The sequence below is a fragment of the Paenibacillus herberti genome (assembly GCF_002233675.1).
In the GTDB taxonomy this organism is placed as follows: domain Bacteria; phylum Bacillota; class Bacilli; order Paenibacillales; family Paenibacillaceae; genus Paenibacillus_O; species Paenibacillus_O herberti.
The window spans coordinates 246,010-303,680 of record NZ_NMUQ01000003.1; the positions used below are offsets into that span (position 1 = coordinate 246,010).

A 57,671-nucleotide genomic window follows, 5' to 3' on the forward strand; every position below is an offset into this window, starting at 1 on the left:
AGGCTCTTCGCTCTATTGGATGGGCAATGCTCGAAAAAATAGTGTAATAGCCATGCAAATTCGTAAGAGTTTCTTTAAAACAGGGTATAAATGGGAGAGGGTAAAAAGGATTTAGACCCTGCGTGCTCCAAGCGCTGGAAGCCGAAGTTTGTTCGCGGTCATATAAACCATAGCAATCAGATTATGAACGTTTCTGTACCCCCGGGCTTTTCGTTTGGCAGCTTGCACAAGGCCATTAATGCCTTCGAGTAGACCGTTTGTCATCTTGCTGTGAAACCAACGAAGAATGCCTTCTTCATGGTTTTTCACCGTATTAGCAAGATCGATCATGGGTTCCAACTGGGAACGTCTCGCCCAACCTAACCATGCGCGTAAATAGACGTCAGCGAGTAGATGCGGCGTCGTCCATAGATCCTGCAAAGCCAACTTCAAGCGGTAGGCTCGGCCGGTTTTCAAGTTACTTCTAGTCAGATTGTTCAGTTGTTCTTTCTGTTCTGCTTTTAGGTTGGTTTCATTTTTCAACCATAAATATTTCGTTCGCTTTAGTTCTGGGTTTTCTTTTTGTTCGGCCTTGCGCACGTCATCAACGGCTTCATTCACCATTTTCATGACGTGAAACTTATCAAAGGTTATTTCTGCTGTGGGGAATTGCTCCTCAATTCCTCGAATAAATGCGACAGACATATCGCAGCAGATCTCCTGTATTTGTGCGGTTTCTGCGCCTTTATCATGCAGATGTTGGTTGAAACGCGCAAGGGTATCTTTCCCTTTTCCTTCTGTAGCGAACAGCACCGTCTTGGTATCCACATCCACAAACAACGTAATGTAGCGGTGACCGCGGCGTGATGAAGTTTCATCGATCGCTATTCGGCTGACTGAAGTTAGATCCACCTCAGCCATAGCTTGGTCGACGTAGTGATGGAAGATCCGCCACATCCGGGTGTCATGCTCTCGTAATTCACGAGCTGCTGCATTCACCGGCATTTCAGCCATTAATCGCATGGCCCATGCGTCAAATTGCAAGGTGAAATGCGATTTGGGACGTGACCATTTCACGGGTACTAGCGTTACCTTATTACAGTTCTTGCAGTCCGTTCTTGGAACTCTGGCATGCAAATAGGTTTTCCAGTTCCAGAAGTCGAGATGACGCCACATTTTTTTCTCTGTATCGTAAGCCTTACATGCGGTTCCGCAATTCGGACATGGAAACAGAGCTCCACGTTCAAAGTCGATAAATAAAGACCAAGCTTCATCTTGTTCATCGTACTCAATATGAGTTAATTTCCATGGTTCTTCAAGGGCTAACGCAACGTTGAACATGTCTGAAATTAGATTTTCGTTATGGCTGAATGAGGTCCACATCGTGTATACCACCCTATTAATAGTCTTAATAGGCAGTATGCTCAACTTCTCTAGTGAACAGACATCTGCCATTCACTGTAGCGAGGAAGCTTTATTAATGGTAAAGAAACAACAGTTACTGCATCTAATAGAGATGAATGTTATAAGTGTAGAGACTACTATATCAAGTATATTCTATCTCCTAATGATGCAGCAGGTATCTCGGGTTACGATACGTGGGCAAGGATCGGTTTAATGAGTGGGACAATAGAGTTAGGAAGATAAATTCTGAGTGAGGTGCCAAGATGAAAGTATGGAAATTATATTCAACAGCTATGTTTGAGGTTACTGTAAAAGATGGTAATTTCGATCTTGATTTTTGTACAGGAGTTTCTATGAATTCAAATAATGATTGGAAACCGATGGAGCTAGAGGTACTTGTTAAAGGTAAGGGGAAGGGTAAGGATTACCCTTACTTTATGCACCATGTACCTATAATGAGTGAAAAGATGCTTTCCGTAGTTAAAAACTTAATAACTGAACAAGTTGAAATTTTAGAAGCATTTATTGAATCAGAAACATATTATATTATTAATATAATTAATATGTCACAAGCAGTTGACTATGATTTATCAGATTTGAAAAGGGGCTCTTCTAGCGGAGATATAATAGGATTCCACAAAATTCAATTTAAACCTGACTTAGTTGAAGGAAATATTTTAAAAATTAAAGAAAATGCCGCTACACAAGCTTTTGTCACCGACACATTCCGTGACGCTGTACTGAAAGCAAAAATCAAAGGAATCGATTTTGAACTCGTATGGGACTCTGAAGAAGACTCCGAAGAAACAGCTAGAATTGAAGAAGAGAGAAGACGTAACTACGAGCGTCATATTGCCGAGATTGAAAGTCATCCAGGGCCTCGATTCAGTTGGTCGGAAGCCTACCAGATGGTAGAGCAAGGAAAGGCAATGGCAAGCGGGAAATGGAAACTGCAAGCCGATTCTAAAGGTGGGGTTTTAATCGGAGATATTCTTCACGACGGCAGTTATTCCTGGATTAACCCGATTTTTATTCCACCAGTTCTTCTATATCTTGCATGGCATGAAGTAGAGAAATCCACCAATGTAGATCAACCGGAGGCGTAACGTGAAACGAATTTTATTAACCATATTTTCAATTTTTTTACACTTCAGTTTATTCTAATGAGCGCGGGAGTAGTGCTGGCTAATGGCACAACTCCCGTAACAACGGCCACATTTTCTGGTGGACAAGGCAAGAACGGCAGTAATGGCTGTAGAAGCTTTTCTGCCGTTATTCGTTGTAATTTCATAAAATTCGGATATACCGCATTAACTTATTGTCTTTATTCCATACGAATGACTTAGTTCCTATCTAACTGTGAAATAAGTAAAGCGATTACGGCTCGTCACAGCCTTTTCCGCCTTTACCACGTCACCCAGTCCCATCATTGCTCTGAATATACTCGGCCGGCTTAATGCCCACGTATCTGGTGAAGGCGCGCTTGAACGAATACACGTTTTCATAGCCGACTTTGGAGGCGATGGTGTCGAAGTCGGTGCCGACTTCGCGCAGCAGCTCTTTCGCTTTTTCCATCCGCAGCCGGGATAGGTAGTCGTAGAAATTGACGCCGGCTACCTCCTTGAACGTCTTCGAAACACTTGATACCGACATATCGATCATCGCCGCAAGCGACTTAAGCGATACATCGGATTGGCTATAATTCCTGTTCACGTAATCTAGCAGCTTATTGCCAACTTCCATGGCAGACGATGGGTTGGAGTATTGAATTCGCTCACAGATGACCGTGCATACTTCAAATACATAACCCCACATTGCTCCAAGGTCGGCTGATTCGGCCCGACTCTCGAACTGCTTGGCGTAAATGCTGGAGCTGATATTCATTTCGCTTAAAACGCGCAGCATCGTTTCCATCAGCAAAGTCACGAGTCGGAAGCCGCTCGCCGAGGGCAGACTTCGGCGCTCATTCTCTTCCTTGATTTCACTAACTATTCGTATCGCTGTATCCAGATTTCCAATTTTCAAATTGCTGATTAGCTGAACTTCCCAGTCGGTTGGATAATAATAGCGATCATCAGAGATGACCGTTTCCTCCTGCCGATCTTGGACATGCTGGCGCTTGAAGAGAGCCATCTGCAAACTTTCATTGGCGGTATAGTAAGACTTGCTTATGCCGATCAACCCTTTTTCGAAAGCTCCATGACGAATATCAGGGCGGATCCCGCAAATGAGCTCCATTTCCTCGGAAATATCGGACATAATGCGATCCATCAATCCAAGGTCTACAGGCGGTTGCGCTAGCGATACGATAATGGCTTTATCCGCATCCGTTATCTCGAACAGATGATAGTCCAGCGAATGGCGCTGGAACATCTGCTCCGCGATAATAATGACGCCCATCTCGATCCTGCGGAGGCTCGCGATGTCGGTATCATCACCGAAGTTGTGGAAGCGGAGCAGCATCGTGCAATAATACATCTCCTCCGTATACCCAATGCTGAATTTTCGGAAAATCGCCGACTGCCGGTCATCCGTAAAATAGCCTTTCAGCAGCCGAAGCAGCAGATTTGAGCGCGCTGCGCTTTCGTAATCAGACATCGCTTGATGCAGGGACTGATTTTCGCTCATTAGACGCTCGAATTTCCGTTCAATCTGGTTATATTCAGAACCGACTCGAACTGGACCCGGTGTTACGTCATCCCGTCCCAGCTCGGTCAGTTTATGGAGCAAAGCGGCAAGCGGCCGATAGCTGATCTTGGCCAGGCCATAAGCGACAACAGCTCCAGCCAAGAGGGATAGAACTAGGGCCAGGAGGGAGCCGATCCATCTCTTCAAGCCGGTCAAGCTGTCATCATAATAGGTGAGTGTGTACATCCAATTGCTTGCCTGGGACTGCAGCTTCAGCTCGCTTGGACTTCCTTCCGGAATTGCAAGCAGGCCAGCGGAATGTTCGTACACAATGGCATCGTTGGCAGAGACAATAAGCTCCCCTGAGGGAATGATGCCATAATTGTTCAGATAATCCGCCAAATACGCATTATCGATAAATAGGATGAGCGTAGCTCTAGGCTTACCGGTAACTTCGAGGCTTTGCTGGACCGGGATGACCTTTTTTGTGTTACCCCATAGATGGATCGAAATAGGCTCGCCGACATCAAAATACCGATAGCTGCGGATGCCGTCCAGCATCTTTGAACGTGCCTTTTCGTCGAAAAGCGCTACCTCGGAGAAAAAGTCCCTTTCGGAATAGGAGCCCCATTGTGATAGAACCAACCCCTTTTCCGGATAAACAATTACCCCAAAGGAGACGATTTCCAGAGAGCTGAACAGATTTTTCATATCCTTATTGATCTTCATCATGCTCAGAACGTCGAACTCCCGGTCGAACACATCGCTGCGTTCCATCCGTTTGCGGACCCAAGATTCTTGGCTCAGCATGCTGCCTGCATTTTGCAACTCGATCAATTGCCTGTCCATGATGTCCGACGTCCGCCGAGCGTCCGCCATATGGCTCTCATACAGCCTTATTTGCTCCACTTTGATATTGCGGTAGATGCCGATGGCAGTGAACACAATAATGGGAATCATCACAAGGAAAAAATAAGACAAGAAGGTTTTCTGAAAGATGCCCCCAGACAAGCGCTTCATGGTGAGTGCCTCCTTCCGAAATCATTTCTCGTAGAGCCAAAAGGCAAACCGGATAGAAATATGTCCGATCTGCCCCTTTGGTTAGGCTAACTTATCGATTTTCTAGAAAACTATTGAATACTGTTATAACGATCAAGCAACTGTTGGTCGATCGCAATCAGCTCGTCCAAGCCGAGCTTTTTCATCTCTGCGATATATTGATCCCAGTCATCGAGTGACTTCTGGCCAAGTGCGAGCTTGGTGGCAAGCTCAGTGGAATAGGTGGTCAGATTGGTTAAAATTTGTGTTTTGGCATCCAGCTGTTTCTCGTCCGGAATAGCTAGGAAGTTAGCCGTAGAGTTGTAGTAGAAAGGTTTGTATTTCAGCACTTGAAGCTCATTGTCAGCCTTTGACTTCGGCACACGGGATAGCTCGAATTCAAGATTCGCCATCTGGACTCTAGGGAATACGGTGCCGCCGAACAGTAGGGCGCCTTGTACCTGTTTGTTTTTGGCGAGCTCGGCATCGGGGCCATTGTTGATGAATTGTTTGGCTCCAGTCTCGTCTAATTTATAGGTCTGGTCTTTTATCCCCCAATAATGCAGGTCGGCGTACTTCTCCGAATAGATCATATCGAAATATTTAATTGCAGCCTCAACATCTTTGGCGTCCTTCGTGATCGCATATTTTTCCCAGACTAGAAAAGGAGGTTCTACCTGCATAGCGGGATCGATTCCGTCTATCGCCTTAAGCGGCATGAGTGGAGTATAGCTGCCACCCTTCGCCACATTGAGCTCTGACCACATTTCCAGATTGTAGCTATGGAAGGAGGAGACCTTGTCATCGATCATTTTCTGCTGCGTCTGCTCACCGCTGGCGGCGATCAGATTCGTATCGAGAATGCCTTCTTTAACGAGACGCTGCAAATAGCGGAAATAATCTTTGACGCCATCCTGGTACCAGGGGGAGACGATTTTTTTGCCATCGTAGTCGATGGCCGTAATATCGGTGCCTAGCCCGAACCACTGCGCGATGGAGCCGGAAAAAGAGCCAGGATTGTATAACAACACTTCATCCTTTTGACCATTGTTGTTGGCATCTTCTTCACGCATTTTTTTCAGCGCTTGCAAATATTCCTCAGCCGTAGTCGGAGCGGGCAGCTTCAACTTGTCCAGCCAATCCTGGCGGAGCAGCATCGTAAGGGACACTGGAGCGGGCTGATCGCCCTGATACGTTTTTTTGTGGAGGCTGCTGAACCAGTACATCTTCCCGTCAGGTGATATCGTTGTTTTTTTGGCAATAGGGAACTGCTCGTCGTACATTTTTCTGATGTTGCCATTGCTGTATTTCTCGATTAGCGGATTCAAATCCTGAAGAGCACCTTGCTTGGCCAGATTGAGCACCGTCACATTGTCCAGTGCCGAGATGTTGACGATATCCGGCAGCTTATTGCCGGACGCCATTCTTGTCTGAATGACAACGTTGTATTGCTCGCTCGGCACGAGCTCATAGGTTGGGTTAATGCCCGCTTCTTTGATCATCTTGTCGATTTCCGTCCAGACAGGGTACTTCTCCCGTTCTTCAAACTTAATATAGCGGTTTCCAAAATCAGGGCCGAGCAACCGTAGATTGCCCCTCTGCGCTTCGGAGGAGCCGCCCTCTCCAGCATTGCTGCAAGCGCTTACTAACAGGGTCGAAATAAGGGCCGATAACCCAAGCCATCTCAAGCTTTTTCTTGTTTTCAATGATAATCCTCCTCTAAGGGCTATTCTTTCAACGAGCCAAGCAGTGCTCCCTTAATGAAAAATCTCTGGAAAAACGGATAGGTGCAAATAACGGGTAAAGTGGTGAACACGATAATGGAATACTTCAGTTGCATGTTGGTCAGAATGTTGGCCATCGCCGTCCGGTTCTCTTCCATGGTCAGCTCCTTGAGATCGACGGATTGCTGGACAACGATTCGGTACAGGTACATTTGCAGCGGATGAAGCTGTTCATTGGGCAGATAAACGAGTGCTTCGAACCAGCTGTTCCAGATGCCAACGATGGAGTATATAGCGATAACAGCTAGGATAGGCTTTGATATAGGCAAAATAATTCGAGTAAGCAGCTGCCAATGAGAGGCGCCGTCGATAAAAGCCGACTCTTTCAAACCTTCCGGTATCGTCATGAAAAACGTTCGGACAAGAATGATGTTCCATATGCTCACGGCACCGGGTATGATGACGGCGAACATCGTGTTGTAGAGCCCCAACTGATTAACAAGTAGGAAGGACGGGATCAACCCGCCTCCGAAATACATCGGAATAATCAAGTAGGCGATGATCCATTTGCGGCCTTTAAGATTGCGGGCGGTGAGTGGATAGGCGCCAAGCACAGCCGCGAGGCAGTTTAGTATCGTTCCGCAGGCGACATAGATTAGCGTATTGGAGTACGCCCACCACATCTGCGCGTCTTTGACGATCAGCTCATAGGAGCCGAGGTAGAAGCCTTTTGGAAAGAACAGCACGTTCATGGCCGCGACCTCTCGCGGAGAGCTGATCGACATAATAATGACGTAATAGAAAGGATACAGCGTGGCGAGGCATAAAACGAGCGCTATGGCGTAGAGAAAGATGTCCACCGTAGTGGAGCCCTGGCGGATGACGTTCGAATTTCGTTTAACCCAAGTACTCATCATGTCCCTCCTTTACCACAGCGCGTAATCGGAATATTTGCGAGCGAGCTTGTTCGCCAGAAATAGCAGGGAGAAGTTAATGAGCGAGATGAACAGCCCAATCGCTGTACCCGAGCTGAAATTCCCTCCGAGCAGGCCATACCGATAGAGATAGGTGCCGATGACATCTGCCGTTTCATACAGAGTTGGGTTGTAAATAAGCAGGATGAATTCGCTGTTAGCACCTAGCAGGCCGCCAATGGCGAAAATAAGCAGGATAAAAATCGTTGGGCGGATGGAGGGCAGCGTAATATGCAGCATCTGTTTGAATCGATTCGCACCGTCCATCTTGGCCGCTTCATAAAGGTGGGGATCAACGGATGACATGGCAGACAGGTACAGGATGCTGCTCCAGCCGAAAGACTTCCAGATCGTCGTAATAATGTAAATTGCCGCGAAATACCCCGGCTCGGTCGCAAACGAGATCGGCGTCCCTCCGAACATTTTAACGAAGGAGTTCACGATTCCGTCCGTGTTGATGAAGGCCAGCACCATGCCGGCTACGACAACATTGGAGATGAAGTGAGGCAAATAGCTGGCTGTTTGTACATACTTTTTGAAAATGCCATGTCTCAGCTCGTTCACCAGCAGCGCGAACAGAATCGGCACCCAGAAACCAAGCACGAGCGAGAGAAAGCTCAAGTTGAATGTATTACGCATTAAACGTACGAAATAAGGTCCGTTCAGAAAATCAGTAAAATGTTTAAGGCCGACCCAATCCGTACCACCCGTAAAGGAAAGGAAGGGGCTTCCAGGGTAGTAATTCTGAAAAGCGATTACGATTCCATACATCGGAATATAGCTGAACACGAAAATATGCAGCAGCACGGGAAGCATAATGACGTAGAGCTGGATGTTCTCCCGAAGGCGAAAATGCGGCGTTTTGCGTGACATCACAGCTGCTTTCACAGGAGGGGCTGCTTTCACGTTGAGTGGCAACTCCTTTCAGAGAAAATGCATGTTGTACGGGCCCGTACTATAGGTTTCATGTTAATGAGCCTGATTTGGAAGGGCAACGAACACTTTTTGAAATCGCTAACAATTTTTGAATGCATGATAGTAAAAGGAGTAGAATCCAGTAGCGGCGCGGCTTTCCAGCCTCTTCTCATGAACGCAAAAAAAGACTGTTCACCCGGCTAGGCCGGAGAACAGTCTTTGCGACTATTGCTTATTTACGATGTCTTTCATGACATCATCGATCATTTGGGAGCTTGCGATCGGGCCGTAGTACAGCCAGCTAGAGGTGCGCGGGTATTCGTATACGTTGCCGTTTTTCACTGCTTTGACAGACTTCCAGATCGGCTCTTCCAACGCCTTGGCGCCTGTGCCTTTGTCGCTGTTGATCAGAATCAGATGGTCGGCGTCGAGCTCGGCCAATTTCTCAAGGGAGATCGAATTCCAGTTGCCTGTGCCCTTAGCGGAAATTTCCTTCACGATAGCGGGAGACTGGAATCCAAGGTCACCGTAGAGCAGGGAGCCGCTCGACTGTTTGTCGCTGACGATGAAAAATTTGTTTTTCACGAGCCAAATCGCTGCGACCGACTGGCCAGGCAGCTTAGCTTGAATGCTTGATTTGGCATCGGCGGCTTTTTTCTCGTAATCGTCCAGCACTTTCTGTGCTTCATCCCCCTTGTCCAACACTTCGCCCATTTTCAGAAGCGCTTTACGCCAATCGTTCACGACGCTGTCGCCGAGGACGTAGGTCGGAGCGATTTTGGAGTACTGCCCGTATTTTTGTCCTTCAACGGTGGCGCTGGAGCCAACGATGAGCAGATCGGGTTCAAACTTTGTCACGTCTTCGAACGGAAGATCGTACGGAATCGTCGGAATGTCCTTAAGCGAATCTTGCAAATAATCCTGGATGCCGTTGGATACCTTCCACTGAGCGACCGGCTTGACGCCGAGCGCGACGAGGTAATCCTCCAGATAGGAAGCGATAATCCGCTGAGGATTGGCCGGTACGGTCACCTCGTTGCCGAGCCCGTCCGTCAGCTTGCGCTCCGCGGCAGGCGATGCGGAAGGTGCAGCGGATGGAGCTGGAGTGGCCTCCCCGCCCGAATTGGATTGGGTATTATTCGTATTGCTGCCGCATGCGGCGAGCAGCAGGGTCGTCAAGATTGTCAGCAGTAAAACCAGTGTCTTTTTTTGAAAAAACAAGAAGATTACCCCCCTCTATAGTGACTAGAAAATAAAACAAGCAAGTGAATGATATCAATAATCATTATCAATGTCAATTAATGGGGCATTACCCCCCTATTTGCGGATGGAAGCATCAAACGTCAGCGGGCGGCTGCGCGCCCGCTTGGACCATAATTTCTCATGCGCGAGCAGCAGCCGTGGTTTCAAAGGGCTGCGATGCGAGTTGACGGTGCGCCGCAAAAAGATCGGCACCGCCGAACTGGCGATGAAAATTGCAGCTCTCGTAAAATTATTTTCCTCCATCAGCCAGCCGCAAAGAGAGCTCGCGCCAAAGTCGCACCACAGAAACTGATGGATGGAATACTTGGGAAGGATGACGATGATCATCCTTTTTCTGAGCACGGATTGAAGCATGGGATGGAACCGCCTCCTTGACTGTCGGCACGCTCCTGTTCGTCCCAAATCTCGACAAGAATGCATGAGGGAGATGACCGACGGTAATCGTTAGTTAGTACCATTTTATTAAGAAGCAGCTTTGTCCCATACCGAAAAAAAAGGTCAACTCCAACTAGAGCCGACCTTTTTGTGCTGCATTCATCCATGCAGAAGAGTGAGTTAGGTTCTGCTTTTGCCCAATTATTCTGGGCATCAGCGCTACGGCCGCCCGCTGCGGAAGCGGTCGGGCGTGTCGCCGGTAAGGCGGCGGAACGTCGCGATAAAATGGCTGACGTCACGGAAGCCGGTTTGCTTCGCGATGAGACGCAGCGGCCCGACGGTGGCGCTCGATTATGTGAACGAGGTGCACAAGTATTATGACGCGCTCAGCAAGCAGCATGTTGCCGCTGACATGATTGGCGTGGAGGAGAATTTTTCGCGTTATGAGGTCATTGTCGCCCCGGTAATGTATATGGTGAAGCCGAGCTTTGCGCAGCGAGTAGAGCAATTCGTGAAAAATGGCGGCACGTTCATAACGACGTTTTTCAGCGGCATCGTGAACGAAAACGATCTGGAACAGCGGAATCGGATCGTCATGACCGCTCCTTGGAGCGGATTGGAAGGCACGGGGGCAGATGCCGCTGAGCTTGCGGACTATACCGCCGCCGACGCTGCTTTGGAGACGGCCCCGAGTTCTGAGACAACCGAGTACGGCTGCGGTCTGCTATGCAATCTTATTCATGCCGGGAGCGCGGCATTGCGCCGCTGGTGCTGGCTGCATCCGAGCAGCTTGAATCTGCAGTACGTGTCAAGGACGGTATGCGTTATCTCTTCCTGCTCAACCATGCGGCGCAGGAAGGATGGGCAGAGCTGGATGCCTCAGTTATCGCAACAGATCTGCTAGGCGGCGAGATTGACAGTCGGCGGGTTTTAGTGCCAGCGCGCGGCGTGAGAATCATTCGCCGACATGGCTTTAACCAACAGTGAATCAAAAGGCAAGATCCGTAAATTGACAGTACCCTGGCGTCAAGAGTAAAGTCAGGGCATTCAATATGGTGCGGAAGGAGTCTTGCCTATGGGGTCTGGAGAGCGAGCAGACATAGTGTTAGAAGTAAGAGACGACACGGAAGTACTGAGCATTCCGCTGCCTGAGCTGTTCAGTTGGTCGGCGATGCTCAGCTACTTGGCCCGTTCCAGCGACGAAACGCTGTACCGGATTAGCGACGGAGCGGTAACTAAGTTATTTCATGAGCATGGGGAGACGACGCTGGTTCGATTCCAGTACGTGTTGGGCCAGACCGCTGCGTTCCCCTCTTCCGCTCACCGTCTGGAAGCGAGCTTCCTTGCTCCAAACGGCGAAGTTCCATCCCCGCGGATGAAGGCATTAGTACGCCGTTTTGCGGAGGAATGGTTCGATCTGGACCGCGACCTGACAGACTTCTACGCGCTGGCACAGCGCGATTCGCTGCTTCGCGGGGCTGTCGAGGAATTTCACGGCCTCCGTATCGTGGGCATACCCGACTTGTTCGAGGCACTCTGCTGGGGGATAATCGGCCAGCAGATTAACCTTTCCTTCGCCTATACGCTCAAAAAGCGATTCACCGAAGCGTTCGGGCGCCAGATGGAACGAGATGGGGAAATATTCTGGGCTTTTCCCAAGCCCGAGGATGTGGCAGAGCTGCAGGTACCGGACATTGCGGCGCTACAAATGACGGCTCGCAAGTCGGAGTACCTGATCGGAGCAGCCAAAGCATTGGCTGACAGGAGCATAGACAAAGCGACCCTGCTAAATGGCGGTTGGGCGCAGGCGGAGCGCCACCTGCTCGCGATGCGAGGCATCGGGCCATGGACGGCGCATTATGTACTGATGCGTTGCCTGCGCATGCCGGAGGCGTTGCCTGCCGCGGATGTAGGCCTGCATCATGCGATAAGAGTCGCTGCGGCGATGGACCGCAAGCCGACCGAAGCCGAGGTAAGGGAGTTTGCCAAGGCGTGGGCAGGCTGGGAGGCCTATGCTACTTTTTATCTTTGGCGTACGCTTTACTAGGAACTAAGAACGAATGGGTACAAGGGACGAGCTGCATTCAGCCGTCTCTTTTTTTAATTTCCTACCGCTTGCAAGAGAATTTGCGAGAGACCTATTATAGATTCAAAGCTTCTATTTTCACGAAATATCCCTATTCTCCGCTTCGCTCCGCCTATTCAGCGATTCGCATTAAGCGTTTGAAAACCCTGAACTTTTTTCATACGGCGACCATTAACGAGAAATATTTCAATAACCGATAATATTCGACAGCAACTGACATTAGTTCAATGGTACTATATGAAAAGAGTTTATGCGAGAGTTGGCCTATTGGTGAAGACGCTTAAATCATGGATGCTATAGGAGGAGAGGAAGTTTGGAGAAAAGGCTGCCGAAAGTTGTCGTTCTAGGCGGTGGAGTGGCCGGAATGAGTGCTGCTCATGAGCTTGCAGAAAGAGGATTCGAAGTCTCCCTTTATGAAGCGAGAGCTACTATGGGTGGCAAGGCCCGAAGCATGGATGTGAAGGGGAGCGGCCTGGAAGGGCGCAAGGATTTACCTGGTGAGCACGGCTTCCGCTTTTTCCCTAAATTCTACAAGCATGTCACGGATACGATGAAAAGAATCCCATACGGCGACAACCGCTACGGTGTCTACGACAATCTGATAGAAGGTACGCGTCTGGGGCTAGCGTTTGATGACCGGGCGATGCTGCCCTTTTTAACGGAGTTTCCGGAGTCTATCGGGGATTACAAAGTTTTTTTTCAATCCATTTTCGGAAATCACCTGGGGCTTACGAGCGAGGAAGCGGCCCATTATGGCCTCAAGTTGTATGAGATTGCATCCAGCTGTAAGCTGAGGCGCTATGGGGATTTTCAGCGGATCTCATGGTGGGACTTCATCGAAGCGGACAAGCAGTCGGAACAGTTCAAGCGCATTTTCGTAGGGCTGTCTCGAATCCTGGTAGCGGCTAAGGCTCAGGAAGCCAACGCATGCACGATTGGCAAGGTCGGAGCTACGCTAATGATGGATATGGTCACGCCGAACGGCAGTGCCGATCGTTTGTTAAACGGCCCGACCAACGAGGTGTGGATTAATCCCTGGTATGACCATCTGGAGTCGCTCGGCGTGAAAATATATCGGGATAGTCCAGTGAACGCGATTCACTGCGACAACGGAAACATTAGCAGCGTAACTGTGCTGATGGATGGACAGGAGCGGACTATCGTCGCTGACTGCTACATCGCGGCGTTTCCGGTTGAGGTGATGGCCGGCTTGCTGACTGATGAGCTGGTACAAGCCGATCGGCTACTTGCCGGAATTAAACCACTGAGTGAATCGGTAGAATGGATGAATGGCATTCAGTTCTACCTGAACGAAGATATACCGCTCATTCATGGGCATATCATCTGCATGGACAGTCCATGGGCTCTCACACTCGTTTCACAGCAGCAATTCTGGCCGGACTTCGATCTTGCGGAATACGGCAATGGCAAGGTAAAAGGGGTTTTATCGGTAGACGTGTCGGACTGGGAACGCAATGGTGTACTGTTCGGCAAACCTGCGATGTACTGCTCGGCGGAGGAGATTCGCCAGGAGGTTTGGCAGCAGCTCAAGGATCACTTTAATTATGAGGGAGATTTGCTGCATGACGGTCTTCTGGAGCACTGGTTCCTGGATGAAGACATTCAGTTCCCCAATCCTCATGAGGCGATCAATATGGAGCCGCTGCTCGTGAACAAGGTACATACATGGGAGCTTCGGCCCAACGCTTATACGTCTATCCCCAACCTTTACTTGGCCTCGGACTATGTTCGCACTAATACGGACCTTGCAACGATGGAAGGGGCCAACGAAGCGGCGAGAAGAGCTGTCAACGCGATTATCGATTACTACAAGATCAAGGCTGACAAGTGCCGGATATGGGAAATGTACTCGTTTGAACTGTTGTCCCTGTGGCAGCGCAACGATGCGGCCCGCTGGGAAGACGGCCTACCCTGGAACGGGAAAATTGTCGGCTAGCTGATCGGAAGGAAATCCCTGCCGTGATAGATTACATTCTTGCGCGCGAGTTCCAGGGGCTGATGTACTATCTGACTGCGTGCCTGTTGTTTTTAATTATTACTCCACGAGTATCCTTCATCAGGTACGGGCGCAAGCTGCTGTTTGTCGCTATCCTGGCGTTGACCTCGTATTTCTACTTGGCCTACGAGGAGATTGACCCTCTCGTCTATGTGCTTCATCTTGTACCGGTTTGTGTAGCTCTTATTGCCATCTATGAAGGCTGGATTCCTGGAGTGTCCACGACAGCCGCTTTCATATGGGGCAATATTTTCATTGCAGGGAATGAGTGGTTGCCCGGCACGCTGTCCATGGTCTTTATTTCTATAATTGGCATCATCTATCACTATCGGATGCCGTCGCCGGAATCGCTCAAAAGGATGCTGCTTGTACATTTCCTGCTTATCTTGGTCTATATCGCGCTGTTCATCGGGCTTTCTCTGTGGACCCAAGATCATATGGAATACCGAAGAATGATTGTGACCGGCATCGGGACGCTGCTCTCTTCCCCGCTCGTAGCTTATACGTATTACCTGGTCAAACACCAGGAGCGGCTGACTGAAGAGCTTTTCAATGCCGAAAAATATCATCTGATTGGCCAGTTGACCGCCTCGATCTCCCATGAGATCAGGAATCCTCTGACGACGGCGCGCGGGTTTCTCCAACTCATGGGCCGTCCCAATCTAGATGCCGCTACACTTGACCGCTACCGAATCAATGCGCTTGAAGGCATCGACGGGGCTAACGCCATCATCACAGACTATCTCAACTATTCCAAGCCTTCTGTGGAACAGCCGAGACTGCTGGATGTACGGCAGGAGCTGGCTAACGTTGAGCAGTGGGTCAAGCCGCTCTGTGTTATGTCCAACGTGGAGCTGGTATCGCGGCATAACACCGGGGATACACTGCTCGTCACCGGTGATTCTAAGAAGCTGCAGCAATGTTTACTCAACATTATGAAAAATGCCATAGAATCCATGCCGGAGGGGGGCGTGTTGACTATCAGCTCCCGCAAGGAGGATGAAAAGGTGTTAATCTTCATCCGCGATACCGGCATCGGCATGAATGAGCAGCAGCTCAAGCGAATTGGCATGCCGTTTTATACGACTAAGGACAAAGGAACTGGGCTCGGGTTAATGGTCGTCACCAACCTGATTCAGGCGATGGGCGGGCGTCTTTATTTCCGAAGCAAGCCAAGTCAAGGAACGATCTGTGAGGTGCATTTGCCTCTGGAGAAGACTTCTAGAGGCACCAGCGTTAGTGACCAACCCGCTCCAGAGTAATTTCCCAGCTTTGAGTCGAAGCCGGCCGCTCGTTCAAGTCAGGCCCCTGTTGAAATTGGGTCAGGGGCGGCGAGTGATCCACAAGCTCCAGCTTGCAACCTTGCGTCAATCGTGTCAGCAGCCAGCCGGACGCGCTGTGGGGCTGCCCAAGATGGGGCGGATCGTAGATCATGCCGCTTAGCAGACTGCCGTTAGCCGCAAGGCAAGGCAGCGGAGCGGCCCCCGCGCCTCCGTTCATGCGTATACGGATTAAGTACACACCGGCTCTTTCGATGGTCAGGACGTCGTCATTTTCTATTATGATGGCGTCTTTTTTTGCGACTGCTTGGTTCGTGGATTTCGTAGAGCGATGCCGTGTTTGCATGCGGTAAACGGGACGAGTGATACGAAAAAAAGAAGAATTCATTGGCGGTCAGCCTTTCCGAAGAACTTGATCTCTACAGTTTATGCCGCAATTAGAAGGGGAGTACGCCCCGCGTACCTTATTCTTATTGGGGATGAAAGATTACTGACAAACCGATTCGTCTCCGCTATGATAGTGCTGTTGGCAACATCTGCGTGATTAGAGGGGTTTAATTGAGTAGGAAAAAGGAGTGGCTGCGTGATGCAAATGCATAACAAACGGGTCATACCGATTTTTCGTATCTTCGACGAGCGCAAGGCGAGAGAGTTCTATGTCGACTTTCTGGGTGGAATTCCGCTATGGGAACATCGCTTCGAAAAAGATCTACCCCTATATATGGCCCTGTCATTAGGCGGATGCGAGCTGCATCTGTCGGAACATCACGGAGACGGCAGCCCGGGGGCCAATATCCGAATTGAGGCGGAGTGGGGACAACTGGAGGCGTTTCAGACTGCTCTGCTTGCCAAACGTTATACCTATGCGCGCCCCGGCTTGCAAACCCCGCCATGGGGCGGGCGGGAGCTCAGTGTGGGAGATCCTTTTGGCAACCGGCTGACCTTCTATGTACCGGATGCAGATGAGGGTCCGGGGGATGTCAGCAAGATCGATAAGTAATCAAGGAGGCTTTACTATGGACAACAAAGAACGTTTCTCCAGTCGTGTGGAGGATTATGTGAAATATCGCCCGAGCTATCCCGCAGAGGTGCTGGATGAAATCATGGCGCAGGGCGAACTGGTGGCAGAATCCGCCGTGGCAGACATCGGCGCGGGTACGGGCATTTTCTCCGGCTTGCTTATGGAGCAGGGCCTGCGCGTTATGGCCATTGAGCCGAACGCTGACATGGCACGCGCCGCCTGGGCCCAGCATGGCCCCAACGATTTGTTCGGCATCATGCTGGCGCCGGCGGAGGAAACAGGGATATCGTCTCATTCCATGGACGCGGTCGTTTGCGCACAATCGTTCCATTGGTTCGACGCCGAGGCGGCCAGAGTCGAGTTCGCCCGGATTCTCAAGCCGGACAAGCGGGTGTTCCTCGTTTGGAACACGCGGCTGCTGTCTGGCAGCCCATTTCTGGAGCAGTATGAAGAGCTGCTGCACCGGCTCGGTACGGATTACGGTAGCGTCAACCATCGTAATGTAAACGGCGACAAGTTGGAGAGCTTTTTCCGTGAGGGTACAATGACGCTCAAAACGTTCCCGAACAGCCAGCTATTCGATTTCGATGGAGTCAAGGGCCGCTTGTTGTCCTCCTCCTATGCACCACAGCCGGGCCATCCAAAGTACGAGCAGATGCTGGAGGAGCTGCGGCGTATCTTTGATGAAACGCAGACCGACGGTACGGTAAGCTTCGATTACGAGACGGAGCTGTACAGCGGGCTGGTATAGTGAGCTTTACTTAATGAGCTGATGCAGCGAATTTACGTAACGGGCTGGTGCAGGTTGGCGCTGTGCGCCATGCGGTTCTGGTAACCCGCCAGACGTTGACAAGCGCTGTCGGTTTCGCTAAAGTGATACCGAGTAAATGCATGTTTAACAGCCATATTCAGCGTGGAAGGGAAACAGTAGCGGAGCGGAGCTTCGGTGCCAGAGAGCCGGCGGTAGGTGCGAGCCGGTACGACAGCCGCCCGTGAATTACGTCCTGGAGCATCCTCATTCGAACCTGCCTATGGCAGAAGGTTGAGGACGGAAGCCGACCGATATCCGGCATGAGCGGAGCTTCGACTACCAGGCCATTTGGCTCTGGAGAGGCTCAACCTAGGGTGGTACCGCGATGACTCGTCCCTGTTTATGACAGGGAGGGGTCTTTTCTTTTTTCATGCTGAGCAGGCCGAATTCATATTGGAGGGATCTAGAGATGGCGCAACAACAAGCAGCCGTGAATGCGGCGCTGCTGGAGGATCTGGAGTACAGGGGCCTGGTATATCAGGTCACGAATCGCGAGGAATTGAGTCAAAAAATGAGCGAGGGCCCGGTGACGCTGTATTGCGGCTTCGACCCGACGGCGGACAGCCTGCACATCGGCAGTCTGCTCCCGATTTTGATGCTGCGTCGCTTTCAGCAAGCGGGCCATAACTCTATCGCGCTCGTCGGCGGCGGAACCGGCCTGATCGGTGATCCCAGCGGACGCTCCACAGAGCGTTCCCTGAACACCGACGATACGGTCGCTGGCTGGACGGAATCGTTGAAGCGCCAGTTGTCGCGCTTCCTGGATTTTGAGACGGAGCAGAATCCGGCCCAACTCGTCAGCAACTACGACTGGCTCGCTTCGCTCGACATCATCACCTTCCTGCGCGACATCGGCAAAAACTTCACCGTCAACTACATGTTGGCCAAAGACTCCGTTGATTCACGCCTGGCTAACGGAATTTCCTTCACGGAGTTCAGCTACATGATCCTGCAGGCGTATGACTTCTATAAGCTGAACCGTGACCATGGCGTTAACCTGCAGCTCGGCGGCAGCGACCAATGGGGCAATATTACGGCTGGCCTTGATCTTATCGGCAAAACCGGCGGCAGCGGCGCTTACGGCATTACGATGCCACTCGTAACTAAAAGCGATGGCAAAAAATTCGGTAAGTCCGAATCCGGAGCTGTTTGGCTGGATCGCTCGAAAACGAGCGCGTACCAATTCTATCAATTCTGGATCAATACGGATGACAGCGACGTGATCCGTTTCCTGAAATACTTCACGTTCCTCTCCCGCGAAGAGGTAGGGGCGCTGGAAGCTCTCGTTGCATCGCAGCCGGAGAAACGCGAAGCTCAGCGCGAGCTTGCGCGCCAGGTGACTCGTATCGTGCATGGTGAAGAAGCGGTCGTGAGCGCTGAAAAGATTACAGCTGCGCTGTTTTCCGGCGATGTGACTCAACTGAGTGAAGCCGAGCTTGTTGAGGCGCTTCAGGATATGCCTACGACGGTAGTAAGCGGATCCGCCGAAACAGGCCTAATCGACTTGCTCGTCGAGACGAAGGCAGCTCCTTCGCGCCGTCAGGCGAAGCAAGACATCGAAAGCGGCGCCGTGTACGTGAACGGCGTTAAGCAAACCAGCATCGATACGGCTTTGACAGCAGAGCATCGCCTGCACGGGCGCTACATCGTGCTGCGCCGCGGCAAGAAAAATTACTACCTGGTGAAGTTTGAGTAGAGTAGGGTTTAAGGCGTAGGACCTGAGCAGCGGTGCCGCGCGAGAGAGAATTATGTGGGAAAAAGGTGTTCTTCGCTTGATGGCTGGCTCTCAGCGGGAATGAACAAGACTAACGAAACTGAGCGAGCTTATTTAGCCTCAAAAGGTAGAACTCTCCAGAATTAGGGGGCCAGCCCGTTACATTTTTAGCTATTTTTTTTGTCAAATAGTGATTCTCAGGTCCGTTGCTCTGACACGAAGGGTTGTAAAGGCGCAAGTTCCAACATTTTTGTGCTCGTAGGTTTAGAAAAAGGGTGTCCAATCGTCATGGGAATATGACGAGGACACCCTTTTTTGTCGTTTGTGAAGGTAGGGGGTTCCGCAGATCAGCGGAAATCAATTATGCGCGGATGCACCAGTGCACCGATGCGCGGATGCACCAGTGCACCGATGCGCGGATGCACTGGTGCACGTATATGCTCCTTGCATAGACGCAATCGTGCGCCGGTATCGCACTAGCTTCACACAAGCCCCACACAAGCCCCATACAAGCTCCGCACTAGCTCCGCACTAGCTCCGCACCTATACGGGCAACACGTTAAACCAAGCCGAACTCGCGTCCGACTTTGAGCAGCGCTTGGCGCGCGAACTCCAGGTCGTCGGCCGTGTGCGAGGCGGTGATGATGAAGCGTACGCGGCCTTTGTCGGCGGCGACCGTCGGGAAGACGATGCCTGGAGCGAATACGCCTTCCTCAAGTAGCCTTGCTGCAAAGGCCATCGTCCGGGCGGAATCGCCGATAACGATTGGGATGATCGGCGTTTCGCTGGCGCCGGTGTCAAAGCCGTCCGCTTGCAGCTGCGAACGGAAAGCATTCGCTGATGCCCACATCCGCTCACCAAGCTCGGGACTTGTCCGCAGCACACGAATTGCTTCCAGACAGCTGGCAGCAACGGCCGGTGTCTGGGAGGTGCTGAACAGGAACGGGCGCGCTTTGTGAATGAGATATTCCTTCAGCTCGCGGCTGCCGGCAACGTAACCGCCGACTACACCGACGGCTTTGGACAGCGTGCCGATCTGGATATGCACCCGGCCGTGCAGGCCAAAATGATCCGTTGTACCTTTGCCGCAATGGCCAAGTACACCGCTGGCATGAGCATCGTCGATACAGACGATGGCATCGTAACGTTCCGCCAGCTCTACGATCTGCGGCATTGGCGCGATGTCGCCGTCCATGCTGAACACGCCGTCGGTGACGATGAAGCGTGACCGATAGCTGGACGCACCACGCAGAGCTTCTTCCAGGCTGTCCATATCTTTATGCTTGTAAATCTTGCGCGTTGCCTTGGTCAATCGAATGCCGTCGATGATGCTGGCATGGTTCAGTTCGTCGCTGATGACGACGTCTTCCGCGCCGAGCAGCGTACCGAAAACGCCCTGATTTGTCGTAAAGCCGGACTGGAACACGAGCGCGGCTTCCGTTCCTTTGAATGCGGCGAGCTCTTGCTCCAGCTGATCGTGAATGTCCATCGTACCGGAGATTGTGCGGACGGATCCAGCTCCAACGCCGTATTTTTGCGTAGCTTCGATGGCTGCTTGTTTCAGTCGGGGGTGGTCGGTCAAGCCGAGATAGTTGTTCGACGCCATCTGCAGCACGCGCCGTCCGCCCATTTCCATCCACGATCCCGAGCCGCTCTCCCATATGGCGGGCAGCCGGTACCGTCCCTGCTGCTTCAACTGCTCCAGCTCTTCGCTGAGCCTCTCCAATCCTGCCATGCGATCCACTCCTTCTACCTAATGCTTAAACACAATTTTAGCGCATTGCCCTGAGCTCATCAGCTCGAATGCTTCCTCATAGCGGTCGAGTGTGAACGTGTGGTCAACCAGCGACGATAGGTCGATCCGTCCGGCGTCCAGCAGCCCTTTGATCTGGTGCCAGGTTTGGTACATTCTTCTTCCTGTAATGCCATATACCTGCAGCCCTTTGAAAATAATATGGCGTCCCAAATCGATAGGTACCGCCTTGGAGGGGATGCCCAGCAGGGACACGCGTCCAGCGTTTGACATCGCTTCCAACAAACTGTTGATCGCTTGAGGGCTGCCGGACATCTCCAGGCCAACCTCGATTCCGGCTCCTCCCGTGAGGCGTCGCAGCTCGGCAGCCATGTCTTTGCCAGGAGTAGGTTTCACGCATTCGTCGGCGCCAAGGGAAGCGGCCATGCCGAGTCGATAGTCATGCAAATCAACGGCAATGATGCGTCCAGCTCCAACGGCTTTGGCGACTTGGATTGCCATGAGGCCGATCGGGCCGCAGCCGATCACAGCTACAGAACGGCCGACGATATCACCGGAGAGTACCGTATGAACCGCATTGCCGAGCGGGTCCTGCAGGCAAGCTAGCTCATGGGGCATGGAGGGATCGTTATGAATAATGTTGACGGCCTTAGTTACGGCGTAATCGGCAAAACAACCCGGAGCACTAATGCCAAAGCTGCGCGTATTGGGGCAGACATGGGCGTTGCCGGAGCGGCATTGCTTGCAAGTGCCGCATACGATATGGCCCTCGGCCGATACATGATCCCCGGGAAGGATGCCTCTGACAGCGCTACCAACCTCATCCACGATGCCGGCGAACTCGTGGCCGAACACGTTTGGTGTGATTACATTTTGCTCCGCCCATTCGTCCCAGTGATAAATATGCATATCCGTGCCGCAAATCGAGCTTGCTTTGACGCGGATCCGCACCTCATCTGAGGCAATCGCGGGTATTGGGAGCTCCATCAACACGGCTCCTGCCTTGCGTTCGGCCTTCACGAGGCCAGTCATTCTGGTAGACATGCCGAATTCTCCTTTTGAGAAGTTATACATTATAACGAATATATGTTCACTATAAAGAACGCTTGTGTATGTAATATTATATTAGCGAGAGTGGTTTTGTAAACAACAAAAAGAGGCCCCGGAGGGACCTCAAATTGGACTGATTTTAGAACGGATAACGAATGACGCTTTGCAACTCGACTTCTTCTTCGGTCTCGTTGTGATAGGCATGGGATTGGTCAGCACTGAAACGGATGGCATCGCCGCAAGAGGCGGTGTACCATTCACTGCCAACGCGTAGGCGCAGCATGCCTTTGGTGACGGTGACATGTTCCTCAACGCCCTCATGATGAGGCTCGGCTTCATAAGCGCAGCCCGGTTGCATGAGGACACGGTAAATTTCAAAACGAGATTCGTCGGTATAAGGGAACAGCGGATAGCTAACATAACGCCCATCATCAGTAGCAATCGGACTGACATCCGCAGAGCGGATAAGCGAAACAAAGGAGCGATCCTCCTCAATGAGATCGGTGACGGACACCCGCAGACCGCTGGCAATTTTCCATAACACCGTAATGGTCGGATTGGAGTCCGCACGTTCGATCTGCGCTAGCATCGTTTTGCTGACGCTGGTCAGCTCCGACAGCTTGTCGAGACTATGGCCTCTGGATTTGCGGATTCTCTTGAGGTTGCGGGCAACTCGAAGTACCATCGTATCCATGAGACACCTCCGTGCAAAGTAATCCTTATTCTACCACGATGAAGCGGTGTCGCGTCAACGGTATCTTTATATAATGAGGGAAGCGAGTTTCCTCTCGGCTATCGTGCAGCTCGCCGCTGCTTTAGCTCCTCCAGAGTGGCGCGGATGGTGATGCAGAGCGCATCATGCAGCATGTTTTGGGGAAGCGTCGGCAGGCCCGGCTTGTCCAGAGCCATCTCTGTCGACGCCGGGAAATGGACAAAGCCGGCCAGAATATCCAAGTTGTTCTGCTGGATGTGGTGGAGCGCGGCGTACATAGTGTTGTTGCAAATGAATGTGCCTGCCGTATCGGAAATGGCCGACGGAATACAGGCCTGTCTCAGTTCCTGGACGATCCGGCGGATGGGAAGCGTGGAGAACAGCCCATCCGGGCCTTCGTCCATGATCGGCTCCTCTTGCGGACGGGCACCGGAATTATCGCCATATAGAGCTTCCGCAGGAACATCCATGATGTTGACGGCGATGCGCTCAGGAGTCACGGAAGTTCGCCCTGCAGCGAGTCCGCAGCAGATGACGGCGTCCGGCTTCAGCCGATCGATAGCTCCAGTGAGCCGATCACCGCATTCTATAAAGTTGACTGGCAATAGCAGCGGATGAATGACCGTTCCGGCAAAACTTTCCTCCTGAATGGAGGCCATCAACTGCTCGGTCGGATTGATTCGGCTTCCCCCGAAGGGCTCAAAACCGGTGACTAAAAGAACTGGCATAGATTCGACTCCTTTCCCAATTATTTCATTATCCCATGAACGTCGAGGGCATTCCAAGAGAAGCTGCCGAATAACGGTCTCCATGGCTTATCCGATTGCTCACACCTAAGAGAGGTTATACCTATAATAGAAATATGAACGGGCGGAAGGAGTGTCACGCCGATGAAAAGCGAGGAGCTAAAGTGGACCTGTCAGGACGGCGTCCACATTCATGGCCGCCGCTGGCTGCCGGATCAACAATCGATAAAGGCTGCAGTAGGCATCGTGCACGGTCTCGGGGAGCATAGCGGCGCTTATGATCATGTGGCGGAGTGGTTCACGGAACGCGGTTATGCCGTATTCGGCTTTGACCAGCGGGGTCATGGGCGGACGGAAGGCCGCAGGGGCGATTGTCCTGGTTACGGATCATTGCTGGAGCCAGTGGAGCTGCTGACGCAGGAAATGAAGAAGAGCTGTGGGGACGTGCCGCAGTTTCTATTCAGTCATAGTATGGGTGGGAATTTGACGCTTAACTATGTGCTTAGGCATGCTCCGCCGCTGGCAGGAGCTGTTGCTGCCGGACCGTGGCTTAAGCTTGCTGCTGCTCCGCCTCCTTTGCCGCTGCTGTGGGGGCGTCTTCAGGAAAAAATACGACGGGATTATCGTTATCCGCAAGCCAACATGCGCGGTACCTCCGACCCGGATATGCTGCGCCGATATAACGAGGACCCGCTGCGCCATGGACGGATTACGCTGCGCACGTTCAGCGGAGTGAGTCAGGCCGGCCGCTGGGCGCTGCGGCATGCTCATGAATTGAAGGTGCCGCTGCTGCTCATGCACGGTGATGCAGACCGCGTTACCTCTTGCCGGGCAAGCCGCAGCTTTGCCGCCCGCGCTGGCAGGCGCTGCACTTACCGCGAGTGGCCCGGCTTCCGGCATGAGTTGCATACGGAGGCTGGCCGACAGGAAGTGCTGGCCTATGCGCTGGATTGGATGGAGGAGCGTCGCGAGCTGGCGGAGTCTTGAAGCTCAGCAGGGTGTAGGCGAAGGAAGCCCTGAGGACAGCTGACGGTGTCTTAAGGCTGGATGAATGGATGGATGAACGCCCTGGAGGATTGCCTTCCGGGGTGTTTATTTATTTTAAGACAGCTCCAATGCTGACAGACTGTTGTCAGGGACTCTTTGTTATTCTAAATTTAGGATAAAAAGGAGGGCGATGGAGTGAAAGCGGAAACGTCAGGACAAACGATAGAGCTGTCGAATGGGAAAGTATGGGCTGTAGTATCGGGTGAAGAGGTCAAAGGTACGGTGTTAATGTTCCACGCGGCGATGGCCGACAGCAGCATGTGGGACAGCGCTGTTCCAGCACTGAACGGGGCAGGGTATCGGACCGTGCGCTTTGACATGCCTGGCATGGGGCAATCGGAACTCCCGTCTGGCGAGTACACCGTTTATGAAACGGCTAAGGAGATGCTCGACAAGCTCGCGATCGAACGAGTAGCGCTTGTCGGCGTGTCTGCGGGCAGCCACTGCGCGATGGAGTTCGCGATCGCTTATCCGGAGAGAACGGAGAAGCTTGTGCTGGTGAACGGCAGTGTTTTTGGCTCTGGGCTCGAGTATTCACAACAGATGCAGCAGGATGATGCCAAGTTCGCAGAGATAATCGAAACGGGCAATATAGCCGAGGCGGCTCGCGTGTGGACCGAGATGTGGTTGGACGGTCCGGGACAAGACGAATCTCGGGTGAATCCGGAAGTTCGACAAGCTTTTATCCGGTATATGGAAGAGCGCTTACCTAGCATGATGACTTATCGTTACCCGAATATGATGACGGATTTAATTGAGCGTCTGCCGGAGCTTAAAATTCCAGTGGTGAGCCTATCCGGTGCATTAGACTATTCCGATACATTCCAGCTTCTTCCTCTGCTAGAACAGGGTATTCGAGACTGGAGAGGAGTTACGCTGGCAGACTCCGCGCACTTCCCGATGCTGGATGATCCCGATAATCTGAACCGGGAAATGATTGCTTTTTTGAACGAATAGCCTTACCCGTCATGCCGTCTTACACTGCCACATAGACTTTAGGCAGAGGAGGCGGCTTTATCTATGAAGACAAGCATCATCATCCTCACACATAACCAATTGGAGTACACGCTTCGCTGTCTGGACAGCATCAACCGCCATACGGAGGACTACGAGCTGATTCTCGTCGACAACGGCTCAACGGACGGGACGGCGGAGCTGCTGCTCAAAAGCTCTTTCAAGACGGTACTTAATCCGGGCAATGAAGGTTTTGCTAAGGGCTGCAATCAGGGGCTGGCACTGGCGGAAGGTGATACCGTCCTATTTCTGAATAATGACGTCGTGGTCACTCCGGGCTGGCTGACGGCGATGCATCGGCTGCTGGAGAACGAGCCTTTATGCGGGATGGTCGGGCCTGTCTCGAACTATGTGAGCGGTCCCCAGCAAGTACATGCCGGATACGGTCCAGGGCTAGCGGGATTGGAGGCTTTCGCGGCCGAGCGCTCGCAAATTTGGCATGGCCACTTCTGGGAGATGCCAAGGCTGGTCGGCTTTTGCCTGCTGCTGCGGCGATCACTAGCGCTGGAACTAGGCGGTTTCGATGAACGGTATGGGCTTGGCAACTACGAGGATGACGATTTATGCATGAGGGTGCGCAATGGAGGCTGGCGCCTGCTGACGGCATGCGATTCTTTTATTCATCATTACGGCCATGTGACGATGAATTCGTTGGAAGAGTTTGACCTGCCGATGCTGCTAGAGCGCAATAAAGCGATTGCCAACGCCAAATGGGGCGAGGATCTCGTGGAATTGCTGTACCGCAGAGTGCCAACGCTCAGTTGCTCGATCGGAACCGGTGATGATGCTAATGAGGCAAGTTTGAACCAGACTTTGAACAGCATAAAAGGATTTGCGGATGAAATCATGCTCATCCATCACGGAAGCGACAACAGCTGGGAGACAGTGTGGCGTGCCGGACAGCAGCGGGATATCAAAACGGTGCGCACGAGCCAGCGCGGCGAGCCCGCCGCTGCGGAGGCTGCAATTCGCCAATCTGGGCGCGAATATGCACTGTGGCTGCGCGCCGGCGAGGAGCTTTTGCCGGAAGAGGGACGCCGATTCCTGACGCTGCGCCGGAAGCTTCCTGCTGGAACGGCGCTTGTATCGCTGCAATTATCGAGTGGCGGAAGCGCAGTGCGGATGGCGCTTGTCGCGGCGATGCCCGTATGGGATCCGAGGGCTGGTGGATACGCGGTGGCAGCTGCCGCGAGCAGCAGCGGAGCTGTGGAGGCACCAATCATGCTTTCCGTATCGAGCTCTAGGGAGGGGCTGCCATGAGTTGGATGAGACCGACAAGCGGCGAGCCGGCTAGCGTACTTCGGCCGGGGGTCACCTTTGAGACAAAATGTTACGAGCAGGATTGGCAGCAGTTGCTGTTGTCCGACCGGCTGCGTCGAGCCATCGAATTCCATGCGTATCCGTTTGCTGAACGGATTTTGTACATTAATAACGTGGAGCGGCCCGAACTGGTGAGTCAGCACGCGCAGAAGCTCGTGGATACGGGTGTTCTAACGTCTTACGTCGTGGTGGAGGAACATAGCGAAGAAGCGCTGCGCTTTTTCGGCTTGAGCCGAGAGGACTTCCAGGGCGGCTACTGGTATTCCATTGCGGAGCTAGTGAGCATCTACCTGTGTCGTACGGAATATCTGCTGCATTACGCGGGAGATTGTATGTTAGAAAATGCAGCAAAATGGGTGGAGCCTGCGCTTGAACGAATGCGGTTGCAGCCTTCCATCGTCTGCGCCAACCCCGTGCCGAACGGCTGGTTTGAGGATGCGCGGCGGGAAGCGATGCTTACTCGTGGAGACTTCCACTATGGTTATGGCTTTTCCGATCAGTGTTATCTGATTCGCACAATGGATTTCCGAGCAAGGATTTATGGCGAAAAGCACCCTGCATCGGAGCGTTATCCGGCCTATGGCGGGCAACTTTTCGAAAAACGGGTAGACGCGTGGATGCGCTGCTCGGGCCTGCTGCGTCTGACTTGGCGGCATGACTGCTATTGGCATCGCAGTGTTCGTAATCCCGTTTCGCAAGATCTGTTGAAGATTTCGGGTTTAATGAAGGGTCTGGATGTTGATGGGAGTACAGAGAGGCTGGGTCTTAAGAAGAGGCTGAGCCTTGCGGAAAATCTCGGCCTTGCGGAACGGCTTTTTTCTATGGGGAATCCGAGTCTAACAGAGGGTATCAAAGAAACGGGCGTTTCGAATCTCGAGGAGGGCGTCAATAGAATGGATGGTCCGAATCTTGTGAAGTCTCTAAATCTTGCAGAGCCTGCGCTTGCTTGTTATCAAGCTGGGGTTCGAGCAATGGAGGAGAATGATTACGATACGGCGATCCTTTGGCTTCAGCTTGCCGTGAGTGCCAGATCTCGTGAGCAGCAGGCGGGACGAGAACCAGATCCGGGCTTGAAATGGCTGCCGCAGCTGCAACTAGCCGTCTGTTATGATCGCCTTGGAAAAACGCAAAAGGCCTGGCTAAGCAATGAAGCAGCCTCGGTGCATGCACCTCATGGACAACCGAGCATTGCCTCTAACCGGATTTATTTGCGTGATCGGCGGCTGTCTGAGGCAGCGGGAAAAGGGCCGCTGTATAAAAAGGCCGTAGACGGAAGCGGAGCAGGCAACTCTAGTGGTTCTGGGGAGCTACTGTTATCGGTGTTGATTCCAACGCTGCCAGATCGGAGCGCCGCTATGGGCTCAATGATGGAGGAGCTTCAGGCACAGATGCTCGGACTTCCCGTGGAGCTGCTCGTGCTTACAGACAACCGCAAGCGGACGACCGGTGCGAAGCGCAACTCGCTGCTGAAGCAAGCTCAGGGGCGATTTATCGTTTTTATTGATGATGATGACCGGATCACAGAGGATTATGTGCATAGGCTTCTGGAGCAGATCGAACGCGAGCCGGATGCGGACTGTATCGTATTCGACGTCATGGTCCATTCGGGCGGCAAGCCGCTGCGTCCATGCAAATATGGCACGGAATATCAGTACGGGATGGATGCCAACTTCTATTACCGCAAGCCTAACCATCTGATGGCTTATCGCAGGGAGATTGCGCAGCGCCATCATTTTGCCGATGTTAGCTTCGGTGAAGACGATGAGTGGGCTGGTAGGGCGAGTGCTGATGTGAAGCGCCAGCTGCGGATCGATGCGGTCCTATACCATTATGATTGGGAAATCAGGCCTCAATCCTGGTATGGAGGCTCTTAGCGGCAAGTTGGATGGGACGGGGAAGTTGGATAGTTGGATAGTTGGATAGTTGGATAGTTGGATAGTTGGATAGTTGGATAGTTGGAAAAAGGAAAAGGAATAGGAAAAGGAATAGGAAAAGGAATAGGAATAGAAGGAAAAGGCATCAAAGGGAAGGTACCAGTGGGGGAAGGCATCAGAGGGAATAGGCATCGGTGGGAAAAGGCATCAAAGCGTAGCGGCCGGAGTGGCTGCAACGCATTGATGCCTTTTTGGTATTGAACCTCCATCGCATTGCAGGCCCTGCTGTTTTGGACAGGGGATGTGCGCGGCGGAGGCATGCGATAGTGGAGTGCGATGGAGATAGGTTCCGGAGGTGGAATTAGGATACCAATAAGCGGATAAGGGTATCCGTTCCATACTCACTTCATTACTGCTATGTAGCAATTGTTACTGCTCCCGGGCAGATGGGTGGTCACCAGTGGAGTAAGCAAGTAGCTTTTGCTACTTGGTGAGAGCAGCTGCGGCGCCGGGAGGAGCAAGCAAGTAGCTTTTGCTACTTGGTGCGGGCTGATGCGGCGCCGGGAGGAGCAAGCAAGTAGCTTTTGCTACTTGGTGCGGGCTGATGCGGCGCCGGGAGGAGCAAGCAAGTAGCTTTTGCTACTTGGTGCAGGCTGCTGCGGCGCCGGGAGTAGCAAGCAAGTAGCTTTTGCTACTTGGTGCAGGCTGTGGCGGCGCTGGGAGTAGCAAGCAAGTAGCTTTTGCTACTTGGTGCGGGCTGATGCGGCGCCGGGAGTAGCAAGCAAGTAGCTTTTGCTACTTGGTAAGAGCTGCTGCGGCGCCGGGAGTAGCAAGCAAGTAGCTTTTGCTACTTGGTGAGAGCTTCAGCGAAGCCAGAGGAGCAAGCAAGTAGCTTTTGCTACTTGGAGCGTGCTGCTGCGGCGCCGGGAGAATAAGCAAGTAGCTTTTGTTACTTGGAGCGTGCTTCTGTGGCGGCAGTTGGAGCAACCCAGTAGCTTTTGCTACTTGGTGCGGGTTGTCCGGGCTGAGCGCGCTGCACAGGTTATCTGTGCAGCGCGCAACCCCGCGCGTTAGCGGCTATAATGCTCCCGCAGCAACGGATAACTCGCCAGAAGCATCTCCATAACGGGGCCGGAGCCATTCGGAGCGGCAACGCCAAGACCGGCTGAATGACCGAAGCTGAACGACGGGCAGCGGGCAGATAGCTCCTGCCACCATTGCCAAACGCCAAAATCCCCGATTCTCATTTCCGTATCGTGAATGAGTAGCAGCCCGCCTGGTGCCAACTTGGGCATCCAGACTTCACAGTCATGCCGCACAGCCTCGTAGGTGTGCAGTCCGTCCACATGTAAAATATCGATCGAGCCGTCCGGATACTGCAAGCTCGCATCGTCAAATGTATTACGGTTCAGGAGGGCGTGGGGAAAGCGCTCCGCCACCCGGCTGACCATCGAGAATACATTTTCGTCGTAATGACCAGAATGAGCATCCCCCTCCCATGTATCCACCGCGTGCAGCTGCGTTCCTTTCAGAGACAGATCCTTGGCCGCCTGGCAAAAGCTGAAAAATGAACTGCCATAATGGGTGCCCAGCTCCACAACCAGAGGAGGACGAGTGTTGGCTACGAGATCATAGCCGAAGCGAACATGCCCCCGCCAAGCGGATTCGCTTTCGAACAGGGGAGAGATAAGGTTCATTTCAAAGACAGGATTATAAAATGTCCACGTTTCAGTCATGCGCATCAGCCTCCTTGGTCCAGCTGCAGTGCCAATCTTCTCTATGATATGAATGGAACCTTCTATTATGAAAGGACAAGCATTGAATGGTGTGTTTTTATAACGAAGGACGGTTCAGTTGACTAACGGTTAAGCTCATTAATTTAAATACGGCGGAAAAAAGCCAGAGTCTGGTTATTACCAGTAGGGTATTAATAAGTCTGGAGATCAATTCGAGGAGGCAGCGACAGCAATGATCAAAATCGTGCTTGTCCGCCATGGACAAAGTCAGTACAACGAGCAGAACCGATTCACGGGATGGACCGATGTGGATCTGACGAAGCAAGGGAGGGAGGAAGCTCGCAGGGCGGGGGAGATTTTGCTAACTAATAAGTTTGTATTCGATGTCGCTTATACTTCTGTGCTGAAAAGGGCGATCCGCACCCTGTGGATCATTCAGGACGAGATGAGCCTGTTGTGGATTCCGACCGACAAGTCATGGATGCTTAATGAGCGGCACTACGGCGCGCTGCAAGGGCTGAACAAGCAAGAGACCGCTGAGAAATATGGAGAGGATCAAGTTCAGCTATGGAGGCGTTCTGTCAGCGTAAGGCCACCGGTGATGGATAAGTCGGATTCGCGCTACGAGGGCGCAGACCCCAGGTACAAGGACGTAGTCGATTCAGTACCCGTCACGGAAAATCTGGATGATACGGAGCAGCGAGTGCTGGCCTACTGGAAAGAGAAGGTGGAGCCTTCTCTGCATGAGAATCGGCGCGTCCTAATCGTGGCTCATGGCAATACAATTCGGGCGCTTGTCCGATATTTGGACGATATTCCGGGAGATGGAATTGCAACGCTGAGCATCCCTACTGGCACACCTTTAGTTTATGAGCTGGATGAGCAATTGAAACCTATACGCCATTACTATTTGGAGGAAAATAAGCGCAAGGTCCACGACGCGGTGGAAGCTGCCGAGGGCGCTCCGGACGTTCGATCGGAATAAGGGGCAGGCCGGGCGAGGGCCTGACATCGTTCTTGTATAACGCTTCGCTGAACTATTGCGCTGCTCCATACTTGGAATGCCGCTTTGGCTCGTTTAGCCAGTCATGCTTTAATTGACGAATGTGGAAAAGGGACTTAAACTAATTTTACTGACTTTTCATCCTTTGAATGATTCGCGGAAACAAGATTTAACCTCAATAAATAAGGGAAAAGGGGATCTGAGATGAGTAAAAAAATCTTGGCAACAGCGCTTCTGTCGCTGACGCTGATCGCGGCGGGTTGCGGCGCCAAAACAACGACGAACGATGGAGGTGCGGCAAGTCCTGCTCCGTCCGGCGGAGCGGCTGAGGGCGGCAAAAACTACACGATCGCCATCTCGCAAATTGTTGAGCACCCGTCTCTGGATGCGACGCGCGACGGTTTCCTGGCCGCGCTGAAGGACGCCGGGATCGAAGAAGGTAAAAACCTGAAGGTCGAATTTGACTCCGCTCAGGATGATCAAAGTAACAATTTGTCCATTGCCCAGAAAATAGCTGGCGGAGATGCTGATCTTGCACTTGGTATCGCGACACCTTCGGCTCAGGCGCTTGTTGAAAATGTGAAGAAAATTCCAGTTCTGTTCGCGGCAGTCACAGATCCAGTGGCCTCCAATATCGTGACGAGTCTGGACAAGCCGGGCGGCAATGTGACAGGAGCTTCCGACACCAATCCTGCCGCTGTCGTTCAGCTGATGGATTTCATCGCATCCGATTTTCCTAAAGTAAAAACGGTCGGCATGGTCATCAATGAGGGTGAGTCCAACGCCGTTGTCATGGCTGATAATGCCGAGCAGGCACTTTCCAAGCATGGCATCAAGTTGGTCAAAGCTCCAGTGACTAACACCTCCGAGGTGAAGCAGGCTGCTGAATCTCTCATTGGCAAAGCCGATGCGCTGTTCATCGCGCTGGACAACAGGGTTGTCAGCGGCTCGGATGCTATCATCGAGGTGGCCAACGCGAACAAGATTCCTTTCTTCTCCAGTGATCGCGATACAGTGGAAAAAGGCGCTTTTGCCACGGTCGGCTTTAAATATTATGATCATGGTTATCAAGTCGGTCAAATGGCTGCCGAAGTATTAAAGGACGGCAAAAATCCAGGGGATATGCCGGTCAAAATGCAAGAGAAGCTCGATCTGATCCTGAACCTTAAATCCGCAGAGGCGCAGGGAATTACCGTTACAGACGCAATGAAAGGCCAAGTCAAGGACGCGGCTGCGAATATTATTCAATAAGAGGTGTTTTTGCTGTGATGATCATGTCCCTCACCTCCTTCAATGGAGCGATTGAGCTTGGTCTTATCTATGCCTTGATGGCACTCGGGGTTTACATCACGTACCGCATTCTAGACTTTCCCGATCTGACCGTAGACGGCAGCTTCACGACCGGAGCCGGTATCTCTGTTATTATGATCGGCCAAGGTTATCCGGCTTTGATCGCTACATTGGCAGGTATGGCAGGGGGCATGATTGCCGGAGCCTGCACAGGATTGTTGCATACAAAGGGCAAAATCAACGGCCTGCTGGCCGGTATTCTGATGATGATCGCTCTTTATTCCATCAATTTAAGGATTATGGATAAGCCTAACTTGCCGGTCAAGGTGCAAGAAGGCCTGTTCGGCGGCATCGTCCGTTCCGATGGATTCTCGCTTGGCGGTGTATCCTGGCTGTACGCTGCCGTGCTGGTTGTAGTTATTCTGTTCGTCTGGCAGCTTCTGGTCGCGTTTTTTAATACCGATATGGGACTGAGCCTCCGGGCGACCGGCGACAACAAACGCATGATCCGCAGCTTTGGCGGCAATACCGACCGCACGACTATTATCGGCGTGAGCTTGTCCAATGGTCTTGTAGCTCTGTCGGGAGCGCTTATTGCGCAGGACGCCGGTTTTGCCGACATTAGCATGGGTATTGGCATGATCGTGATCGGACTTGCTTCGGTCATTATTGGTGAAGCTATTTTCGGCTCAAGGGGCATTCTCGTCACGACGCTGGCAGTTATCGTCGGCGCCGTTGTGTACCGGGTCGTCATCGCGGCGGCTTTGCATGCTGAATTCTTAAACCTTAAGACATCGGATCTGAAGCTGATCACAGCGGCCATCGTCATTGTGGCGCTTGTTGTGCCAACCGTGAATAGATCGCTCAAGCAGAAGCGGCAGGCGCGTCGCCGCACGGCCGAGCTGGCCGGCGTCGTTCCTGGAAAGGGGGAGCTATAAATGCTCAGAATCCAATCCGCATCCAAGCTTTTTAATCCCGGTACCGTTGATGAAAAGATCGCTCTGATGAACATCAACCTCAATCTCAACAAAGGGGACTTCGTTACCGTCATCGGCAGCAACGGAGCCGGCAAGTCGACGATAATGAATCTGATCTCCGGCGTTATGAAGCCAGATCTTGGCAGCGTCTTTATCGCTGGATCGGATATTACCGACCTGTCCGAAGCGAAGCGCAGCCGCTGGATCGGCCGTGTGTTCCAAGATCCGATGGCTGGTACGGCTCCCAATATGACCATCGAAGAGAATTTGGCGATGGCCTACAATCGTGGCAAGCCCCGCGGCTTCGGCTGGGCGGTGACAGCCCGCCGTCGTAAGCTGTTCCGCGAACAGCTAGAGAAGCTCGGCATCGGGCTGGAAAACCGGCTGCGCGCCAAAGTCGGCCTGTTGTCTGGCGGCGAGCGGCAGGCGCTCAGCTTGCTGATGGCGACGTTTACGGAGCCGGATATTTTGCTGCTGGATGAACATACCGCAGCGCTTGACCCGGCCCGGGCAGAGCTGATTACCCGCCTCACCGAGAGCCTGGTGCGCGAGATGAACCTGACCACGCTGATGGTCACCCATAACATGGAGCAGGCAATTCGTCTCGGCAATCGCCTGATCATGATGGACAAGGGCCGTATCATTCTCGATATCCCGGAGAGCCGCAAACAAGGGCTCACCGTTCAACAGCTGCTCGGCGAGTTCGAGCAGATTAGCGGCCAGAAGCTGGCCGATGATCGACTGGTGCTCGGCTAGAGCGAGCTGGAAACTTTATAGTAAGTTTTAGTCCGCTTCCCGAATGGGGGAGCGGGCTTTTTTTCGACTAGCGCATAGATGGCAGAGCTGAGTCGGGGCAAGTCATTAGCCGCGGTCAGGCTTGAGCAATGTCTGAAAGCGGTAGCGCTGTCATCGTGTGCGGAATCAAGGATATGTCAGCCCTTGCCTGTACTGAAGCGACTTTCAGTGTAAGTTGAGTTATAATTAGACATATTTTATTGCCAATGAAGTTTGGCGTATCGAACTAGGAGTGAATGACTATGAACAAAAAGCCGATTCTAGGCATTGTTGTACCTTGTTACAATGAGGTAGAGGTTTTGGAGCTGACGGTTGTTGAGCTCGACGCCGTACTGGAAGGAATGGAAAAGGAAGGAATCATTTCTACGGAGAGCTTCATTATGTTCGTAAATGATGGCAGTCGGGACGGCACATGGCAGTTGATTGCCAGCCTGAAGGAACGCTACCGCAGAGTATCTGGCCTGAATATGGCCGGCAATGTCGGCCATCAGAACGCATTACTAGGCGGCCTGATGAACGCGAAGCGTCATGCGGACTGCCTTGTGTCCATCGATGCAGACCTTCAGGATGATGTAAGGGTCATCCGCGACATGGTGCTTCGCTACCAGGAGGGCTGTGACATCGTTTACGGTGTGCGCAGCAGCCGCCAGCGGGATACTTGGTTCAAGCGGACGACTGCGCAGGGTTTTTATAAAGTTATGGAGGGACTCGGCCTGCGTATCGTGAACAACCACGCGGATTATCGGTTGATGAGCCGACGTTCGTTGGACGAGCTGGCGAGGTTCACTGAGGTGAATCTTTTTCTGCGCGGTATCGTGCCTATGCTCGGTTTCCAGACTGGAATCGTTTATTATGAGCGACTGGAGCGGGCGGCGGGAGAGTCCAAATACCCGCTCAAAAAGATGATCAGCTTCGCGCTGGAGGGTATCACTTCACTATCGGTCAAGCCGATCCGAATGGTTACGGCAGCCGGTTTTATCGTTTTCGCTGTTAGTATCATCATGGCTCTTTACGGGATTGTCTCTAATGTGATGGGCAATGCCGTCAGCGGCTGGTCTTCACTGATCGTCTCCATGTGGTTCATCGGCGGTGTGCAGCTATTGTCAGTTGGCCTTATCGGTGAATACATCGGCAAAATCTACCGTGAGGTCAAACGACGTCCTCTCTACATTGTGGAAAGAGAGCTTGCACCAGGTGTACGCCGGGACAAGGGGGCACAACCCGGTGCAGAAGAAGAGGCTGGGCAGGATAATCAGCCAGAGGATGCTCTCCATGCTCTGTACTAGGAGGAATCGCGTATGAGAGACCGGCTGAGACTAGAATATATTGCAGGAGCCGGGGCAGCTGGTATTTTGATTTGGCTGCTGTTCACGAGCCCGTTTGTCGGCATGGCCGACAACGGGGATTTCCTGCGTGTAATGATGACGGCGGGCTTGGACTACAATCCAGCTTCAGTTACATATGAGGATCGTTTTTTCGGCTGGGCGAACTCCGTTTTCGCTTATGACAATATCCGAGGGGTCTATATTACGTCACAACTGATTCCGGTTTTTGTCGCGCGGACGTTCGGCTGGCTGTATGATGGGTCGCTGTTCAATATTCGCTTCCTCGGAGCGGTGTATGGAGCGCTGTTAGTGGCCGCTATCTTTATGATAGTGCGGTCCGGCAGGGGGATTAGCTTGGGCGCGGCGTTCACGCTTGGCGCCGGAATGTTATTCTTTTTTCTTGATATACATTATGTGGCTTACTTCAACTCCTTCTTTGCGGAGCCATTGTCGCTGGTGTTTCTGCTGCTCACGGTTGGTGCTGGGGTGAGGCTGTCTCAACAGGAGAAGCCCACGATTGGAGCGGCGAATTTCTTTTTCTTCTGTATCTTCATGCTCGTCTGCAGCAAGCTGCAAAATACCCCGCTTGGCATTGTCATGGGGCTGTACTGCTTGAGACTTCTCCCGCTCCGCTGGGATAAGGCTTGGAGGCGCTGCGTAATATGGGGCTGCTCCATGCTGTTTCTGCTGTCGACTTTGCTCTATCTTTTTGCCCCGGACGGGCTCAAGCAAATTAATCTTTACCAGACCGTCTTTTTCGGCATTTTGAACAAGTCGCCCGATGTGAAAGGCGATCTGCAGGATCTTGGCCTTCCGGAGAAGCTGGCGGTCAATGCTGGCACGAATTATTTTCAGAGCGATGCTCCAATTAAGCAGGATGCCCCGGAAATGCAGGGGGACTTCTATGACCGCATGTCTCACGGCAAGGTGATGCTCTATTACGTGACGCATCCGCAGCGGCTGATGGGGCTGCTCGAACGGGCTGTGGAATACGGCGTGAATATGAGGATCGGCTATCTTGGCAACTATGAGAAGGCGGAAGGTCAGCCGCCGCTAACACTGAGTAACAATTATAGCGCTTGGAGCACGTTTAAGGCGAAGTACATGCCGAGCTCGCTGTTGTTCCTGGTTTTGTTTTACCTGGTCTATTACGCGGTTTGCGTGATGGAGTGGCTGCGCAGCCGCAGCACGGCCTCGCGTATAACGGCGGAGATGCTCATGCTGATTGGTTTTGTCGGATTGTTCTCCTTAGTCGTTCCAGTGATGGGGGACGGCATGGCGGACATCAATAAACATTTGTTCCTGTACAGCGCCGCGTTCGACATGATGCTGCTGGCTTCGGCCGCATGGCTGGTCCATCGGATCGGTGTTATTATCAGCTCTCGTAGGAGCAGTCGCAGCGCTTATGGCTCTTATCGGTTTTAGGTTGGAGTGTCCCATGACATATGAATCATTCCAAGAGCAAGGGGTATAGGCAGAGCAAGTTGCACAGAGACAGAGCCAGGCACCTAATAGCGAAAGCTACTAGGTACCTGGCTCTGTTTACTATTTGGACGCCGAGTGTTCTCAGCTTGTTGAATGGAGAGAAATATCACGCATTACAGCAGCAGTGAAAGGGATCATTTGTGCAATCTGCTCTCGTGCCCTAATGTAACCGCCCGATGCTCGCTCCGGTGCGCAGCTTGTAGGCCATCAACGCCATTTCGAGGCCGATGCGCTTGTGCGGCTCAAGGAAAGGCTCACCAATCAGCTCGGTCAACCGCTCCATGCGGTTGTAAAGTGTCTGACGGTGGATGAACAGACGGCGCGCCGTTTCATGTTTAGAACCGAAACATTTGAGGTACATGTCCAGCGTCTCCAGCAGCTGCTGGCGGGACTCTTTTTCCTGCTGGAGAATCTCCCCAAGATGATCCTGTATAAAAGCATCCAGCAGCGCCGCATCGGGAATCGCCTGCAGAAGCTGGTAAGCGCCGAGTTGGTTATAAAAAACGATCGGCCCAAGCTCCGGCACGCGCCTGGAAATTTCCAGCGCTTGCGCGGCTTCGCGAAAAGCGGCTGGCGTCTCCAGCAGCGCTTCGCGAGGCTTGCCGGCGGCGGCGCGCAGCCGCAGCCCTTCGAGCTGCTCGCCGCAGAAGCGCAGCAGATCCTCCAGCAGGCTGTGCGCGCCAGCCAACAGCCGCTCGCCGGCTACCGCTGGCGCGCCGTCAGCATGCAGCAGCAACTGAATGCTGCTGCTGGATCGCTGATGCAGGCTGCCGCGCAGCCTGTGCTTGCGGATCAGCGTGCGAAGCAGCACTGGCAGGTCGCGCGAGGCGCCTTCCAGCCGTTCGCCGATGTCCTCCGGCCCTTGGCTCTCCAGCTCCAGCGCGATGGCTAGCGCCGCTCCTTTGCGGTCAGCTCCGAAGCGGGCGGGCAGCCCGGCCAGCGAGCGAGCTTGATCCTCGCTGCGTACCCGTCCCTCCAGCAGCTCAGGAATCAGCTGATCCTGGCGGCGTGACTCATGCTCGCGGCTGAATTGCGTGCGAAGCGTCAGGGCAGCTGCAGCCGATGCGGCTGACTCCAGGTAGGGAGAGAGCGCAGCGGCATCGCTCTCGTCCTCCGCGAGCAGCCCCACTGCGGCCAGCAGCTGACCGTAGCAGAGCACCGGCCTGAGTAGAAGCAGTCCGTTTTCCAGCTGCAGGGCCAGCTCGCTGCGGCCATCGCCGAAACGTCCTTCTCGCTCCATTTCGCGGAAAGGCAGCTCGGCCAGCATCAGTTGTTCCGGCCCCGAGGTCAAATGCGGATGTTGTCGGTCCGGTTCCAGCAGCGAATAATACACCGTCTGACGACGGGTATCCCCATGCAACAGCCGCAGTACGGAGGAAACGTCGCTATGCTGAAGCGTCAGCTGTTGAAGTCGGCGAGCAAAGCTGTCGGCCAGATCCTGGTGAACTCGGCGGCGGTTGATGATGAGCGAGTGGATGTCCTGCGTAATTTCAGAAAAGCGCACAGGATGATCAAACACGATGACGGGGAAGTCATGCGCCTCGGCAAGCTCAAGCACTTCCGAGGGCACTTCCTCAATGCTGGTACCAATTTCCAGAATGAGGCCGGCGGCCTCTTGCAGAATCAGCTGGCGTAAATAATCGAGCCGATCTTGCTGGGACTGTTTGAGCCACAGCCCAGTGGTAAGAATAAGGTCATAACGGCTAATAAAAGGGGCGATCTGCACGATCTCGATAACATGCACCCAGCCGACCGGGCGGTTCAGCCCTCGGTTGCCCGCAGCTAGCCGCGCTTCCTGGAACAGCGGACGGTGCAGGATGTCCCCAATTTGCAGTTCCGTAGGATTCAAGGAGGGACAACACCTTTCTGCATGGCATATATGGAAGTAAAAGTAGCAGAGTGATGTCAGCTATCGGCAAGAAGTCGAGCCCAAAGGCGGAAAATATCGACAACGTGTAAGATGCCGACCGGAGCACTCTCACGTAACATAGGAAATATAGAATATACCCATTATAGACGAGGTGGCTGTCCCATGATAATCGGAATCCCTAAAGAAATCAAAAATAACGAAAACCGTATAGCTTTGACGCCCATGGGGGCTGCGGAGTTTATCCGTGCTGGACACAGCGTACTAATCGAGCGTGGAGCGGGAGAAGAGAGCGGTTTTGCCGATGCCCAGTACGAAGCCGCGGGAGCCGTCATCGTAGCAGAGGCAGCCGAGGTATGGGGCAAAAGCGAGATGATCATGAAGGTGAAGGAGCCGCTGCCTTCCGAGTATGGTTACTTCCGCGATGGACTGCTGCTGTTCGCTTATTTGCATCTGGCGGCGGAGCCGGAGCTTGCAGAGGCGCTGCGTGCGTCCGGTGTGACTGGAGTCGCTTATGAGACGATTCGGGTAAATGGCGCGCTGCCGCTGCTCGCCCCGATGAGCGAGGTTGCTGGCAGGATGGCGGTCCAGGTTGGAGCTCAAATGCTGGAGAAAGCCCGCGGCGGCAAAGGTATTTTACTATCCGGAGTAACCGGCGTGAAACGCGGCAAAGTAACGATCATCGGCGCAGGCATCGCGGGCACGAGTTCGGTGCAGCTGGCGGTTGGCCTTGGAGCCGAGGTGACTGTGCTGGATACGAACACGAACCGTTTGCGGGAGCTGGCACTCGTTTTTGGTAATCGACTGCAGACGCTGCAATCGACCTCGCATAACATTGCGGAGTCAGTGCGCGAGTCGGATCTGGTCATCTCAACCGTGCTGATTCCAGGTGGTAAAGCACCGAAGCTGGTGACGGAGGAAATGGTGCGCTCGATGGAAAAAGGTTCCGTCATCGTCGATGTAGCCATCGACCAAGGCGGCAGCGTAGAAACAATCGACCGCATCACGACGCATGATGATCCGGTATTCGAAAAGCATGGCGTTCTGCATTACGCCGTGGCCAACATTCCAGGCGCCGTTCCGTATACCTCAACGATGGCGCTTACCAATGCCACGCTGCCCTTCGCTTTGCAGCTGGCCAAGCTGGGCGCCGCCGAGGCGATCCGTACCCAAGCAGCGATCCGTGAAGGTGTCAACACGATGAGCGGCTATGTAACTTACGAGGCGGTAGCCCGCGATCTAGGTTATACGCATAAGCCAGTGGCGGAGCTGATCTAGCCAGAAGCTATAAGTAATTAAGCTGCATTAGCAAGACGGGAGGAGACTGAGCCAAGCTCAGCTTCCTCCCGTCTTTTGTGTGAATGCTTCTATCGCATCGCTTTCAATACTATGGAACTCATCGCGCCTTCGCTTACAGCTCGCTCCGGCCATATAGCTAAGCTTCCACAACCGCGCCTGTCTTTGTCTGTATGCGAGTGGCTTCCTCCTGGCGAGCGAATTTCGGCAGTGTTAAGGCATAGACCAGGCAAGTCAGGAACAGCAGGCCGGCAACAAACAAGTGAAGGCCGAGCAGCGTAAAAGCGGACGGATAAAGCCACGCGATCAGGCCAAGCATAAGCGTTTGCCCAGCCATTTTGACGGGATCGAGCCAAGCGGACACCCTCCCCATCATGCTAGGTTCGACGAGCTTGGGCAGCCATCCGCCGATAGCCATATCAAGCGGAGCCATGATGCAGGCCGTAATGAAAGTTACCATCAGATAGACCCAAGGTGAAGAAGCGAAGCCCAGCATGGTGACGCAGCATCCGATTAACAGCAGGCAGACGATCAGGATTTGGTATAGCTTGAATTTTTCCAGCAGCTTGGCGCCCAGAACGCTGCCGATTATTAATCCTGCGCCGAGAAACAGCGAGTAAAGCGAAACAAAAAACGCATAGTTAGTTGGAGCTAGCTCATATTTCATAGTCAGCATCGGAAGCATGGTGAAGGAGCCGCCGATCAGGCCGAACAGAACGAAACCGCTAATTAGGGACAAGAGGAGCTTGCTGCTGAGAATATAGTGGAATCCGCCTCGAAAATCTCCCCAGACGACCTTCATGTTAAGCGCGGAAAACGAAGTGCTTCCGTTCGGCAGCCTGACTTCAACCGGTACGCTAACGGATCGCACCAACAGTGCCGTAATGAGGAAGCCGAGCGCATCAATCGTTAAAGCCCCGAGCACCCCGACCGCATAATAAACAACAGCTCCGAGTCCAGTACCGAACAAGGTGAACACTCCGATGGCGGTTTGATTGAGGCCGGATGCTTGTACATATTGGTCTTCTCTCAATAACCCCTGGATCATAGCGTTCTCAGCTGGAAAATAAAACTTAGTCACCGCGCTGCGTAGAAACAGAAGCAGGAAAACAATCGGGATCCATACCTTTGCAGCCAAGGCGGCCAGTATCAGGATCGAGAGCACGGCTCGAATCCAACCGGTATTCTCAGCAATCCGCTTGCGGTCGAAGCGGTCGGCAAAAACGCCGATGAAAAGGAACACAACAATTGTCGGCGCCGAATATAACATTTCGGCAATAGATGCATAGGCTGGTTGACTAGTGAAGCGGTCCAACAGATAAAAAGCGAATGCCATCGTACCGATCGTAGAGGCAAGCTGCGAGCAAACAGTAGCAATAAATAGCCGGGTAAAGATGCGGTTCCGAAACAAATCTATCATCGCTTTTTAGACCATCCTTTTAACTAAGTTGGTAATTTATACCTTAATTATAGAATGGTTTGCGGAGGTGCTTAAGGGGCGCGGGGTTGAGATTGATATCCAACTGAAGTCGGCCGACCATCTCATCCTACAGAAGGAGTTGAGCCACTCATCTCTCTCAAGCAGACTTAGATAATTCCCAATAACTCATGGATATGGAAAAAGAACCAATTCTGGATAACCGACCAGATCCACATTATAAAATATCCGGCTGGATCTAAATCGATCAAAAGGTTCAGCGGCTCCCGGCACTATTCGAAAGCTTATAATTCCAGCTGTTAAGCCCCTGTTTTGGAAGGAATATTGAGCGGTTGTAATTTCCGTAAGACTAAATCGGATTAATTCGCTGGGGCGAATCACCGTGGGGAGACGGGAACTTGTGGATGAATCTAAATTGAGAGGAATAATTGTAGATGCGTTCCGGAGTTCAAATAACGATGCCGCATTAATATCAATCGACGGATCGTCACTTGAAGAAGGATCGGAGCAGACTAGTTGAGTGATGATGACCAGCAAAATAAATAGTACGAGAACAATGCCCATGCTTGTTCCATTAAAACCGCTAATCTCTGCGCTCTTAGAATTCATAATAATATCCTCCATTGATATGTTCTACTAACCATCATATGGAGATGAGAGACTAGACGGTCCGGCTAATGTCCGATCTGGGAGAAATAAAGTTAGCTGCCTTCCTTGTCATTTTCATGGCAAGGAAGGCAGCTAACTTTTTATCCACTAGCTTCTACCCTTATGCGATTCTACTTCGCATCCTCTAGCAGATGCTCTCCGGCGATGCCGGGAGAGGTCATCGCATACGGATTGAGAATTTCCGTCATTTCCTCCGCTGTCAGCAGGCCGCGCTCCAGAATAAGTTCGCCGATTGTAATGCCTGTGCGCAGAGCCTCTTTGACCAATTGAGCGGCGACCTCATACCCCAGATGCGGGTTAAGTGCGGTCACGATGCCGAAGGAGTTGGCTACATAGCTTTCGCAGCGCTCGCGGTTCGCTTCCATGCCCTCAACCGCATGTCTGAGGAACACATCCACGCCATTGTGCAAAATTTTGAGCGATTGCAGCAAGTTAAAGGCGATGACCGGCCCCATAACATTAAGCTCGAACTGTCCGGCCTCACAAGCCATGCAGATCGTATGGTCATTCCCCATGACCTGGAACGAAACCTGATTGACCACCTCGGCCATAACGGGATTCACTTTGCCCGGCATGATGGAGGAGCCTGGCTGACGAGGTGGCAGCGACAGCTCACCCAGCCCTACGCGTGGGCCGGAGGCCATCATGCGGATATCGTTGCAGATTTTGGAAAGATTGACGGCGCATACTTTGAGCGAGGCAGACAACTCTGTGTATGCATCGCTGTTTTGCGTGGCGTCAACGAGATCTTCCGCCGCCACGATGGGCAGGTTGAGCTGCTGCTGCAGATGGCCGATGACGGATGTGATATACTCCGGCTTGGCGTTTAGCCCGGTACCAACTGCAGTCGCGCCCATATTGACCGTCAAGGCGTGGTTAGCTGCACTGCGAATGCGACCAATGTCGCGGCCGAGCACGGCGGCGTAAGCGCCGAATTCCTGACCCATGCGGATCGGCACGGCATCCTGCAGATGCGTCCGGCCCATTTTAATCACATCGTCGAACTGGTCTCGCTTGGCAAGGAAACCGTCTCGCAGTGCTTGAATCGCCGTCAGCACGTTCTGAGTGAGTGAATAAGCCGCGATACGCAAAGCGGTTGGAATCGCGTCATTGGTCGATTGCGACATATTCACATGATTGTTCGGATTACAGTGGAAATAATCGCCTTTGGTATGGCCCAGCAACTCAAGCGCACGGTTGGCGAGCACCTCGTTCATATTCATGTTAATGGACGTTCCCGCGCCGCCCTGGATGCTGTCAACGATGAATTGGTCTAACAGCTTGCCTTCGATAACCTCATCGGCTGCTTGCACAATGGCTTCGCCGATCGGAGTTGTCAGCAGATGGACGTCCATATTGGCCTTTGCGGCGGCTTTTTTTACATGGGCCAAGGCGACCAGCAGCTCGCGATGGATACTCACACCGGTGATCGGGAAATTTTCGACCGCGCGAAGCGTCTGGATGCCGTAATATGCGCTCTCAGGGACTTCTTTTTCACCAAGAAAATCATGCTCGAGTCTAAATGCCATTGTCCTCATCCCTTCTGTGAATCCAATCTCGTTTTAGAGCGCTTGCATACAATATACCAATTAGGAGATGAACAGGCTATGATCGAAGCCGGCAAAGATTCTATCATCTCCTCCTATCGCCCGTCAAATGCTCCCCCGCGAAGCCCGAAACGATCGGCTATTGCCCGTTGTTAGTAGCAGAGCGAACGGAGAATGGGGCGAGCTGACTTTACACATAAACGCATAAAAATACGATTCGCCCCTTTCCAGTTGCGCCGATGATTTGAGCCGACAAGGTGAAAATGGTCATGCGAATTAGCGTCAACGGGAAAACGCCCTTCACCAGCTAGTTGTTATCTGGTGGAGGACGTTTTGGTATACAACACAGCACTCAAATATAACTCAATCCAGCTGTATATGGAAAAGGCAGTGGAAAGAAATCACGGAGCAGCTCGGCCTGCGATTCGCTGAATGGAAGCAGGCGATTGTCCGCCTTGATCCCCGAACCGGTGAGCTTGGCCGTAGAAGATGCAGAGCTTGAGCTTGTCCCGGCCATTTCCGGAAGATGCCCAGATGGAGCTGGAGATCTAGAGCTCGTCCCGGCCATTGTGGGCAACAGCTCGGCTCGTTGTTCCAAGGCCATCTTGCGTACAAAGGCATCCGGGCCGTCGTCCGGCTCCGCATCCGGGCCGTCAAACAGCAGCAGGGCCCAAGCGCGAGAGCTGAGCGGAATCAACTCATCGCCTAGACGGAGTGCGTATTCCTCGTCCGATAGACGTTTTATGCCCCATGAGGGCATGACTCGTCCTGCTGTTGCGGCTGCCGCCTCAAAGTAGGGCTCCAATTGCTCCCATAACAACGGCAAATTCATAATTCGCACCGTGCCCTGATTGTGGCTGCTTGTATAAGGATGCCCGTCCAGCAGCTTCATCATGCGGCGCTCGTGGGAGGCCGCGAACAACAGCATGGAGGAGAGCTGCATCCTTGTCATCGCTTCCTGAATCAGCGGCAATGCGACGGCGGCCTTGCCGCCCCACTCGACGATGAAGGGCTCCAGGTCGGAATCCGCAGGAATCGGGCCGGAGGCGATAACGGCGTAGGCTTCCAGTTGTCCGTTCTTTTCCGCGACAAAAACATCATGATGGAATCGATACATGGCGGCTACAGCCTCGCTGTGCAACTCCTGCGCCAAATCCGCGATGCTGCGACGGTATCCCGCTGGTTTACTGTTGGCAAGCGCTTGAAGACGGAACCAGTCGCTCGGCTCCAGTTTGCGGGCGGTCATGCCGGATGGCATGTTCGACTTGTGGGGAATTCGATAACGGCGCACCGAGCCGAAGGCAAAACAACCGTTGCGACGGTACAGGGAACGTGTACCGGAGATGAGCATGAGCGCCGCTCCCATCGCTTCTGCTTGATGGAAGGCTTCGTTTAGCAGGACGCTTGCATGCCCTTGTCCCCGATAATCGGGATGGGTGCAAACGGAGCCCAGGGCGCAGACGCTGAGCACCGCCTGTCCGATGAAAATTTGCTGCGGAACAAACCCGATGAATGAGACGAGCTGGCCCTCTTCGGTAATACCGAGGGACAACCCAATCGCAGGATCAAAAATGCGAGGGAAGCTGTCGCCCATCGAGCTTTGCTCCCCATCACGGAAAACAAGATCGGCCAAGGCGACCGCTTCATCCAGCTCCTGCCGACTTAACCGCCGGCGCAGTTGTTTAAAACCGATCGAATTCGTATCCACCTTGACTCTCCCCTTCTCTTAACAAATATTTCTCGCAGTAATGGTTGGTAGATTAACAGAAAAGGCACCTGTCCAATCGAAACATTGCTGTCTATCATATACTGTTCCATCCTCTAAGAAAGGAGGGGTTTTGCATGCCAGAATTCCTCGATCTAAAGTCAAGTCAGAACGCCAGCTTTGCGAATTCCATCGCCATTCCAATTACGGCAATCAACACTGCTCAGCTTATCGCTCAACAAACGCTTGATCTGAGCGATGGAGAAGCAGGGGAAACACGAGTTGATTTCAGCGGCGTATGTGGAGTTCAGCTCGGAGTCTCGCAACCCGTCGCGACGATAACGATTTCGGTCGTTCGAGGCAATCTGCCTACCGATCCGCTCGTTTTCTCGGGAGCCCAGGCTCTCGACACCAGCTTGAGCGGACCCCAGTTAATCAATGTTACTGGCTCGGATTTCTTTGCACCGAACACGGTTCAGACCTATACTGCGTTTGTCTCGTCTTCGGCATTGGGTACTATCCGGGTAGGTCCTGAAAGCTTTTACTTTATCGGTACCTCCGACTCGTAATGGCAAAAAAGCGGTAAGCAGCCAATGGCTCTGACCGCTTTTTTTATGAATTTGGAGGAATGAAATTCATCTCGAAGTTTTCGGTGAGCGTCTCCGCTCATGACGCGCGTTGAAGCCGAAAATCGGATCCAGAATACGGAACACCAGCTTGCTCTCCTTTGTAAGCAGCGGCCCCAAAATGGCCAAAATGAGTACATACAGGGCAGCAAAGGGCTGGACAATGGCGGCAAGACCGCCGGCCAGCGCCAGATTGGCCATGATGATGGAGAACTCGCCCCGGGCAACGATCGTCAGCCCAATCTTGGCTGAAGCATAGGGTGGGATTCCAGCGCTGCGTCCCGCCAGCATGCCGGCGATGAAGTTGCCGATCAGCGTTAGTACAACAGCGATAAGCGCCATCCATACGGCGCCGCCGAGCGCGGTTGGATCGATGGTCAGGCCGAACCCGAAGAAGAACAGCGCTCCGAAAAAGTCGCGGAAAGGCAAGATCAGCTTTTCGATTCGATGGGCATGATTCGTTTCGGCCAGCACAAGTCCAACGAGCAGAGCTCCGATTGCCTCGGCAACATGGATCGTTTCGGCAAAACCGGCAATCAGGAAAAGCGCTGCAAAAATGACGAGCAGAAACAGCTCATTGGAGCGAATATCGAGCCATCGATTAAGCAAAGGCACTATTTTGCGACCGACGATAAGCACGCCGAGCATGAAGAATAGGGCGATTAATGCGGACAGGATGACACCGCCTACGCTGGAGGAAGAGCTCAGTACAAGCCCTGAGACGATGGAAATATACAGGGCGAGGAAAACATCCTCGAACATGATGATGCCGAGAATCATCTCTGTTTCCTGATTGGCGGTCCGCTTGAGATCAACCAACACCTTGGCGACGATTGCGCTCGAGGATATGGTGGTGATGCCAGCGATGATGAGAACTTCTGCGAGCGGAAGGCCGGTCAGGAATCCGAACAGCAGCCCCAGCGTGAAATTAATGCCGATGTAGATGCTGCCGCCTACAGCAATCGATTTACCGGACTTGATGAGGCGGCCAACTGAAAATTCAAGACCGAGGTACAACAGGAGGAAAAGCACGCCGATGCGGCCGAAAAAATCGATCAGCTCCGCGCTGTTAATAAAGCGAAAGTCTAGGTAGCCCCAATGGAACGCATGAGGTCCGACGGCCATTCCGACTAGGATGTAGAAGGGGATGACAGAAAATTTGAGCTTGATGGATAAAATACCAGCCAAAACGCAAAGCCCGATGGCGAGACCAATTTCCAGTACAATATGATCCATCGGTCATTCACATCCACTCTTTAGGATGTCGCGGAACGCTTTTTGCTGGCTGCGTTCACCGGCTACAATTAGGAGAGCCTCCTCGGTCAGGACTAAATCTGGTCCGGGACTGATATGTTTGTGCCCGCCGCGCTCTACGACGGCCAGCACGCTTGCGCCGGAGCGCCTGCGCACATCAAGCTCACCGATGGAATGGTGCACACAACGATAACCAGGTTCGACGCGGTACCATTCGATAATAAGATCGTCGAGTACCATCTCGATATTTTCCAAGGCTCGCGGTTTGTACTGCATGCCCCCTAGAATGGATGCCAGTAAACGCGCCTCGTCATCGTCAAGGGAGAACACAGGCTCGAAATCGTCGTCTTGATCCGTCTGCATGTAACATTCCCGTCGCCCGTCGTCATGCACAACGACGATCAGCACGTCGCCACCGCGAGAACTGATGCGGAATTTCTTGCCGATCCCCGGCAGGTGGGTTTCTCTGATGTCCATCTATGTTGCCTCCTGTCAGTTGTTGAATCCGTCTTTAGCTTTAGGTTGCCTTAATGGGCCGAATCCAATCGTCGCCTGCCAAAAAAGTGCAGATTCAAAGCGCATGTCGGATAATTGAGCCTCCATGCAGGTTTTTGTAAGCTAATTACCCAATTTATATGTTCCCTAATCAGATCGGAATAGAAAAAGAGCCTCGTCCATGTTTTAAACGGACAAGGCTCTTGAAATTATGAAGTGCTGAAGAATGATGCAGAGTGATGCATGATGATAACGAGTGTTAGAGATTGCTGTCGTCGATGCCCTCCAGCCACTGGCTGATTTCGCCGATTACGCTGGTCACTGATCCCTCCTCGAATGGCGAGAGCAGCCCTGCGCTTGCGACGAGGGAGGTGAAGGATTGGCTGCCGCCAAGACGACATAGCGCGAGGTAATTTTGCCAAGTCGTGTTGAAGTCTTCTCTGGACCGCTTCCAGAACTGGAAGGCGCATAGCTGGGCGAGTGTATAATCAATATAATAAAACGGAGCCTGGAAAATATGGCTCTGTTTCTGCCAAGCGCCGCCGCGCTCCAAATAATCATTGCCGTCGAAGCTGCGGAAAGGACGGTAAATTTTTTCGATCTCGCGCCATTGGGCTTTGCGCTCCGCTGGGGAAGCTTCCGGATTTTCGTATACAAAATGCTGGAATTCATCTACGGATACCCCGTAAGGGATGAAGCTCAGCGCCGAGGCCAAGTGGTCAAAGCGGTATTTGTCGGTATCCTCTTTGAAAAACAGCTCCATCCACGGCCAGGCAAGGAATTCCATGCTCATGGAATGAATCTCAGCCGCCTCCATCGTCGGCCATAAGTATTCTGGAATATCGAAGCCGCGGCTCATATACACCTGGAAGGCATGGCCCGCTTCATGGGTCAACACGTCGATGTCACCGGAGGTTCCGTTGAAGTTGGCAAAAATGAATGGAGATTCGTATTCGCTTATATACGTACAGTAACCCCCGCTCTCTTTGCCCCTTTTGCTGAGTAGATCCAGCAGTTCTCTATCGGACATGAATTTGAAAAACTCGTCCAGCTCCGGACTCATTTCACGATACATCTGGCGGCCCTGCTCCAAAATCCAGTCAGGATCGCCTTTTGGAGTGGCGTTGCCGCTCTTGAAGCTGAAGCCCTCGTCGTAGTAATTCAGCTTGTCCACACCGATACGCGCTTGCTGGCGCTCAGCGAGGCGGACAGCTACTGGTACGATATGCTCGCGTACTTGGCGGCGGAAGTTCGCAACCATAGCGGCGTCGTAGTCTGTGCGGCCAAGCCGGTCATAGCCTAGCTGTACATAGTTTTCATAACCGAGCTTATGGGCAATTGTTGTACGTACTTTGACAAGCTCGTCGTAGATGCGGTCCAGCTCCGGCTCATTGCCAGCCATGAAGCCGTAAAGAGCCTCGCTTGAATCGCGGCGTACGTCCCGGTCGGTCGACTGGGTGTAGGGAGTCAGCTGGGAAAGCGTGCGCTCCTCGCCGTCAAACGGGATTTTGGCGGAGGCGATCAGCTGGCTATATTCGCTCCGCAGCTTGTTCTCAAGCTGCAGCTCCTCGATGATTTCGGGTTTAAATGTTTTGAGCGCAAGCTCGGCCGTGCGGAGAAGTTGGGTACCGTAGCGCTCCTCCAGTCCATCGCGGAAAGTGGATTCTGTAAGAGCACGATAATAATCGGTCACAAATTCCTGAAAGACGGGTCCGACTTCATCGGAAAAATCTTGTTCAGCCTTGTAGAACTCGTCGGTTGTATTTACAGAGTGGCGGATATATACGAGTTGGAACATCGTTTCAACTTCACTGCGCAGCTTGTTCACTGCGGCAATCACCTCAAGCTGTTCCTCCAGGCTGGAGGCGTTGCGAATCGCTGTTATTTTCTCCTTAAAGGCAGTTGCTACAGCTTCGCGGTCCGGTCTTTCGTAACGGTATTCGCTGAACTTCAACATATCGGCACCTCTTTCAGAAGGTAGGTATGCCATAATGGCTCTCTTATTATAGCGAAAGCTTTTGGAATATGGAGGAAAATTTAGTTATAACCGAATTGCCCGCCCTCTACTGAGGGGTTAAACTTATGCTATTGTATGAAAGTAGATCAAGCGGACGCAGTCTGTCTGCATATAGAGAGGGCGATTGGAACAGTGAGTCAACAAATGAAGGTGACGCTGCCCCGAGTAGCGGTAGCGGGTAGCTTGAATATGGATTTGGTCATTAGCATGGAGCGTATGCCAAAAGCAGGCGAAACGCTCAGCGGCAGCGCGCTGCACACATTGCCTGGCGGCAAAGGGGCAAATCAGGCAGCAGGCTGCGCCCGAATGGGTGCGGAGACGGCGATGATCGGCCGAGTCGGCCGGGATGCTTTTGGCGGCCAGCTGCTGGAGCAGATGCGCCGGATGGGCGTAAATACAGCCGGGATTGGCGAACATGAAAGCGCTCCGACTGGCATCGCCTCCATTTACCATACTCGCGAGGATAACTGCATCGTCATCGTTGCTGGTGCCAACGGAGAATGTGATGAGAGCTGGATTGAAAGCAATCGTGATGCAATCGAGGAGGCACAAGTACTACTCGTACAGCTTGAAATTCCGCTGCCTGCTGTGCAGCGCTCCCTTGAAATTGCCCGCGCGGCCGGCGTTGTCACGGTGCTCAATCCGGCTCCGGCGCGTGAGCTGCCGCGTGAGCTGTTGGAGCTGGCGGATTACATCACGCCGAATGAGACCGAGTTCGCCGAGCTGTCCGGAACGTCTGCGGAGACTGAGGCGGAGCTGCGCGAAACGATCTCCACGTGGCAATCACAGGTTGGCAGTCGCGTAATCGTTACGCGCGGCGGAGCTGGATGTTCTTTCCTCGGCGTCGACGGTCAATTGCTGACCGCTTCCGCACCGAAAGTGGAGGTCGTGGATACGACCGGAGCCGGTGATACGCTGAACGCTGCGCTTTGCGTGAAGCTGGCGGAGCTGATTGGGGAGCGTGGCGAGCTACGCCAGGTGAATGAGGTTAGTTTGGGGGCAGCTCCAGTCGGAGACGCCGAGCTGCTGGAGTCGCTGCGCTTCGCCGTACAAGCGGCGTCCCTGGCGGTTACCCGCTTCGGCGCGCAGGACGGGCTTCCTTCGCGGGACGAGGTTGAGCAGGCTCTGGCCTTGGCGGCGGGGGCTTCGGGCGAGTAAGCCAGAACTGCTAGTTAGCGCGTAAGCGAAGAGCGGATGTTGCTGGTTAGTGTGGTCAGCGAACGAAGAGCGGATGTTGCTCATTTGAGTGAGCAGCGAGCGAAGAGCGGATGTTGCTGTTTAGCTTGGGCAGCGAGCGAAAAGTGGATGTTGCTGTTTAGCTTGATCTTGAGTAGTGGAGCGCCCCCGGGGGGCGCTTTTCTTGTTTCAGAACGATATAAAATTTGATGAATTGCTTCGAAAGCGGTCCCAACGAACAAAGTAAGTAGTCGAAGTTACTTGAACGCGCCGGAAGCGGCCTCAACGAACAAATCAAGTAGTCGAAGTTACTTGATCGCACCGAAAGCGGCCTCAACGAACAAATCAAGTAGTCGAAGTTACTTGAACGCGCCGGAAGCGGCCCCAGTGCGCAAAGCAAGTAGTCGAAGTTACTTGAACGCGTCAAAAGCGGCCTCAACGATCAAATCAAGTAGTCGAAGTTACTTGAACGCGCCGGAAGCGGCTCCAACGATTAAAGTAAGTAGTCGAAGTTACTTGAACGCGCCGGAAGCGGCTCCAACGATTAAAGTAAGTAGTCGAAGTTACTTGAACGCGCCGGAAGCGGCCTCAACGAACAAATCAAGTAGTCGAAGTTACTTGAACGCGCCGGAAGCGGCCTCAACGAACAAATCAAGTAGTCGAAGTTACTTGAACGCGCCGGAAGCGGCCTCAACGATCAAATCAAGTAGTCGAAGTTACTTGAACGCGCCGGAAGCGGCCTCAACGATCAAAGCAAGTAGTCGAAGTTACTTGAACGCGCCGGAAGCAGCTCCAACGATTAAAGTAAGTAGTCGAAGTTACTTGAACGCGCCGGAAGCGGCCTCAACGATCAAATCAAGTAGTCGAAGTTACTTGAACGCGCCGGAAGCAGCTCCAACGATTAAAGTAAGTAGTCGAAGTTACTTGAACGCGCCGGAAGCGGCCTCAACGAACAAATCAAGTAGTCGAAGTTACTTGAACGCGTCAAAAGCGGCCTCAACGATCAAATCAAGTAGTCGAAGTTACTTGAACGCGCCGAAAGCCACTCCGATGAGCAAAGCAAGAAATCGAAGTTACTTGAACACGTCAAGTGATCGTACCACCAGTAAAGCGGGGAAGTAGACGAACAGATCGGACAACCAGATCGGACAACCAGCTTTAGCTTAGGTGAAACAAACAAAAAAGCGCCCGGCCAAGGCCGAACGCTACTGCAGTTAGATTGGGAAAACAGTTGCATATTGTCCAAAGCTATACGTGGCTACAACTAATCCCCTACGATGACAGGGGGTACTTCTCATTTTCGATGAAGACTTGTGTAATGATGCTCGCTGTAGAAAGCTTTCGTCTAAGCAGATCGCTTAGAAGGCCGCACTCAGTTAACTTGGTTTTTAATTCTTCACGAACAAGGACTGCCATCCTTCAATCATCTCCCTGGAGGGTTGACTGAATGCCTTCATGTTTATCTCGTTGCGAATTAGCTGAATTTCAAAAAGAAGCAACCTTATCGTTTGCGCTTATCTCGAGGTTTCGTATCAGGCATCGAAGGGATGAAGGAACTGCGCATAACGGCTCTGCGACGATCTTCGGTAGCTGCCAGCAACTGGTTCAAGTTCATCTTCCTTACCTCCTGATTAATTAATATGCCTTATTTTAACACAGGCTTATCAGGAAAGGAACACGGTCAAGCAGCAGCAACCCAGGCTCCATCTGCGTGCTGCTCAATGCTAAATCAAGCTAGATTCCGCTTAGGAGGCCCCTTGAGCGAGGTGTCGCGGGACGGATAACGCGTGCACCAGAGTACCCACCAGATGAGTAGCGGCTGTGCAGCGGCCCGCAACCATAGGGCAGTATAGGAAGCGGATTCGCTGCCGGGAGCCGGTATGCCTTTTGCGGCTGCATAGAGATTGGCAGGGAATATAAGCACCAGATACAGTGCGGTAAAAAGGCCGGTCCAGCCTCTAGTGGCTGGAATAAGGATGAGTATAGCGATAACCAGCTCCAATATAGCTGTAGCGTAGATGATTTCTAAGCGCAGAGGCACCCAGTCTGGCAGCATTGCGGCAAATCCGTCCGGCTCACGGAAATGGTAGACGCAAGCGCTTGTCATCAGCACAGCGAACAGGATCAGACCGATCATGCGAGGCCAGGTCGTTTGAAAATAATTCAAGTCCGAGGCAGAAGTCATGGTGAGCTCTCTCCTTTGGCATGAAGGCGTGAAGGCAAAATCAGATTCGGTATCTCGCGAAAGGCTCTCCATATCGGAAAGGCCGGCTAATTCGCTCAAGTTCATCCTGAATCGCGGGATCGGCAGCTAGCTCAAGGCTGCGCAGGTTCGCCTCTAGCTGACTTACACTCGTAGCTCCGGCAATAACGGATGAAACAGCAGGTTTATCCATTAGCCAGCGGATAGACAGGGCGGCGGGCTCGCAGCCGGCTTCCTCCGCCAGCTCCATCACATCCTGTCCGAGGCCAATGACATCTCCCTTGAGAAGACGACCGAAGGAGGAGTCCTTTTCCAAGCGTGAACCCGATGGAGCATCGGCTCCGGCGGCATATTTTCCGGTTAGAATACCACCTGCCAGTGGAAAATATGGGATAAGCCCAATTCCCTGATCGAGGCAAAGCGGGACAAGCTCCAACTCCGGCGTGCGGTCGGCTAATGAGTAGCTTGTTTGGATCGATACGTATTTTTCTAACTGTAGCCTGTCGCTGATGCCAAGCGCCTTCATTAGCTCCCAGGCTTGATAGTTGGAGGCGCCGATGTAGCGGACTTTTCCGGAGCGCACCATGTCATCCAGCGTGCGAAGTGTTTCTTCTAGCGGCGTGTCGGGATCAAAGGTATGGATTTGATACAGATCTACATAATCGGTGCCAAGGCGGCGCAGGCTTCCTTCCAGCTCTTTCAACAGATGGCTGCGAGAAGCACCGCGGTTGCCCGGACCGTCGCCTGTCGGTAGTCCGGCTTTAGTTGTGAGGACAGCGTCCGACCTGCGTCCGGCCAAAGCTTTGCCGATAATCGTTTCGCTGCGTGTTCCTGCATAAATGTTGGCAGTATCCATAAACGTAATGCCGCTGTCGAGCGCCGCATGGATGATGCGGATGCTTTCTTCTTCGTCCGTACGCTTGCCGAACGCATTTGTGCCGAGCCCGAGCGCCGATACATGCAGTCCGCTGCCGCCCAATTTGCGATAAGTCATGACCATGCTGATCTTCCTCCTAGGTATTGTTCATGAATATTCCAATGGCTCCAATCCATACTAACGCTAGGAACATCAGCCAGAAAGGTGGAGCTGTTTATGTATGCCCGATTGAAAAAACGCCTGCAAAATCTGATGAGGCGAAGCCGCAGAACGGGGGCGCTGCTGGGCTGTTCGCTTGCAGCATGCGGACTCGCAGGCGCTGCGGTAATCGCTGCCGCCGCTGCGCCAGCCGCCGCGGCCAGCCAAGCTAGAATCTCGGCAGATTCAGCCGCCGCCGCGGCCAGCCAAGCTAGAATCTCGGCAGATTCAGCCGCCGTTGCGGCAATTCCTACCGATATAACTGCCGAGCTAACCGTGGCAACTTCTGCTGTCCCAGCCGCCGTCTCGGTTGCGCAGCCCGTGGCAACTTCTGCTGTCCCAGCCGCCGTCTCGGTTGCGCCGTCCATTGTCACAGCAGCTATAGCTGCGGCGGCTCCTTTTCAGCTCGATAAGGATATCGTGCCAGAAAATGCGCAGTCTGGCGCGGCGGAGCTGGCCAAAAACGCAGACTGCGTAGTCGTCGGCCGCTTCTCGGAAGCGGACCGGATGGTTCCGACCGGTAAAAGCGCTCCGCAAGGCCGCCTCGTTAATTTTGTACAAACCTTCACCGTACGCAAACTGATCAAGGGCAACGCAGGAGGGCAAGTGACCGTCATTACAACGGGAATTGAACCCTTGCCACCGCCTTCTCAGCTGGAAGCGAACGAGCGATACCCAGGGGCGTGGGCCACTGGTCCGGATTACTTGCTCTTTTTGCGAAAGCTGGAAGGATCGGATGAGTATGCCCCACTCGGGATGCTGCAAGGCGTCTATCCCATTCAGGGAGGTCGCACAATCAGCATTGAAGGCAAAGGCTTTTCGCAGCTGAATGGCCTTCCTGAGCCCGGCTTGCAGAACATCATAAACGGATTGCTTGGACAGGAATGATGCCTTCTGGGACCGCAATCGCAACCGCAACCTGTATGAACAGCAGCCCATGGGCAGAAACAAGCATGTACCAGTAGCTCGTCAGCCAGAAACAACCATGCTCTAAATAGTCGCAAGCCAACAACGGGAATGTTCCAGTAGCCAGCGTGGAGTAAGCAGGAGGCCAATTCTGGCCGAAGCCAGAATAGGAATCGGCAAGGAACGGGCAGCTGCTTCCCGTCTGGACGGGACGGTTTTGCCAACGATTATACCATAACTGTCCGCCTGAGGCGTGCCGCTGCGAGCAGTTGGAGTGCTCAGGCTTTTGTTCGGACGGGAGCAGGGAGGCGGTTCGCTAGCCGGAAAAATGGCATAGCCGATGCGCTGTCCCTCGGAGATGCCGAGCCGAAGCGCGGTTGCAGCATGCCGAAGGAGGAAATTGTGGTATCCGGCGGGAGAAGTAAGGTTACATGCCCGTCAGGTAAAGCCTGTGCGACGCCTTGAGCTGCGTCATACTCGCAGCCGGAAGCACCGGATACGAGCAATAGACGCTGACCCTGTTGCAGCCGGAGCGATTGTAAAAGAGGAAGCAAGCCCGGCTGCTCCCGCCTGGCAAGCAAAACAGTTCCGGGGAAGCGGCGAACCGGAGCTGAATTTGCTTTTATTGCTGCTGGGCTTGTATTTATTACAGCTGGATTGGCATTTATCGCTGCTGGCAGCGATTTTGAAACAGCATATGCCTTGAATACTGCGACGTTTTTTTTTGGCTCGATCAGGGAGTTTGAAATAGAAGCTTCCCGACTTTTCTTGAGTTCACTAGCGCTTGCAGCGACGGGAATTGACAAGCCACGAGCTTCCCAGCGGGCGATGAGAGCGGTCAGGAACAGGCGGATGTCGCTTTGTATCCATAACATATTCGGATTGCCGGGTGGTAAAACGCGGATGTCTACGCAAGCGCCGGCCGTTTGGTAGGGGAGCTGTTCGCAGCCGAGGGTGAGCACGTAATCGACTGTTCGGGCATTCGGAGCATTGGGAAATAACAGGCCAATGCTCTGCCTGTCATCTGTCGGAAGTGTATCAAGTCCTCCTGGTGTAGCTGCTGTCGGGATGCCGGTGAGTCGCATCAGCTGCTTCAACTCGGCGGAGGCACCAGAATGGCGGACACCGCCGCCAACTACAAGAAGCGGGCATTTGGCTCGGTATAGGCCGTTCATAATTCGGTCTAGCTCTATGTCGTGGATCGGAGGTTCGGAATCGAGCAGTTGAAAAAAGTCTTCACTCTCCTCATATCCACCGAAGGAGGAAGCAAGCTGCAAGTTGCGGCAAACAAGTGGTGGTGAGAGCTCGACGAGCACAGGCCCTCGGCGCCCGCCTCCGGCTGCGAGATAATAGGCCTTCTCGAGCTGGAGCAGGTTGGCCGCTTCTTCATCCAGCGCTGTGGTCCATTTGAAGGGGCAACTGCTTTGGCGGACTGTCGCAGTGGAATCGGCTTTGCCGTGGCTTGCGCTTGGTTTGATAAGTAGCAGCGGGAGGCTGGATAAGGCAAAGCCTTCTACGGCGCTGATCTCAGAGGGGGATAGCTCAGCGCTTGTCCCGATTGCTGCCGAGGGTACGCCGTCGGAAGCGAGCGCGTAACCCTCAGCGGCGCTGAGGGCCGCGAGTAGACTGGATCTTCCGTGAACGGAAATTCCAGCTTTGCGAGCGGTTGCGATAAGGGAGCAACCCAATGGTGTTTCTGATGTGCGGTCGTAAAATAGTTGCCTCAGCCCTTTGGCTGCCCATACTGTCATGATGCTGTCCGACCCATTCATTGGCTGCTTTCCTTCCTTTCGCTTGAAAACTTCGCGGCGGCATTGCGCTTCAGGCGCGACCGGCAACTGGAAGCGGCCTTTAGACTTCTATTTGTTACCATATGAAGCGGTCAGCGGGTTGGAAAGGGACATCCGGCGGGGCTGGAAAAAGAAGGGCGGCGGAGAAAGTGGTGGTGCCTCGGCAAAGCGGAGAAAGCGGCGCAGTAGGCTAGTGAAATCCCTCTCGCCAAGGCGATGATAGCGGCGTTTCCAGCAAGTTAAAGCCCCTA

The 57,671-nt window shown here is 52.9% G+C and carries 49 protein-coding genes and 1 other annotated feature; of the genes, 24 read left to right on the plus strand and 25 right to left on the minus strand.

The features are described from left to right. Positions 1-111: 111 nt before the first annotated feature. Positions 112-1,362, minus strand: a complete 1,251-nt coding sequence (locus CGZ75_RS20620; protein WP_089525266.1) for an ISL3 family transposase — start codon at positions 1,360-1,362, stop codon at positions 112-114. Between the two features lie 284 nt (positions 1,363-1,646). On the opposite strand from CGZ75_RS20620, the gene CGZ75_RS20630 reads away from it, so the two are divergent. Beyond that, positions 1,647-2,489, plus strand: a complete 843-nt coding sequence (locus CGZ75_RS20630; protein ID WP_089526161.1) for an Imm43 family immunity protein — start codon at positions 1,647-1,649, stop codon at positions 2,487-2,489. A gap of 307 nt (positions 2,490-2,796) precedes the next feature. Here CGZ75_RS20630 and CGZ75_RS20635 read toward each other — a convergent pair whose 3' ends face one another. The 6 genes from CGZ75_RS20635 to CGZ75_RS20660 all read right to left on the minus strand — a co-directional run bounded on the left by CGZ75_RS20635 (position 2,797) and on the right by CGZ75_RS20660 (position 10,279). Further along, positions 2,797-5,031: a helix-turn-helix domain-containing protein gene (locus CGZ75_RS20635; protein WP_089526162.1), complete on the minus strand. Its 2,235-nt coding sequence runs from the start codon at positions 5,029-5,031 to the stop codon at positions 2,797-2,799. A gap of 110 nt (positions 5,032-5,141) precedes the next feature. Next, a complete protein-coding gene (locus CGZ75_RS20640; RefSeq protein WP_245851003.1) occupies positions 5,142-6,755 on the minus strand; it encodes an extracellular solute-binding protein in 1,614 nt (537 codons plus the stop codon). 20 nt (positions 6,756-6,775) lie between these two features. Continuing rightward, positions 6,776-7,687: a carbohydrate ABC transporter permease gene (locus tag CGZ75_RS20645; protein ID WP_089526163.1), complete on the minus strand. Its 912-nt coding sequence runs from the start codon at positions 7,685-7,687 to the stop codon at positions 6,776-6,778. A gap of 12 nt (positions 7,688-7,699) precedes the next feature. Then, positions 7,700-8,653, minus strand: coding sequence for an ABC transporter permease (locus CGZ75_RS20650; RefSeq protein ID WP_245851005.1), 954 nt, complete (start codon positions 8,651-8,653; stop codon positions 7,700-7,702). A gap of 234 nt (positions 8,654-8,887) precedes the next feature. Then, positions 8,888-9,883, minus strand: coding sequence for an iron-hydroxamate ABC transporter substrate-binding protein (locus CGZ75_RS20655; protein WP_089526164.1), 996 nt, complete (start codon positions 9,881-9,883; stop codon positions 8,888-8,890). 96 nt (positions 9,884-9,979) lie between these two features. Next, a complete protein-coding gene (locus CGZ75_RS20660) occupies positions 9,980-10,279 on the minus strand; it encodes a hypothetical protein (RefSeq protein WP_089526165.1) in 300 nt (99 codons plus the stop codon). Between the two features lie 214 nt (positions 10,280-10,493). On the opposite strand from CGZ75_RS20660, the gene CGZ75_RS20665 reads away from it, so the two are divergent. The 5 genes from CGZ75_RS20665 (at position 10,494) to CGZ75_RS20690 (ending at position 15,665) form a co-directional block, all read left to right on the plus strand. Continuing rightward, complete coding sequence (locus tag CGZ75_RS20665) at positions 10,494-11,204, plus strand: beta-galactosidase trimerization domain-containing protein (protein WP_425436532.1); 711 nt, start codon at positions 10,494-10,496, stop codon at positions 11,202-11,204. Then, a complete protein-coding gene (locus CGZ75_RS26555) occupies positions 11,135-11,287 on the plus strand; it encodes a Beta-galactosidase C-terminal domain (protein ID WP_425436555.1) in 153 nt (50 codons plus the stop codon). Before CGZ75_RS20665 ends, CGZ75_RS26555 begins: the two co-directional genes overlap by 70 nt. Positions 11,288-11,375: 88 nt before the next feature. After that, positions 11,376-12,347: a DNA-3-methyladenine glycosylase family protein gene (locus tag CGZ75_RS20675; protein WP_089526168.1), complete on the plus strand. Its 972-nt coding sequence runs from the start codon at positions 11,376-11,378 to the stop codon at positions 12,345-12,347. Positions 12,348-12,699: 352 nt separating this feature from the next. After that, positions 12,700-14,343, plus strand: coding sequence for a hydroxysqualene dehydroxylase (locus CGZ75_RS20685; RefSeq protein ID WP_281255129.1), 1,644 nt, complete (start codon positions 12,700-12,702; stop codon positions 14,341-14,343). A 23-nt stretch (positions 14,344-14,366) separates the two neighbouring features. After that, the gene (locus tag CGZ75_RS20690) at positions 14,367-15,665 is read left to right on the plus strand and encodes a sensor histidine kinase (protein WP_089526170.1); all 1,299 of its coding nucleotides are present in this window, start codon (positions 14,367-14,369) and stop codon (positions 15,663-15,665) included. On the opposite strand, the gene CGZ75_RS20695 is transcribed toward CGZ75_RS20690, so the two are convergent. After that, entirely contained in the window at positions 15,640-16,071 is a 432-nt protein-coding gene (locus CGZ75_RS20695) for a hypothetical protein (protein ID WP_089526171.1), read from the minus strand. The two genes, CGZ75_RS20690 and CGZ75_RS20695, sit on opposite strands and share 26 nt — an antisense overlap. 198 nt (positions 16,072-16,269) lie before the next feature. On the opposite strand from CGZ75_RS20695, the gene CGZ75_RS20700 reads away from it, so the two are divergent. From CGZ75_RS20700 to tyrS, 3 genes are all read left to right on the plus strand, one after another. Continuing rightward, positions 16,270-16,683: a glyoxalase superfamily protein gene (locus CGZ75_RS20700; RefSeq protein ID WP_217900097.1), complete on the plus strand. Its 414-nt coding sequence runs from the start codon at positions 16,270-16,272 to the stop codon at positions 16,681-16,683. A 16-nt stretch (positions 16,684-16,699) separates the two neighbouring features. After that, positions 16,700-17,455 (plus strand): class I SAM-dependent methyltransferase, encoded by a 756-nt coding sequence (locus tag CGZ75_RS20705; RefSeq protein ID WP_089526172.1) that lies wholly within the window; start codon positions 16,700-16,702, stop codon positions 17,453-17,455. A 154-nt stretch (positions 17,456-17,609) separates the two neighbouring features. Continuing rightward, positions 17,610-17,856, plus strand: a binding site (T-box leader). Positions 17,857-17,924: 68 nt separating this feature from the next. Further along, positions 17,925-19,211 (plus strand): tyrosine--tRNA ligase, encoded by a 1,287-nt coding sequence (gene tyrS / locus CGZ75_RS20710; RefSeq protein WP_089526173.1) that lies wholly within the window; start codon positions 17,925-17,927, stop codon positions 19,209-19,211. A 577-nt stretch (positions 19,212-19,788) separates the two neighbouring features. On the opposite strand, the gene CGZ75_RS20715 is transcribed toward tyrS, so the two are convergent. The 4 genes from CGZ75_RS20715 to CGZ75_RS20730 form a co-directional block, all read right to left on the minus strand. Further along, positions 19,789-20,964: a glycine C-acetyltransferase gene (locus tag CGZ75_RS20715; protein ID WP_089526174.1), complete on the minus strand. Its 1,176-nt coding sequence runs from the start codon at positions 20,962-20,964 to the stop codon at positions 19,789-19,791. Positions 20,965-20,982: 18 nt separating this feature from the next. Further along, positions 20,983-22,026: an L-threonine 3-dehydrogenase gene (gene tdh / locus CGZ75_RS20720; protein WP_089526175.1), complete on the minus strand. Its 1,044-nt coding sequence runs from the start codon at positions 22,024-22,026 to the stop codon at positions 20,983-20,985. A gap of 145 nt (positions 22,027-22,171) precedes the next feature. Next, on the minus strand, positions 22,172-22,726 hold the full coding sequence (locus CGZ75_RS20725; RefSeq protein ID WP_089526176.1) for a helix-turn-helix domain-containing protein: 555 nt from the start codon (positions 22,724-22,726) through the stop codon (positions 22,172-22,174). 98 nt (positions 22,727-22,824) lie between these two features. Beyond that, positions 22,825-23,472 carry a pyroglutamyl-peptidase I gene (locus tag CGZ75_RS20730; protein ID WP_089526177.1) on the minus strand — a complete coding sequence of 216 codons (648 nt, stop codon included), beginning with the start codon at positions 23,470-23,472 and terminating at the stop codon, positions 22,825-22,827. A 162-nt stretch (positions 23,473-23,634) separates the two neighbouring features. Here CGZ75_RS20730 and CGZ75_RS20735 point away from each other — a divergent pair, with 162 nt between their 5' ends. The 4 genes from CGZ75_RS20735 (at position 23,635) to CGZ75_RS26085 (ending at position 28,745) form a co-directional block, all read left to right on the plus strand. After that, positions 23,635-24,477, plus strand: a complete 843-nt coding sequence (locus CGZ75_RS20735; protein WP_089526178.1) for an alpha/beta hydrolase — start codon at positions 23,635-23,637, stop codon at positions 24,475-24,477. 195 nt (positions 24,478-24,672) lie between these two features. Next, positions 24,673-25,494, plus strand: coding sequence for an alpha/beta fold hydrolase (locus CGZ75_RS20740; RefSeq protein WP_089526179.1), 822 nt, complete (start codon positions 24,673-24,675; stop codon positions 25,492-25,494). A 63-nt stretch (positions 25,495-25,557) separates the two neighbouring features. Continuing rightward, positions 25,558-26,811 (plus strand): glycosyltransferase family 2 protein, encoded by a 1,254-nt coding sequence (locus CGZ75_RS20745; RefSeq protein ID WP_089526180.1) that lies wholly within the window; start codon positions 25,558-25,560, stop codon positions 26,809-26,811. Next, complete coding sequence (locus CGZ75_RS26085; RefSeq protein ID WP_245851007.1) at positions 26,808-28,745, plus strand: glycosyltransferase family 2 protein; 1,938 nt, start codon at positions 26,808-26,810, stop codon at positions 28,743-28,745. The genes CGZ75_RS20745 and CGZ75_RS26085 overlap by 4 nt, the downstream gene beginning before the upstream one ends. Positions 28,746-29,540: 795 nt before the next feature. Here CGZ75_RS26085 and CGZ75_RS24815 read toward each other — a convergent pair. Then, positions 29,541-29,732 (minus strand): hypothetical protein, encoded by a 192-nt coding sequence (locus CGZ75_RS24815; RefSeq protein ID WP_141136850.1) that lies wholly within the window; start codon positions 29,730-29,732, stop codon positions 29,541-29,543. A gap of 83 nt (positions 29,733-29,815) precedes the next feature. Next, positions 29,816-30,481: a class I SAM-dependent methyltransferase gene (locus CGZ75_RS20755; RefSeq protein WP_176444942.1), complete on the minus strand. Its 666-nt coding sequence runs from the start codon at positions 30,479-30,481 to the stop codon at positions 29,816-29,818. 232 nt (positions 30,482-30,713) lie between these two features. Here CGZ75_RS20755 and gpmA point away from each other — a divergent pair, with 232 nt between their 5' ends. The 6 genes from gpmA to wsfD all read left to right on the plus strand — a co-directional run bounded on the left by gpmA (position 30,714) and on the right by wsfD (position 37,296). Continuing rightward, positions 30,714-31,466 carry a 2,3-diphosphoglycerate-dependent phosphoglycerate mutase gene (gene gpmA / locus CGZ75_RS20760; RefSeq protein WP_089526182.1) on the plus strand — a complete coding sequence of 251 codons (753 nt, stop codon included), beginning with the start codon at positions 30,714-30,716 and terminating at the stop codon, positions 31,464-31,466. Positions 31,467-31,688: 222 nt separating this feature from the next. Then, entirely contained in the window at positions 31,689-32,735 is a 1,047-nt protein-coding gene (locus CGZ75_RS20765; RefSeq protein ID WP_089526183.1) for an ABC transporter substrate-binding protein, read from the plus strand. A gap of 17 nt (positions 32,736-32,752) precedes the next feature. Continuing rightward, positions 32,753-33,712, plus strand: coding sequence for an ABC transporter permease (locus CGZ75_RS20770; RefSeq protein ID WP_089526184.1), 960 nt, complete (start codon positions 32,753-32,755; stop codon positions 33,710-33,712). Then, positions 33,713-34,507, plus strand: a complete 795-nt coding sequence (locus tag CGZ75_RS20775; protein WP_089526185.1) for an ABC transporter ATP-binding protein — start codon at positions 33,713-33,715, stop codon at positions 34,505-34,507. Positions 34,508-34,788: 281 nt separating this feature from the next. Next, positions 34,789-35,832: a glycosyltransferase family 2 protein gene (locus CGZ75_RS20780; protein ID WP_089526186.1), complete on the plus strand. Its 1,044-nt coding sequence runs from the start codon at positions 34,789-34,791 to the stop codon at positions 35,830-35,832. A 12-nt stretch (positions 35,833-35,844) separates the two neighbouring features. Further along, on the plus strand, positions 35,845-37,296 hold the full coding sequence (gene wsfD, locus CGZ75_RS20785) for a glycan biosynthesis hexose transferase WsfD (RefSeq protein ID WP_089526187.1): 1,452 nt from the start codon (positions 35,845-35,847) through the stop codon (positions 37,294-37,296). Between the two features lie 220 nt (positions 37,297-37,516). On the opposite strand, the gene CGZ75_RS20790 is transcribed toward wsfD, so the two are convergent. Then, entirely contained in the window at positions 37,517-39,205 is a 1,689-nt protein-coding gene (locus tag CGZ75_RS20790; protein WP_089526188.1) for a PucR family transcriptional regulator, read from the minus strand. A gap of 183 nt (positions 39,206-39,388) precedes the next feature. Here CGZ75_RS20790 and ald point away from each other — a divergent pair, with 183 nt between their 5' ends. Next, a complete protein-coding gene (gene ald / locus CGZ75_RS20795; protein ID WP_089526189.1) occupies positions 39,389-40,501 on the plus strand; it encodes an alanine dehydrogenase in 1,113 nt (370 codons plus the stop codon). A 157-nt stretch (positions 40,502-40,658) separates the two neighbouring features. On the opposite strand, the gene CGZ75_RS20800 is transcribed toward ald, so the two are convergent. From CGZ75_RS20800 to CGZ75_RS20815, 4 genes are all read right to left on the minus strand, one after another. After that, positions 40,659-41,939 (minus strand): MFS transporter, encoded by a 1,281-nt coding sequence (locus tag CGZ75_RS20800; RefSeq protein WP_089526190.1) that lies wholly within the window; start codon positions 41,937-41,939, stop codon positions 40,659-40,661. 186 nt (positions 41,940-42,125) lie between these two features. Further along, positions 42,126-42,566: a hypothetical protein gene (locus CGZ75_RS20805; protein ID WP_089526191.1), complete on the minus strand. Its 441-nt coding sequence runs from the start codon at positions 42,564-42,566 to the stop codon at positions 42,126-42,128. A 170-nt stretch (positions 42,567-42,736) separates the two neighbouring features. Next, positions 42,737-44,164 carry an aspartate ammonia-lyase gene (aspA, locus tag CGZ75_RS20810; protein WP_089526192.1) on the minus strand — a complete coding sequence of 476 codons (1,428 nt, stop codon included), beginning with the start codon at positions 44,162-44,164 and terminating at the stop codon, positions 42,737-42,739. 361 nt (positions 44,165-44,525) lie between these two features. Continuing rightward, positions 44,526-45,881: a GNAT family N-acetyltransferase gene (locus tag CGZ75_RS20815; RefSeq protein ID WP_089526193.1), complete on the minus strand. Its 1,356-nt coding sequence runs from the start codon at positions 45,879-45,881 to the stop codon at positions 44,526-44,528. A gap of 134 nt (positions 45,882-46,015) precedes the next feature. Between CGZ75_RS20815 and CGZ75_RS20820 the strand changes: the two genes are divergently transcribed. Beyond that, positions 46,016-46,447, plus strand: a complete 432-nt coding sequence (locus CGZ75_RS20820; RefSeq protein ID WP_089526194.1) for a hypothetical protein — start codon at positions 46,016-46,018, stop codon at positions 46,445-46,447. A gap of 66 nt (positions 46,448-46,513) precedes the next feature. On the opposite strand, the gene CGZ75_RS20825 is transcribed toward CGZ75_RS20820, so the two are convergent. From CGZ75_RS20825 to CGZ75_RS20835, 3 genes are all read right to left on the minus strand, one after another. Next, the gene (locus tag CGZ75_RS20825) at positions 46,514-47,740 is read right to left on the minus strand and encodes a cation:proton antiporter (protein WP_089526195.1); all 1,227 of its coding nucleotides are present in this window, start codon (positions 47,738-47,740) and stop codon (positions 46,514-46,516) included. A 3-nt stretch (positions 47,741-47,743) separates the two neighbouring features. Beyond that, positions 47,744-48,235 carry a cation:proton antiporter regulatory subunit gene (locus CGZ75_RS20830; protein WP_089526196.1) on the minus strand — a complete coding sequence of 164 codons (492 nt, stop codon included), beginning with the start codon at positions 48,233-48,235 and terminating at the stop codon, positions 47,744-47,746. 277 nt (positions 48,236-48,512) lie between these two features. Further along, the gene (locus CGZ75_RS20835) at positions 48,513-50,210 is read right to left on the minus strand and encodes a M3 family oligoendopeptidase (RefSeq protein WP_089526197.1); all 1,698 of its coding nucleotides are present in this window, start codon (positions 50,208-50,210) and stop codon (positions 48,513-48,515) included. Between the two features lie 192 nt (positions 50,211-50,402). Here CGZ75_RS20835 and CGZ75_RS20840 point away from each other — a divergent pair, with 192 nt between their 5' ends. Continuing rightward, positions 50,403-51,428 carry a ribokinase gene (locus CGZ75_RS20840; protein ID WP_245851012.1) on the plus strand — a complete coding sequence of 342 codons (1,026 nt, stop codon included), beginning with the start codon at positions 50,403-50,405 and terminating at the stop codon, positions 51,426-51,428. 279 nt (positions 51,429-51,707) lie between these two features. Continuing rightward, positions 51,708-52,568: a hypothetical protein gene (locus CGZ75_RS24820; RefSeq protein ID WP_141136851.1), complete on the plus strand. Its 861-nt coding sequence runs from the start codon at positions 51,708-51,710 to the stop codon at positions 52,566-52,568. 607 nt (positions 52,569-53,175) lie between these two features. On the opposite strand, the gene CGZ75_RS20845 is transcribed toward CGZ75_RS24820, so the two are convergent. Together CGZ75_RS20845 and CGZ75_RS20850 are read right to left on the minus strand one after the other, a co-directional pair. Beyond that, entirely contained in the window at positions 53,176-53,631 is a 456-nt protein-coding gene (locus tag CGZ75_RS20845; RefSeq protein WP_245851014.1) for a DoxX family protein, read from the minus strand. A gap of 40 nt (positions 53,632-53,671) precedes the next feature. Beyond that, the gene (locus CGZ75_RS20850; RefSeq protein ID WP_089526532.1) at positions 53,672-54,643 is read right to left on the minus strand and encodes an aldo/keto reductase; all 972 of its coding nucleotides are present in this window, start codon (positions 54,641-54,643) and stop codon (positions 53,672-53,674) included. Between the two features lie 99 nt (positions 54,644-54,742). On the opposite strand from CGZ75_RS20850, the gene CGZ75_RS20855 reads away from it, so the two are divergent. Continuing rightward, positions 54,743-55,612, plus strand: a complete 870-nt coding sequence (locus tag CGZ75_RS20855) for a hypothetical protein (RefSeq protein WP_089526199.1) — start codon at positions 54,743-54,745, stop codon at positions 55,610-55,612. 296 nt (positions 55,613-55,908) lie between these two features. On the opposite strand, the gene CGZ75_RS20860 is transcribed toward CGZ75_RS20855, so the two are convergent. Next, on the minus strand, positions 55,909-57,402 hold the full coding sequence (locus tag CGZ75_RS20860) for a hypothetical protein (protein WP_089526200.1): 1,494 nt from the start codon (positions 57,400-57,402) through the stop codon (positions 55,909-55,911). Positions 57,403-57,671: the final 269 nt, after the last annotated feature.

Bases quoted from the DNA above. Each gene is read 5' to 3' on its own strand.
- aspA (WP_089526192.1), bottom strand. From the start codon at position 44,164: ATGAGGACAATGGCATTTAGACTCGAGCATGATTTTCTTGGTGAAAAA.
- CGZ75_RS20855 (WP_089526199.1), top strand. From the start codon at position 54,743: ATGTATGCCCGATTGAAAAAACGCCTGCAAAATCTGATGAGGCGAAGC.
- CGZ75_RS20820 (WP_089526194.1), top strand. From the start codon at position 46,016: ATGCCAGAATTCCTCGATCTAAAGTCAAGTCAGAACGCCAGCTTTGCG.
- CGZ75_RS20780 (WP_089526186.1), top strand. From the start codon at position 34,789: ATGAACAAAAAGCCGATTCTAGGCATTGTTGTACCTTGTTACAATGAG.
- CGZ75_RS20620 (WP_089525266.1), bottom strand. From the start codon at position 1,362: ATGTGGACCTCATTCAGCCATAACGAAAATCTAATTTCAGACATGTTC.
- CGZ75_RS20755 (WP_176444942.1), bottom strand. From the start codon at position 30,481: ATGACTGAAACGTGGACATTTTATAATCCTGTCTTTGAAATGAACCTT.
- CGZ75_RS20770 (WP_089526184.1), top strand. From the start codon at position 32,753: ATGATCATGTCCCTCACCTCCTTCAATGGAGCGATTGAGCTTGGTCTT.
- CGZ75_RS26085 (WP_245851007.1), top strand. From the start codon at position 26,808: ATGAGTTGGATGAGACCGACAAGCGGCGAGCCGGCTAGCGTACTTCGG.
- CGZ75_RS20730 (WP_089526177.1), bottom strand. From the start codon at position 23,472: ATGCCAGTTCTTTTAGTCACCGGTTTTGAGCCCTTCGGGGGAAGCCGA.
- CGZ75_RS20635 (WP_089526162.1), bottom strand. From the start codon at position 5,031: ATGAAGCGCTTGTCTGGGGGCATCTTTCAGAAAACCTTCTTGTCTTAT.
- CGZ75_RS20695 (WP_089526171.1), bottom strand. From the start codon at position 16,071: ATGAATTCTTCTTTTTTTCGTATCACTCGTCCCGTTTACCGCATGCAA.
- CGZ75_RS20675 (WP_089526168.1), top strand. From the start codon at position 11,376: ATGGGGTCTGGAGAGCGAGCAGACATAGTGTTAGAAGTAAGAGACGAC.
- CGZ75_RS20845 (WP_245851014.1), bottom strand. From the start codon at position 53,631: ATGACTTCTGCCTCGGACTTGAATTATTTTCAAACGACCTGGCCTCGC.
- tyrS (WP_089526173.1), top strand. From the start codon at position 17,925: ATGGCGCAACAACAAGCAGCCGTGAATGCGGCGCTGCTGGAGGATCTG.
- CGZ75_RS20765 (WP_089526183.1), top strand. From the start codon at position 31,689: ATGAGTAAAAAAATCTTGGCAACAGCGCTTCTGTCGCTGACGCTGATC.
- CGZ75_RS20700 (WP_217900097.1), top strand. From the start codon at position 16,270: ATGCAAATGCATAACAAACGGGTCATACCGATTTTTCGTATCTTCGAC.
- CGZ75_RS20825 (WP_089526195.1), bottom strand. From the start codon at position 47,740: ATGGATCATATTGTACTGGAAATTGGTCTCGCCATCGGGCTTTGCGTT.
- CGZ75_RS20645 (WP_089526163.1), bottom strand. From the start codon at position 7,687: ATGAGTACTTGGGTTAAACGAAATTCGAACGTCATCCGCCAGGGCTCC.
- CGZ75_RS20705 (WP_089526172.1), top strand. From the start codon at position 16,700: ATGGACAACAAAGAACGTTTCTCCAGTCGTGTGGAGGATTATGTGAAA.
- CGZ75_RS20725 (WP_089526176.1), bottom strand. From the start codon at position 22,726: ATGGATACGATGGTACTTCGAGTTGCCCGCAACCTCAAGAGAATCCGC.
- CGZ75_RS20860 (WP_089526200.1), bottom strand. From the start codon at position 57,402: ATGAATGGGTCGGACAGCATCATGACAGTATGGGCAGCCAAAGGGCTG.
- tdh (WP_089526175.1), bottom strand. From the start codon at position 22,026: ATGTCTACCAGAATGACTGGCCTCGTGAAGGCCGAACGCAAGGCAGGA.
- CGZ75_RS20800 (WP_089526190.1), bottom strand. From the start codon at position 41,939: ATGATAGATTTGTTTCGGAACCGCATCTTTACCCGGCTATTTATTGCT.
- ald (WP_089526189.1), top strand. From the start codon at position 39,389: ATGATAATCGGAATCCCTAAAGAAATCAAAAATAACGAAAACCGTATA.
- CGZ75_RS20660 (WP_089526165.1), bottom strand. From the start codon at position 10,279: ATGCTTCAATCCGTGCTCAGAAAAAGGATGATCATCGTCATCCTTCCC.
- CGZ75_RS20630 (WP_089526161.1), top strand. From the start codon at position 1,647: ATGAAAGTATGGAAATTATATTCAACAGCTATGTTTGAGGTTACTGTA.
- CGZ75_RS20805 (WP_089526191.1), bottom strand. From the start codon at position 42,566: ATGAATTCTAAGAGCGCAGAGATTAGCGGTTTTAATGGAACAAGCATG.
- CGZ75_RS20850 (WP_089526532.1), bottom strand. From the start codon at position 54,643: ATGACTTATCGCAAATTGGGCGGCAGCGGACTGCATGTATCGGCGCTC.
- CGZ75_RS20830 (WP_089526196.1), bottom strand. From the start codon at position 48,235: ATGGACATCAGAGAAACCCACCTGCCGGGGATCGGCAAGAAATTCCGC.
- CGZ75_RS20735 (WP_089526178.1), top strand. From the start codon at position 23,635: ATGAAAAGCGAGGAGCTAAAGTGGACCTGTCAGGACGGCGTCCACATT.
- CGZ75_RS20835 (WP_089526197.1), bottom strand. From the start codon at position 50,210: ATGTTGAAGTTCAGCGAATACCGTTACGAAAGACCGGACCGCGAAGCT.
- CGZ75_RS20715 (WP_089526174.1), bottom strand. From the start codon at position 20,964: ATGGCAGGATTGGAGAGGCTCAGCGAAGAGCTGGAGCAGTTGAAGCAG.
- gpmA (WP_089526182.1), top strand. From the start codon at position 30,714: ATGATCAAAATCGTGCTTGTCCGCCATGGACAAAGTCAGTACAACGAG.
- CGZ75_RS20775 (WP_089526185.1), top strand. From the start codon at position 33,713: ATGCTCAGAATCCAATCCGCATCCAAGCTTTTTAATCCCGGTACCGTT.
- wsfD (WP_089526187.1), top strand. From the start codon at position 35,845: ATGAGAGACCGGCTGAGACTAGAATATATTGCAGGAGCCGGGGCAGCT.
- CGZ75_RS20745 (WP_089526180.1), top strand. From the start codon at position 25,558: ATGAAGACAAGCATCATCATCCTCACACATAACCAATTGGAGTACACG.